Here is a 56077-nt window from a genome sequence, read left to right on the forward strand (position 1 = left end):
AGGCGCGCATCGGCCGGCCGCTCTTCACCCGTTCTGCGCGTGGGGTCGTGCTCACCGTCGACGGCGTCGAGTTCCTCGGGTACGCCCGGCAGGTGGTCGAGCAGGTGTCGTTGCTCGAGCAGCGGTACGTCGGGCGTCAGGCCTCGCGCCGGCTGCTCGGGGTGTCGGCGCAGCACTACTCGTTCGCGGTCGAAGCCTTCGTCCGGATGGTCGAGGGCGCGGACGCCGACCAGTACGAGTTCTCGCTGCGCGAGACCCGCACGTGGGACATCATCGAGGACGTCCGGACGCTGCGGAGCGAGCTCGGCATCCTCTACCGCAACGACTTCAACCGGCAGGTCCTCGGCAAGCTGATGCGGGACGCCGGGGTCGTGTTCACGCCGCTGTTCGCCGCGCAGCCGCACGTCTTCGTCGCTCGGCGGAACCCGCTGGCGACGCAGGAGCGGGCGACGCTCGACGACCTCGCCGAGCTGCCGCGCCTGACGTTCGACCAGGGCGCGAACAACTCCTTCTACCTGGCCGAGGAGATCCTGTCGACGATGTCGAGCAAGCGGGAGATCCGGGTGTCGGACCGGGCGACGATCTTCAACCTCATGATCGGGCTCGGCGGGTACACGATCTCGACCGGGCTCATCAGTGACGACCTCGACCCGGAGATCGTCGCCATCCCGCTCGACGTCGACGAGCGCATCGAGATCGGGTGGATCGCGCACTCCTCGGTGCCCCTGACGGAGCAGGCGCAGACGTACCTGGAGGAGTTGCGGGCGGTCGTCGTCAGCTACGGGGTCGAGCCTCTGGGGTGACCGGACGCGGCCGACGCGCGCAGCGCGCCGCACGGCCCGCCCTCTGGGCGGCGAGGTCCGATCGGGCCTTGACTACGTAGTCATTGCCGTGGTTGTCTTGCTCCCACGCCCGCCCGACGGGTGACCACCCGACGCAGCGAAGGAGCTGGCCCATGAGCGACACCGCACCCGTGCGCCGCCTCCGCCCAGCGTCGATGACCGACGTCGCTGCTCTCGCCGGGGTGTCGCAGAAGACCGTCTCCCGCGTGGTCAACGGCGAGCCCCACGTCACCGAGGCCGTCCGCGCCAAGGTCGAGTCCGCCATCGCCGAGCTCGGCTTCCGCCCGAACGCCGCCGCACGAACGCTCAAGTCCCAGCGTTCCCGACGCGTCGGCATCATCACGATCGGCACGGACCTGTACGGCCCGACCGCGATGCTCACCGGCGTCGAGCAGGCCTGCCGCTCGAACGGCTACGCCCTGTCGATCGTCCGCACGGTGACGGCCTCGGCCGAGGAGCTCCAGCCCGCGGTCGACTCCCTCGTCGAGCAGGGCGTCGAGGCGATCGTCCTGTCCGAGCCGGTCGAGAACCAGATGGACCAGCTGCGCATGCCGACCGGCGTCACGGTCCTGACGCTCGGTCCGCCCGACGTCGCCGACCGCGAGAACACCCTGGCGGTCGGTCTCGACGAGAGCGGTGCCGCCTTCGCCGCGACCGACCACCTGCTCGCCCTCGGTCACGAGACCGTCTGGCACATCGCCGGCCCGGCGAACTGGACGTCGAGCGTCCGCCGCGAGCAGGGCTGGCGCGCCGCCCTGCAGGACGCGGGTGTCGCCGAGCACGCACCCGTCGAGGGGGACTGGTCTCCCCGGAGCGGCCACGACGCGATGCGCTCGCTGCTCGCCCGGCCGGACGTCACCGCGGTCTTCGTCGCGAACGACCAGATGGCGATCGGCGCCATGTCCGCCATCCAGCAGGCCCGGCTCTCCGTCCCACGGGACATCAGCATCGTCGGCTTCGACGACATGCCGATCGCCGCCTACCTGCCCACGCCCCTGACCACGATCCGCCAGGACTTCGACGAGTCGACCCGTCTCGCGATGCACCGCCTCTTCCGCACCCTCGACGGCCACCCGCCCGCCGAGCGGCACCGGATGCTCCCCGGCCAGCTCATCACGCGCGCCACCAGCGCGCCGCCCTCCGCCGAGCGCCGTCACCTCCGCCCCGCCGACTGAGCCCGGCCGGGAGGCTCGACTCGCGTCGGTCCGCCGAGTGAGCGCTCACGAGCGCTCGCCACCCACCCCACCGATCACCCCGACGACGACGTCAGGAGTCAGCACGTGACCCCAGTACCAACGCGACCTCCCGGATCGACGGGAGCCGTGCCTCCCGGCCGCGACGGCCACCGAGCGCCCAGCCGGCGCGACCTGCTCCGCTGGGGCGCCGCCGCCGGCGGTGCGTTCGCACTGAGCGGGCTGCTCGCCGCCTGCTCCCCGCAGTCGACCGCGGCGGTCCGCTCGGGCAGGGCCGACCTGTCCTTCTGGACGCACGACCCCGGCTACGAGAAGTTCTTCACCGAGGCCCTCCCGGTCGCCGACCGGAAGTCGCGGTTCGACTACGCCCTCGACATCACCACCATCGCGGCGGCGGACATCCCGACCAAGCTCATCGCGCAGGCGGTCGCGGGGACGGGGACGCCGGACGTGGCCGGTCTCGAGATCGGCGCGTTCTGCCGGATGCTCCGCGGCGACATCGCGAAGGAGCTGCTGAGCGACCTGTCGTCGTCGGTCGCGTCGAAGCGGGACGACCTGATCAGCGCGCGGCTGACACCGTTCTCGAAGGACGGGCGCCTGTACGCGCTCGACTCGGACACCCCGCTCTGCGTCTACTACCACCGTGCCGACCAGTTCCGGGCGCTCGGGATCCCCGACGACCTGGCCACGTGGGAGGAGACGATGGCGGTCGGCGCGAAGCTCAACAAGAGCAAGGGCGTCTCGCTCCACGCCGTCGCGGTCACCGACCCCGGCGGCACACTGCAGAGCCACCAGATCCTGCTGCTGCAGCGCGGCGGCGACCTGTACGACGAGTCCGGCGACATCGCGATCCAGACGCCCGAGGCCGAGCGGACCCTGCAGTTCCTGGTCGACGGCGTGCAGACCGGCGCGATCGCCACCGTCGCCGACATGTACGGACCGAGCCTGCAGTCCGGACTCAAGGGCGGCACGATCCTGGCGGTCGACATGCCCTCCTGGTACGCGAGCTACGGCATCAAGCCGAACGTGCCCGAGCAGGAGGGCAAGTGGCGGGTCCGCAACCTGCCGCGGTTCGCCGGCGGCGGGAGCACGACGAGCGTCGGCGGCGGGACGGGCTTCGCGGTGCTCCGCGACAAGCCCCTCACGCAGGCCGGCATCGACCTCGTGCTCGCTGCGTACCTCGACCCCGACCAGCAGGTGAAGCGGTACGAGGACCTCGGGTACCTGCCGACGCTCCGCTCCGTGTACGACGACCCGAGGCTCGCAGCGCTGAGCGACCCGTACTTCGGCGGGCAGCAGCTGTTCGGCGTCTACAAGTCGGTCATCGACGAGGTGCCCTCGCAGCACCAGAGCGCGAACGCCGCGATCCTGCAGACCGTCCTGAGCGGCTACCTCATCAAGGCCTACAAGGGCCAGATCTCCCCGAAGCAGGCGCTCGACGCCGCTGCGGCCGACTTCCGCGGTCAGACCCGCGCCTGAGGAGGACGACGTTGTCCACATCCACCGCCACCGGCATCCCGGTGTCCGCCTCGCCCGCAGCAGCCGACCCACCGGGCAGGCGGCGCCGCCTCAACACGAACGGCGGCAGCGCTCCGTACCTGTTCATCGCGCCGTTCTACGTGCTGTACGCCCTGTTCATGATCGTGCCGGTGCTCGCCGCCGTGTACCTGTCGCTCACCGAGTGGGTGGGCCTCGGGGCGCCGAACTGGATCGGGTTGCGGAACTACGCGAACCTGTTCCGGGACACGAGCTTCGGCACGGCCCTCGTGAACTCGCTGATCTACACGCTCATCGCCGTGTTCGTCATCGTGCCCGTCTCGCTGCTCGTCGCGCAGGCGCTCAACGCCAAGGGGCTCCGAGCGCGTGACCTGTTCCGCGTCACGTTCTTCATCCCGATGGTGCTGTCGCCGATCGTCATCGCGCTCATCTACAGCCTGGTCTTCGACACGAACTACGGGCTGCTCAACGCCACGCTCAAGGCCCTGTTCGGGCTGCCGAACACCGACTGGCTCGGCGACCCGACGCTCGCGAAGGTCGCGATCGGCTTCGTGCTCCTCTGGCGCACGGTCGGGTACCTGACGATCTTCTTCCTCGCCGCGCTGCAGAACGTCTCCCCGGAGCAGTACGAGGCCGCCTCGCTCGACGGGGCCGGCACCTTCCGGAAGTTCACGAACGTCACCCTGCCGGCGATCCGCCCGGTGACCGCCTTCGTCGTGGTGACGAGCTTCATCAGCGCCGCCCAGCTGTTCGACGAGCCCTACCTGCTCACGAAGGGCGGCCCGGGCGAAGCGACGCTCTCCGTCGCCATGTTCATCTACCGCGCCGCCTTCGAACGGCAGCAGTTCGGCTACGCGGCCGCGGCCGGTGTCGTCCTGTTCGTCGTCGTCTTCGGCGTCAGCCAGATCCTCAACCGCGCACTCGCCATCGGGAGGGACGCATGACCGCCACCGTCACCGAGGCCGTGACCACCAGGGGCAGCACGCGCCGCCCACGGTCCGGCCCGCCGCGCACCCCCGGGTGGATCGCCCGTCGCGGCCTGCTCTACGCCACGCTCGTGGTGCTGCTGCTCGTGTTCGTGTTCCCGCTGCTGTGGGCGCTGTCCGGCTCGTTGAAGCGCCGCGGCGACATCTTCTCCACCCCGCCCACGCTCGTCCCGAGCCCGGCGACCGGTGAGAACTACGTGAACCTGCTCACCACGCAGCCGTTCTGGGCGTGGTTCGGCATCAGCGTCGGCACCGCCGTGATCGCCACCGTCGTGTCGGTCTTCGTCTGCGCGATGGCCGGGTACGGGTTCGCGAAGTTCCGGTTCCGGGGGAAGCGGGTCCTGTTCGCGGTGATGTTCTCGTCGCTGTCGGTCCCGTTCGCGGTGATCCTCGTGCCGCTCTTCATCCTCGTGGTGAAGTCGGGGCTCGCGAACCCGTGGTTCTCGCTCATCGTGCCGTGGGTGGCGCCGGCGTTCGGGATCTTCATGATGCAGCAGTTCATCACCCAGTCGATCCCGGACGAGATCATCGAGGCCGCCCGCATCGACGGCAACTCGGAGTTCGGCACCTTCCGCCGCGTGGTGCTCCCGCTGCTCCGGCCGTCCCTCGGGGCGCTCGCCGTGTGGAGCTTCCTGCAGAGCTACAACTCGTTCCTCTGGCCGCTCGTGCTCGTGTCGAACTCCGACCAGTACACGCTGCCGCTCGGGCTGAACGCGATCTTCGCGTCGGAGAACCGGTCCTACGACCTCGTCCTCGCCGGCGCCGTACTGGCGAGCGTGCCGACGATCCTCGTGTTCCTGCTCCTCCGGAAGCAGCTGCTCGACGGCCTGACCGCGGGGGCGGTCAAGGGATGACCGACACCTCGGACCGCGCCACGGACCACCGCACCACGGACCGCACCTCGGGCCACCGCACCACGGACCACCGCACCACGAACGGAGCACCCCGCACCATGCAGCACGACCGCGTCCTCTTCGGCGCCGCGTACTACCACGAGTACCAGCCCACCCCACGGCTCGACGAGGACATGCGCCTCATGCAGGAGGCCGGTTTCACGGTGATCCGGGTCGGCGAATCCGTCTGGAGCACCTGGGAGCCGGAGAACGGCCGGTTCGAGCTCGAGTGGCTCGCGCCCGTGCTCGACGCGGCGCACGAGCACGGCATCAGCGTGATCCTCGGCACGCCGACCTACGCGCTGCCGATGTGGCTCGCCCGCATCGTGCCCGAGGTGAACGTGCGACGCCGGACCGCGGGGGAGCCGATGGGCTGGGGCGCCCGCCAGGAGATCGACCACGCCCACCCCGCCTTCCTGTTCCACGCCGAGCGGGTCATCCGCAAGATCGTCGCCCGCTACGCCGAGCACCCGGCCGTCATCGGCTACCAGGTCGACAACGAGCCCGGGAACGAGCTCATCGCCAACCCCGAGGTGTTCCAGCGCTTCGTCGACCACCTCCGCCACACCTACGGCAGCGTCGAGCGGATCAACGAGGAGTGGGGCCTGACCTACTGGTCCCACCGGCTGTCGACCTGGGCGGACCTGTGGACACCGGACGGCAACGTGCAGCCGCAGTACGACCTGGCCTGGCGCCGGTTCCAGGCGTCCCTCACGACGGACTTCATCGCGTGGCAGGCCGAGATCGTGCGTGAGTACGCCCGCGAGGACCAGTTCGTCACCACCTGCATCTCGTACGAGCGACCGACGGTCGAGGACGACGCCCTCACCCGGGCCCTCGACGTCACCGCGGGCAACCCGTACTACCGGATGCAGGACGCCCTCGAACTCCCGAACACCGACGAGGCTCCGCAGTACTGGACGTCCTCCGGCGCGTGGTCCGTCGTCGCGACCGGTGACCGGATGTACGGGTCGAAGCAGGCCCCGTTCCTGGTGACCGAGACGAACGCGCAGGCGATCGGCTTCTCGTGGATGAACGAACCCGCCTACGAGGGTCAGTGGCGGCAGGCCGCGTGGGCGCTGGTCTCCCGCGGCGCGTCGATGATCGAGTACTGGCACTGGCACACGCTGCACTTCGGTGTCGAGACCTACTGGGGCGGTGTGCTGCCGCACTCGCAGCAGCCGGGCCGCACCTACGAGGAGATCGCCCGCATCGGCGCCGAGTTCCGGCACGCGGGGGACCGGGTCGCCGGGCTCCGACCGCACGCCGACGTCGCCCTGCTGTTCTCGAACGAGTCGAAGTGGGCGCTGAACGAGCACCCCGCACTCGGTGACGGCGCAGAGCCCGACCGCCGCTCGTGGCAGACCGTGTACGACGCGTTCGCCCGCGGGGTGTTCGAGGCCGGCCTGCAGGCGAACACGGTGCACCCCTCGCAGCTGTTCGACCGCGATCCCGCCGTGGTCGCCCGGGAGCGCCCGGTCCTCGTCGCAGCGGCGTTCACCATCGCGACGGACGACCAGCTGCGGTGGCTCGCGGACTACGCCGAGGCCGGCGGACACCTGGTCGTCGGCATCCGCACCGGGTACGAGGACCAGGAGGCCCGCGCCCGACTCGAGCGCAAGCCGGCCTTCCTCGACGTGGCCGCCGGCGTGCACTACGACGAGTTCAGCAACCTCAGCCGACGCGTACCGGTGTCCGCGGGCACCGCTGCCGTGGACCACGGCTTCACGGTGCCGACCGGCGCGACGGCGACCCGCTGGGCGGACGGGTTGCTCGTCGACGACGCCGACGTGCTCGTCGACTACGACCACCCGCACCACGGCCGGTTCGCCGCCGTGACCACCCGTGCGCACGGCTCCGGCCGGGTGACGTACGTCGGGACGGTGCCGGACCCGGCGCTCGCCGCGGCGGTCGCCGCCTGGGCGGTCGAACGGGGGAGCTGGGCGACGGCCTGGCGTCCGCAGACGGAGACCCAGTCGGTGCAGACCGCCACGAACGCCCGCGGCGAGACCGTGCACGTCGTGCACAACTGGTCCTGGACGCCGAGCACCTTCACCGTGCCGGTCGACGCGGAGGACGTCCTCGACGGCGCGGCGCTCGCCGCAGGATCCGAGCTGTCGCTCGGGGCCTGGGACGTGCGGGTGGTGGCGGTCCGGTAGACGCGACCACAGGACGGACGGGAGGCGCGGTGCCAGCTGGCACCGCGCCTCCCGGCCGTCAGCGGGTCGCGTTCAGAGCCCGACGCTGCCCTGCGAGATCCCGCCGTCGATCGTGACCGTGGTGCTCGTCATGTAGGCGGCCTTGCCCGACGCCAGGAACACGACGACCTCGGCGATCTCGTGCGGCTTCGCCGGACGCCCGAGCGGGATCGCGTCGTCGAGCCGCTCGAGCTTGTCGGGATCGGAGGTCGTCGCCGTGTTGATCGGGGTGTCGACCGCACCGGGAGCGATGTTCACGATCCGGATGCCGTGCGGCCCGAGCTCCACGCCGCCGCTCCGGGCGAGCATCCGCATGCCACCCTTCGACACGCAGTAGGCCAGGTTGCCGGGCATCGGCCAGTCCTCGTGCACGCTCGAGATGTTGAGCACGAGTCCGCCGTGCCCCTGCGCGATGAACTGCTTCGCTGCCGCCTGGGTGCCGAAGAACGCGCTCTTCATGTTCACGGCCATGACCTCGTCGTAGCCGTCCTCGGTCTCCTCGAGCAGCGACTTGCGGTCCTCGATCCCGGCGTTGTTGACGAGGACGTCGAGCGAGCCGAACGCGTCCACGGCCTTCTGCACCATCGCGTGCAGGTCGGATGCGCTCGTGATGTCGGCGTCGACGCCGACCGCGTGCCCACCGGCCTCCTCGATGCGGTGGATCAGCGAGTCGGTCGCTTCCGGGTGCGCGACGTAGTCGATGACGATGTTCGCGCCCTCGGCAGCAGCGGCGAGGCAGATCTGCTCACCGATCCCGCTGTTCCCGCCGGTGACGACGATGGTCTTGCCCTCGAGCAGCATGGTTCCTCCTGTGGGTCCGGTGCTGCCCACGGTGCTCCGATGTCGCTCCCGAGGTCCGGCGGATCGGCTGAGGTGTCGTGCAGGTGGAGGCGCCGCGACGGCAGGCGCTAGCGGACGCTGGTCTCCGGCAGCGGAGCGGGGTCCGGTGCCTGGTCCGCCTGCACGGCGAACTGGGTCCGGTGCAGCTCCTCGTACCGGCCGCCGGCGGCGAGGAGCTCCTCGTGCGTGCCGCGCTCGACGACGGAGCCGTCCTCGATCACCAGGATGAGGTCCGCACTCCGGATGGTCGAGAGCCGGTGCGCGATGACCATCGCCGTCCGGCCGTCGAGCGCCTCGCTCAGGGCGGCCTGCACGGCGGCCTCGGACGTCGAGTCGAGCGCCGCCGTCGCCTCGTCGAGGATCACGACGCGGGGCTGCGCGAGCAGGAGTCGGGCGATCGTCATGCGCTGGCGCTCGCCGCCGGACAGTCGGTAGCCGCGCTCCCCGACCATGGTGTCGAGCTGGTCGGGCAGCGACCGGATCAGCGGCTCGAGGCGCGCGCGTCGCACGGCGTCCCACACCTCGTCGTCGGTGGCCTCGGGGCGGGCCAGGCGCAGGTTGGCGCCGATGGTCTCGTGGAACAGGTGCCCGTCCTGGGTGACCATGCCCATCGTGTGCCGCAACGACTCGAAGGTGACGTCGCGGACGTCCGTGCCGGCGAGTCGGACGGCACCGCTGTCGACGTCGTACAGGCGGGAGAGCAGCTGTGCGATCGTGGACTTGCCCGCGCCGGAGGACCCGACCAGGGCGACGGTCTGCCCGGGCTCGATCCGGAACGAGACGCCGTGCAGGACCTCGTCGCCGCCGCGGGTGTCGAGCGTGGAGACCTCTTCCAACGAGGCCAGCGAGACCTTGTCGGCGGACGGGTAGGCGAAGCGGACGTCGTCGAACTCGACCGCCACGGGACCGTCGGGCAGGGTGACGGCGTCGGGCTTCTCCTGGATGAGCGGCCGCAGGTCGAGCACCTCGAAGACGCGCTCGAAGCTCACGACGGCGCTCATGATCTCGACCCGGGCGTTCGCCAGGCTGGTGAGCGGTGCGTAGAGGCGGGTGAGCAGGAGCGCGAGGGTGACGACGTCACCGGTGTTCAGCTGGCCGCCGAGGGCGAGCGTGCCGCCCAGGCCGTACACGAGTGCGAGCGCGAGCGCCGACACGAGCATGAGTGCGGTCACGAAGACGAACTGCAGCATCGCGGTGCGGACGCCGATGTCCCGCACGCGGGCGGCGCGGACGCGGAACTCCTCGGCTTCTTCGTCGGGGCGCCCGAACAGCTTGACGAGCGTCGCGCCCGGCGCGGAGAACCGTTCGGTCATCTGCGTGCTCATCGCGGAGTTGTGGTCGGCGGCCTCGCGGCGGAGTGCCGCGAGGCGGCTGCCCATCCGACGCGCGGGGACGAGGAAGACCGGGAGCATGACCACGGCGATGACCGTCACCAGCCACGAGGTGCTCAGCATGACGACGAGGGTCAGCACGAGCGCCACGGAGTTCGTCACGACGCCGGACAGCGTGCCGCTGAAGGCCTGCTGCGCGCCGATCACGTCGTTGTTCAGCCGGCTGACCAGCGCGCCGGTGCGGGTGCGGGTGAAGAACGCGATGGGCATCTTCTGCACGTGGTTGAACACCGCGGTGCGGAGGTCGAGGATGACACCCTCGCCGATCCGCGCCGAGTACCAGCGGGTCAGCAGCGACGACGCGGCGTCGGCGACGGCCACGAGCGCGATGACCAGGGCCAGCCAGACGATGGTCGACACGGCGCCGCGGGCCGCGATGACGTCGACGACCTGACCGGCGAGCACCGGCGTCGCGACGGCGAGGAACGCCCCCACGACGGACAGCGCGATGAACACCACGAGCTGCACCTTGTAGGGCACGGCGAACGTCATGATCCGCCGGAGCGACTCGCGGGAGAAGCCCCGCCCGGCGTCCTTCGCGGACGAGATCTTGTACAGCGAGCTCCAGGCAGCGCCTTCCATGCTCATGCAGTCAGGATACGTCGGGACCACCGACGCCCCGCGCCCCGGTCTGCCACGATCGGAGCATGCCCTCCGACGACCGTCCCCTCGAGCGCCTCGGCTTCCTGACCATCGGCTCGTTCGACCCCGCGCGCCCGGCCGACGGCCACGAGGAGACACTCCGCGTGATCGAACGGGCCGAAGCCCTCGGCTTCGACAGCGCCTGGCTCCGGCACCGCCACCTGCAGCACGGCATCTCGTCACCCGTGGCGATCATGGCCGCCGCCTCGCAGCGCACCTCGCGGATCGCCCTCGGCACCGCAGTCACCCCGATCGGCGCCGAGAATCCGTTCCGCCTGGCCGAGGACCTCGGCACCGTCGACGTGCTGCTCGGCGGTCGGCTGCAGCCCGGGTTCTCCGTGGGGACGCCGATGCACTACGACCTCTACCGCGACGCGATCCACCCGGACACCGCCGAGCACGAGGACCTCGGCAACGACCGGCTCCTGCGCTTCCGTGACCTCGTGCGCGGCGACGCCGTCACGCCGGTCGTCGAGCGGCGCGGGATCGAGGAGTTCGCCACCACCGTCCAACCGCAGAGCCCCGGGCTCGCCGACCGGATCTGGTACGGCACCGGCAGCACGCGGTCCGCGGTGTGGGCGGCCGAGAACGGCTTCCACCTGCTCACCTCGAGCGTGACGCGGAGCGAGGTCGGCACGGACTTCGCCACGAACCAGCGCGCCCAGGTCGAGGCGTACCTCGACGCGCATCCGGACCCCGCTGCGGCGCGGGTGTCGCAGGGCCTCGTCGTCATCCCGACCGACACGGCGACGCCGGAGCAGGTCGCACGCTACCGGGCGTACGCCGAGTCCCGGGCCGGTCGGGTCGGGGTGCCGCAGGGGCCGGGCCAGCTGCTGTTCGCCGCCGACCTGGTCGGGAGCTCGGCCGAGATCGCCGACCGACTCCGCGCGGACGCCGGGTACCAGGTGGCGACGGAGGTCGCCTTCGCGTTGCCGTTCTCGTTCGCACCGGACGACTACGCGCAGATCATCGAGGACATGGCCGGGCGCCTGGGTCCGGAGCTCGGCTGGACGCCGGCCACGAGCGCCAGGTGACCGCCAGTCCCGAGTGGCAGGTTGGACGGGTGCACACCACCATCGACTCGGCGACCGAGGTCGTCTCCGGCATCCGGTTCCCCGAGGGCAACCGCTGGCACGACGGCCGACTCTGGTACTCCGACATGCACACGGGCGAGGTCTTCTCGGTCGACCCCGGTGCGCCGGACGCGCGGCCGCGCCTCGAGACGACCATCGACGGGCAGTCGTCCGGCCTCGGGTGGCTCGCCGACGGTCGACTGATCGTCAGTGCCATGAACTCGCGGACGATCCAGGTCGTCCGCCCGGACGGCACGAACGAGCCCTTCGCCGACCTGTCGTCGACCGAGCCCTCGCTCCTCAACGACCTGGTCGTCGACGAGGCGACCGGTCGGACGTACGTCGGTGCGTTCGGCTACGACCTGTACGGCGGCGAGGAGCTGCGCCCGGGGCCGCTCTACGTCGTCGACCAGGACGGCTCCGCGCGGCTCGCGGCCGACGGTCTGGTGTTCCCGAACAGTGCCAACGTGCTCCCCGGCACACGGACCCTGGTGGTCAGCGAGACCTGGGGTGGTCGACTGACCGCGTTCGACATCGAGCCGGACGGGTCGCTCACCGGCCGCCGCGAGTGGGCGGCGCTGCCCGAGGGGGTCACACCCGACGGCAGCACGGTCGACGCCGAGGGCGCGATCTGGGTCTGCTCCGTGGACACGGGGGAGTTCCTCCGGGTCGTCGAGGGCGGCGAGGTCACCGACCGCGTCGACGCCCCCGGACTGTGCGCGATCGACTGTGCCCTCGGCGGCGAGGACGGCCGCACCCTCTACCTCGCCACCGCCGACAGCTACGACCCGGACACCACGGCGCGCACGCGCGCCGGCCGGATCAGCGCCGTCCGCGTCACCGTCCCCGGACCGTGACCACGACGGACGTGAGCGGCTGACGGACGGGAGGCGCGGTGCGGTCCGGCACCGCGCCTCCCGTCCGTCAGCACGCGCGTGGTCAGGGCGTGGTGAGCCGAGCGCACAACCGTGCGCGCAGGTCGTCGTCGGCCCCGACGGCGGCGAACGCCGCGTCGACGTCGGCGGCGACGTCCTCGACGATCGGTGTGACGGTGGCGAGCCACTCGGTCACCTGCTCGGCATCCCAGGTCGCCTGGCGGTCGCCCGGTGCGTGGGTGCCGGTGCCGGCCATCGCCCGGACGGAGGCCGCGTGGTCCTCGGCGACGACCGTCGGCGGGACGCCAGCGCCCGCGAGCAGCAGCGTGCTGATCATGCCCGTCCGGTCGCGCCCCGCACTGCAGTGCACGAGCACCCCGGACGGCGCGTCCGCGATCGCCCGCAGCGCACCGAGCACCAGGTCGGGCAGGATCCGCCAGTTGTGCCGCCAGTACTCGGGGGAGTCGAGGATCGGGAAGCAGACCTCGCGGAACTCCGGCTCGTCCTGGTCCTCCGTCGGCGCCGCGACGACGGTGATCCCGGCCAGGGCGTCCGGAGCGACGAGCGGATCGCCGTCGCGCCGCCCCACCTCGTCGGCGCACCGCAGGTCGATCACCGACCGCAGGCCCCATCGACGCGCGTCCTGCCAGCCCCGGTCCGTGAGCAGTTCGCGGCGCGGACCGCGTGCGATCCGGCCGAGCTGCGTCGCACCGGTCGGGGACAGCGGGGTCGGGAGCCCGCCGAGGTCACGCACGTTCCGGTAGCCGTCCCAGTCGAGTCCCCGCACCGTCCCACCGTACGACGGGTCCTGTCCGTTCGACGCGTCCCCCCGGACGGGGGGAAACCGAGAGAGGGCTGCATGTCTACCGTGAAACCCAACCGAGCGTGACGCCCGTCACCTCATCGACCGGAACCACGACCCGGTCCTCGCACACAAGGAGAGACCACATGTCCAGCGCAGCATCCCCCCGTACCGGTTCGACCCTCGTCCAGAAGGGCGCACTGCTCTTCGGGATCGTCTTCCTCATCGTCGGCATCGCCGGCTTCATCCCCGGCCTGACCATGGACATGGGCACGCTGTCCTTCGCCGGCAACAGCTCGATGGCCATGCTCCTCGGCCTGTTCCAGGTCTCGGTGCTCCACAACATCGTGCACCTGCTGTTCGGCATCGTCGGTCTGCTCGCCGCGCGCTCGGCCGCGGGCTCGCGCTCGTACCTGCTCGTCGGCGGCATCATCTACGCCGTGCTGTTCGTGTTCGGTCTCTTCGTCGCGAACATGGCCGGCGCGGCGAACTTCGTCCCGCTGAACAGCGCCGACAACGTGCTGCACGCGTTCCTCGCGGTCGCGATGATCGTCCTCGGTGTGCTCCTGCCCCGCGCCGGAGCCCGCACCACCCGCTGACACGCAGCCCAGCGCAGACAGGAGCGCGTCGGTCCTCGGACCGGCGCGCTCCTGTCGTCTGCGCGACCCGGACGTGTGCCGGACGGGAGGCTCGTGGCGGTCCGGCACCGTGCCTCCCGTCCGCCGGGTGGTGCGGTGCGCACCCGCGGTGCCAGGATGCCGTCAGCACCGGTCGCGGACCGGGCAGACCGACCGGGAACGGCGAGGGAGACGGACATGGCTGGAGTGTTCAGCGACGCGGAGCGTGCCGCGATGCAGCAGGCGGCGGAGGAGCGGAAGGCGACACGTGGGCTGAAGGGCGCAGCGAAGCGCGAGGCCGAACGCGAGGCCTGCACGGCCGCGATCGAGGCGCTCGAGGGCTTCGACCAGACGCTGGCGTCGCGGTACCACGTGCTCGTGACCGAGGTCGCTCCGGAGCTCGATCCGAAGACGTGGTACGGGTTCCCGTCCTACGCGCGGGACGGCAAGGTCGTCACCTTCGTGCAGCCGGCGTCGAAGTTCGGTGCGCGGTACGCGACCGTCGGGTTCCAGGAGGACGCTGCGCTCGACGACGGGCCGATGTGGGCGACCTCGTTCGCCGTCGTCGAGTGGACCGACGAGGTCGAGCAGCGGCTGCGCGAGCTGGTGCGCCGGGCCGCCGGCTGAGCCCGCGGGGCCGACCGGTCCCGCGCCGGCACCCGGGCGTCGGTCGACCCGCGCGTCGGTCCACCCGGGCGGCGGTCTACTCGTAGCGGAGCGCGGCGACCGGCGCGGCCCGCACGGCCCGTGCCGCCGGCCCGAGTGCCGCGGCGAGCCCGGTGCCGGCCGCACCGACCACGACGACGACCACGAGCCAGACCGGCACGACGGGGGCGGTGAGCTCGGCACCCTTCGTCGTGCCGAGCAGCGTCCAGGCGCCGGCCCAGCCGTACGCGGTGCCCAGCAGCCCGCCGAGGACGACCGCGACCGTGACGGTGATGGCGGTCTCCGCGAGCACGAGCGCTCGGACCTGCTGCCGCGTCGCACCGACCACCCGGAGCAGTCCGAGCTCGCGTCCGCGCTGCGCGATCGTCAGGGCCGTGACGGCGACGACCCCGGCGGCGGCGATGAGCCCGGCGGCGCCGACGAGGCCGGTGAACATGACCGCGAGCTGGTCGAACTGCTCCTGGATGCCGCGGTAGTACTCGGGGTCGTCCGCCGCCTGGCCCTGCAGCATGTCCGCGTAGGTGGAGAACCCGACCGAGAACGTCGCCATGAGCGTCACCGCGATGAGCAGTCCGACGGTGGCGCGGGCCGTCCGCTTCGGCGCCCGGAGCGCGTTCCGCGCGGCCATCGCCGGCACGACGGAGCGGGACGATGCCGCCGCCGCGAGACGGAGCACGGCCGGGAGCAGCAGGGGCGCAGCGACGAGGACGCCCGTGAACGACAGCGCACCGCAGGCCACCGCGAGCAGCAGGGAGTCGACGCTCGTCGCGCCGAGGACCAGCGCGACGCCGAGCCCCGCCGAGCCGAGCAGGAAGAGTGTGCCGGCGGTCACCGTGCGTCCGACGGAGCGGGTCGTGCCGGGAGGGGCCTCGACGCCGGCCTCGAGCGCGCGGAGCGGGGAGATCGTGAGCACGGCGCGGGAGCCGATGCGGAACGCGACCGTCGTGATGCCGGCGACCAGGAGCCCGATCGGGACGAGCGACGGCGGGGCGAGGACACCGAGCGGCGGGAGCACGTCCGCGGCCGCGGCGACGGCGAGCGCGGCGTCCGCGACGACCGCACCGAGGACGGTGCCGACGGCGGCGCCGACGATCCCGCAGGTCGCCCCGGTCCGGGTGACCTGCCAGCGGAGCTGCTGACCGGTGGCGCCGAGCACACGTTGCAGTCCGAGCGAGCGGGTACGCCCGGCGATGACCGTCGCGCAGGTGTTCGACGCGACGACGGCGCTGACGTAGAGGGCGATGCCGATGAACACCCACGCCACGACCGGGAGGATCACGGCCACCGTGGCGCTCGACCCGGTGCGCTCGCCGAGCGCGACGATCCGGTGTGCGGCGTCGGCGCCGGTGACGACGAGGGCGCCGAGACCCGCGGAGAGGGCTGCGACGCCGACGGTCGCCCGGTGCTCCCCGAGCTGGGGCGCGCGACGGTGTGGGCGGACGGGCTGCGCGGCGTTCGCCGACCTGCCGTCGCGCCCGGCCGCTCGGTGGCGGCCGCGCGGGCGGGACACGTCAGGACCCGCCGTCGCCCGGGTTCGGGGTCCAGGCGATCCACCGGTCGCCCTTCGAGGTCATCGACCACGGGCCGCACCGGAGCACGGATTCCGCCCCGTAGACGTCCGGGGCGTCCTCGACGTCCATCGTCGGCGCGGACTGCCGCGGGGCCGTGCGGCAGGTGTCGTCGGTGACGCCGTCGGTGCTCGTGAAGACCAGCGTCGTCGGGGTCGTTTCGGAGGCCTTGCCGCCGGTGCCGGCGACGGAGGTGATGTCGCGGGCGTCCGACGGCAGCCAGTCGGGTGCGGCGTCGAGGTCGGCGCGGGTCGCGGCCTCGGAGGTCACCTGGTCGTGGGCGACGTCACCGAGGGCGGAGCAGCCGGAGAGCGTCAGGGCGCCGAGGGCGAGCACGCCGAGGGTCAGGGGCGTGGTGATCGTGGAGCGGGGCATGTCGAGCCTTTCGTGTCTGACCCGATCACAGCGCATCCGCGCCCACTCGGGGATCGGCACAGCGGAGGACCGACGTGCTCCTCCGGGATGACATCCGGCGCAGCGCCTACTCGAACATCGCCCGCAGGTCGGCGTGCGGATCGCCGTCGTGCACGTGCACCGACGGCGGTTCCGGCCAGTGCGTCGTGCCGTCGTCCGGCCAGCAGGGCACCACGTGGAAGTGCAGGTGCGGCACACTCTGCCCGGCGTCGGCGCCGGAGGCCTGCAGCAGCACGGTCCCGGTCGCGCCGAGGGCACCCCGCATGGCGAGGCCGACCCGCCGCGCCAGAGCCGTGCAGGCCGCGAGCGAGGTGGGATCGGCGCTGAGCAGGTCCGCGGTGTGCGCGACCGGCACGACGAGCGTGTGCCCGGGGGCGAGCGCCGACTCCGGGAGCGGTGCGAAGGCGACGGCGTGCTCCTCGCGCTCGACCCAGGTCGCCGGCTCCCGGTCGGCGATGATGCTGCAGAACGCGCACGACTCCATCGCCCCAGTCTGGTGGACGGGTCGAGGTCGTCCGCGCGGTGGACGCGGGAGGGACGGGGTGCGTCCTAGCGTGGGGCGTCCGACGACGTGGAGGAGGACGACGTGTTCGAGAACCTCGCTGGCGCCCATGTGCTGGTGCTCGTGCTGCTGCTGGCCCTGGACGTGCTGGCGCTGGTGCAGGTCTGGCGCGACCGACGGCGGAGCGACGCGGTCAAGGTCGTCTGGACGCTCGTCATCGTCCTGGTGCCGGTCGTCGGTGTGCTCGGCTGGGCGGCGAACTGGCTGCTGGGGAAAGCTGCGGACGGCCTGCAGCGCGCGGACCGCTGACGACCAGGCCGGTCCGCGCCGCGCCGGTGCGTCCGCCGGCCTGACCCGTGCGCCCCTCGGCCCGGGCCGGGGGACAAGAACCGCACAGCCTGCGGATGGCCCTGACGGCCCGGCCTAGCGTGGGATCGTCATGGCAGCCGAACACCGCAAACCCGTCGAGCCCGATGCGGCTCCCACCGTCGCGCACCACACCGCGAACCACGCCGCGACCGCCGAGCCCCCGTCGGCGCCGCAGGCCGAGCCGCACCCCGACCAGCCGGAGCACCACGGCCAGCAGGAGCACCACGGCCAGCAGCAGGACGACGCGCCGGACCCCAACCGCTGGAAGGCACTCGTCATCTGCCTGCTGGGCGGCGGCATCGTGCTGCTGGACGTGTCGATCGTCAACGTCGCACTGCAGTCCATCTCGAGCGGCCTGAGCGGCGCGACACCCGAGGCCGTCCAGTGGATCCTGTCCGGCTACGCCCTGGCCTTCGGACTGCTGCTCGTGCCCGGCGGTCGCCTCGGCGACGCGGTCGGGCGCCGGCGCATGTTCGTCGTCGGCGTCGCACTGTTCACCGTCGCGAGCGCGCTCTGCGGCTTCGCCCCGAACGGCTTCGTGCTGGTGGTCGCCCGGCTGGTGCAGGGCCTGGCCGGCGGCCTGCTCACCCCGCAGGTCACCGCGCTCATCCAGCAGCTGTTCCGCGGCAAGGAGCGCGGGACCGCCTTCGGCCTGTTCGGCGCGACCGTCGGCATCGCCACCGCGATCGGCCCGCTCGTGGGCGGCCTGCTCATCACGGCGTTCGGCACCGAGAACGGCTGGCGGTTCGTCTTCTTCGTGAACCTGCCCGTCGGGCTCGTCACGATCCTGCTCGCCTTCCGCTACCTGCCCACCACCCCGAAGGCGGAGCGTGGCCAGAAGCACGACTTCGACCCGGTCGGCATCGTGCTGCTCGGTGCCGCGGTCGTCGCGCTGCTGCTGCCGTTCGTGCAGTCCGAGCAGTGGAAGAGCCCCGCCAAGTGGTGGCTCGTCGTCGCCGCGGTGGTGTTCGCCGTGCTGTTCGTGCTGTGGGAACGCCGCTACGGCCGGAGCCACGAGCCCGTGATCGACCTCGGCCTGTTCCGTCGTCGGTCGTTCTCGCTCGGCGTCGGCCTCGCGACGGTGTACTTCGCCGGCTTCACCCCGCTGTTCTTCGTGCTGACGCTCGCGCTGCAGTCCGGCCTGCAGTACTCCGCGCTGCTCGCCGGTGTCGCGTCGGTGCCGTTCGCGATCGGCTCCGGCATCGCGTCGACCATCGGCGGCCGGATCGTCCACCGCTTCGGCCGGCAGCTCATCGTGGTCGGCACCGTGCTCGTGCTCATCGGCCTCGGCGCGGTCATCTGGGTCGTGGCGGACCACTACGGGCCGGACCTCGGCTGGTGGCTCGTGCTGCCGCTGCTGGTCGCCGGCATCGGGTCGGGTCTGACCATCTCGCCGAACCAGACGCTCACGCTCTCCGAGGTGCCGGTCCAGCAGGGCGGTTCCGCCGGCGGCCTGATCCAGGTCGGTGCCCGCGTCGGCTCGGCGATCGGGATCGCCGCTGTGGGCAGCGTGTTCTACTCGTCGCTCGCGAGCACGAAGGGCGACTACTCGCAGGGGCTGCCGCTCGGCCTCGGGGTCTCCCTGGTGTTCGTCGCGGCGGCGCTCGTCGCCGGGATCGTCGACGTCGTGGTGGGGAAGGTCCGCGGGACGGAAGCGTCCGTCTGAACGGGCGCGTCCGGCGGACGGTGACCAGCTGACGGACGGGAGGCACGGTGCCAGCGGGCACCGTGCCTCCCGTCCGTGCGCTGCACCGCCGTCGGGGGCTGGCCGACGACGCCCCGGCTCCGCTACCGTCGCGGTGTGCGGGCGCCGAGCTCGCGAGCGACGAGAGGGGGCACAGTGACGACGGACGAACGCGTGCAGGAGACCGGCCGACCGGGGCGGCGACCGACGGTGGTCACCGCAGCCGTGGTGATCTGGGCGGTCGTGCTCGTCGTACGGGTCGTCACGCTCTCGGTGGCGTCGGTGCAACTGGCGCAGGACGAGTTCGGTGGGTGGTCCATAGCAGTGATCGGTTGGGTGCTCGGCGTCGGGATCTGCGCGCTGCTCGCCTGGGCGACCCTGCTCGTCTGGCGTGGTTCCGGTACCGCCCGGGTCTGGCTCGGGGTCATGGGGGCCCTCGCCGTCGTGAACGCGGTGGTCGCGGTCGTCGTCGGGAGCGCGACCTGGCTGACGCTCGAGTCCGTCGCAGTCGTCGCCGCGGCGGTGCTGCTCTTCCTGCCGTCGGCGCGACCCTGGTTCCCCCGCGTCGAGCGGCGTCCGCGGGTGCAGGAGCCGCGGACCATCGGTTGGGACCCGCAGACCGGGGAGCGGATCACGGAGCCCCGCGGGGCCGTCGACCCGCGCTGAGGCCGTCGCGCGTTGCCCGGCAGCGGCACCCGTCGAACGGCTACGGCGCACGTCGACGGCGCACGGCGACGGCGCGAGTTCTGCGACATCGCCGCTGTCGTACGACGACCGCTTCGTCGCATCAGCCGCGCGTGCGGCTCCGGCGACGAGAGATGCGACACGACCGCTGTCGAACGACAGCGGTCTTGTCGCACAACGCATGCCGATCGGGTCCCGACCGACACGCGTGCGTCCCGGCCGGAGCGCGTCACACGCCCGCGGGCACCGCCACCCTCGTCAGCCGCACCGGGACGGCCTTCGACACCGGGGTGTTGCTGCCGATCGCCGCGCTGTCGAGCGGCACGAGCACGTTCGCCTCGGGGAAGTACGCCGCCGCACACCCGCGGGCGCTCGGGTACGCGACGACCCGGTAGTCCCGGAGCACCCGCTCGACGTCGTCGTCCCACACGGTCTCGATGTCGACCGTGTCCCCGTCCGTCAGCCCGAGCTCGACCAGGTCGTCCGGGTTCACGAAGACGACGTGGCGGCCCTTCTTGATGCCGCGGTACCGGTCGTTCAGGCTGTAGATCGTCGTGTTGTACTGGTCGTGCGAACGCAGGGTCTGCAGCAGCAGGGTGCCCTCGGGGCGCTCGACGTGCTCGAGCTCGTTCACGGTGAGCATCGCCTTGCCGGTCTTGGTCGCGAAGGTCCGCGAGTCGCGGGGGCCGTTCGGCAGGACGAAGCCCTCCTTGCTGCCGGCGCGGCGGGAGTAGTCGTCGAAGCCCGGTACGACGTGGCTGATGTGGTCGCGGATCACGTCGTAGTCGTCGCGCATGCCCTGCCAGTCGACCGGCACCCGGTCGCCGAGGGTGGCCTTCGCCAGCTCGCACACGATCGCGACCTCGGACAGCAGGCCGGGGGCGACCGGCGGGACCTGGCCGTGGCTGCCGTGCACGGAGCACACGGTGTCCTCGACGGAGACGAACTGCGGGCCGGCGGCCTGCACGTCGATCTCGGTGCGGCCCATCGTCGGCAGGATCAGGGCCTCCTCGCCCACGACGGCGTGCGACCGGTTCAGCTTCGTCGACACCTGGACGGTCATCTCGGTGCCACGGAAGGCGGCCTCGGCGAGCTGGCTGTCGGAGATCGCGGCGACGAGGTTGCCGCCCATGCCCATCCAGAACTTGATGTCCCCGCGCTGCATGGCCGTGATGCCCTTGAGCGCGTCGACCCCGTGCGCACGCGGCGGCTCGAAGTGGAACTGCTTCGCCAGGGCGTCGAGGAACGAGTCCGGCATCTGCTCCCAGATGCCCATCGTCCGGTCGCCCTGCACGTTGCTGTGCCCGCGGATCGGCGAGGCGCCGGCGCCCGGACGCCCGATGTTCCCGCGGAGCAGCAGGAGGTTGATGATCTCCTTGATCGTGTCGACGGACTTGGTGTGCTGGGTTATGCCCATCGCCCACGTGATGATGGTCCGCTCGGAGTGCAGGTAGCGCTCGGCGAGCTCGTCGATCTCCTCGACGGTCAGCCCGGTGGCGCGGACGACCTCGTCGTCGTCGACCTGCAGGATGTGCTCGACGAACGCGTCGTACCCGCTCGTGTGCGCGTCGATGAACGCGCGGTCCACCACCCCGGGGGTCTTCTGCTCGGCGAGCACGACGCGCTTCGCGAGCGCCTGCAGGAGCGCCATGTCCCCGCCGAGCCGGATCTGCAGGAACTGGTCGGCGATCTGCGTGCCGTGGCCGACGACGCCGCGGACGCGCTGCGGGTTCTTGTAGCGGCGGAGCCCCGCCTCGGGCAGCGGGTTCACCGCGACGATCTCGGCACCGTTCTTCTTGGCGTCCTCGAGCGCGGTGAGCATGCGCGGGTGGTTCGTGCCGGGGTTCTGCCCCATCACGATGATGAGCTCGGTGTGCTCGAAGTCGTCGTACGCGATGGTCGACTTGCCGATGCCGACGACCTCGGCCATCGCCAGGCTCGTCGACTCGTGGCACATGTTCGAGCAGTCGGGCAGGTTGTTGGTGCCGAACGCGCGGACGAACAGCTGGTAGACGAAGGCGGCCTCGTTCGAGGTGCGCCCGGACGTGTAGAACGACGCCTGGTCGGGGGAGTCGAGTCCGTTGAGCTTGTCGGCGATGATCCGGAAGGCCCGCTCCCAGCTGACCGGTTCGTAGTGGTCCCCGCCGGCGGGCTTCCACACCGGTTCGGTCAGGCGCCCCTGCTGCCCGAGCCAGTACTCGGTCTTGTCGGCCAGGTCGTGGACCGAGTGCTCCGCCCAGAACGTGCGCGGCACGAGCACCGGCGTCGCCTCCCACACGACCGCCTTGGCGCCGTTCTCGCAGAACTCGGCGGTCTTGCGCTTGTCCGGGTCCGGCCAGGCGCAGCTCATGCAGTCGAACCCGCCCTTCTGGTTGAGCGACAGCATGAGCTTGGCGGTGCGGGCCGCCCCGAGCTGCTCGAGCGCGGGGCCCATCGAGTGCAGGACACCGGGCACGCCCGCCGCCCAGTCCTTCGGCTCGCCGACGGTCATCTCGGCGTCGGTCACGTCGTCCTTCGGGGGCTGTTCGGTCACGGTGCGCTCACGGTCTCTCGAGGGGCTGGTGCTGGTTCGGTGATGCGTTCGGGGCGGCTGTAGACGACCATGCTCTGGCCGCGCAGGAAGCCGACGATCGTGATGCCGACCTCCTTCGCCAGGTCGACCGCGAGCGACGACGGGGCGGAGACGGCGGCGAGCACGGGGATGCCCGCCATCGAGGCCTTCTGGGTCAGCTCGAAGCTCGCACGCCCGGAGACCATGAGGACGGTCCCACTCAGCGGCAGACGTCCTTCCTTCACGGCCCACCCGACCACCTTGTCGACGGCGTTGTGCCGGCCGACGTCCTCACGGAGCACGAGCATGCGGCCCGTCGCGCCGTCGAAGAGCGCTGCCGCGTGCAGCCCGCCGGTCTTCTCGAACACGTCCTGGGCCTCACGCAGCCGGTCGGGGAACGTCGCCAGCAGCGCCGGGTCGAGCACGAGGTCGTCGTGGTGCACCGCGTGCTGCGAGGTCGTCCGCACCGCGTCGATGCTCGCCTTGCCACACAGGCCGCAGGAGCTCGTCGTGTAGAACGCGCGCTCCAGGCTCGGGTCCGGTGCCGGGACGCCGAGCGCGAGCGTCACGTCGAGCACGTTGTAGGTGTTGAGCCCCTCGTCCGTCGCCCCGGCGCAGTAGCGGGCGGCGGCGAAGTCGTCGCCACGGGCGATCACTCCCTCGGACACCAGGAACCCGGCGGCGAGGTCGACGTCGTTGCCCGGGGTTCGCATCGTGATCGCGAGCGAGTTCCCGCCGACGCGGATCTCCAGCGGCTCCTCGACGGCGAGCAGGTCGTCGCGCACCGACCGGGACGTCGCGACGGTGATGCGGGTGACGCGCTTCCGCGCCGTGATCCGGCTCATGCTCCGGGTCTACCACCCATGCCCGGCACCCGCCAGGGCGGTGCGCTCCCGGTCGGCGGGGCTGAGCCGGTCCTCAGGCCGGCAGGCGGAGCGGCAGGCCCGCGTCGGTCAGACCCACGGCAGTCGGACGGGAGGCACGTCCTCGCCCGCCACGCCGCCCCCGGCCGGCACGACCATCAGTCCGTCCGCATCGGCCAGGCCGCGCAGCATCGCCGACGTCTGGTGGGACGCCGGCACGACGCCGTCCGGCGTGGTCCGGTAGGCGAGCACCAGCCCGCCGGGGCGGTCGTTCGGTACGGCGACCGCGAGCCGCACCGACCCCGTCGGCTCGAGCGGGCGACCGAGCAGCCCGGCGACGAGCGGCCCGCCGAGCAGCACGAGCCCGACCATCGCCGCCATCGGGTTGCCGGGCAGGCACAGGTACACCGTCGTCCCGCGTCGCGCCAGCAGCATCGGGCGCCCGGGCCGCACGTCGACACGGTCGACGAGCAGCTCGGCCCCGATCCGGTCGAGCGCTCCGCGGACGTGGTCCGTCGACGACCCCGCGGTGCCGCCGGTCGTGACGACGAGGCGCTCGCGGGCCGCGTCGAACACCCGGGCGGTGGTGTCGGCGTCGTCCGCCACTCGCTCCGCGGCGACCGGCTCGGCGCCGTACGTGCGGAGCACCGTCGGCAGCGTCTGCGTGAACACGTCGCGCACCTGCCCGGGGCGTGGGACGCCCGAACCGACGATCTCGTCCCCGAGCACCGCCACCCGCACGGTCGGGGCGGGGGCGACGAGCACGTCGTCGACGCCGGACGCGGCGGCGAGGGCGACCCGGGGTGGGGTGAGCACGGTCCCGCGGGTGACGAGCACCTGACCGACGGCGACCTCCTCGCCGGCGGGCCGGACGTGACGACGCGTGGACGACGTGTGGCGGACCAGGCGGCCGTGGACGTCGACGGCGGCGTCCTCCGAGCGCACCACGGCCTCCGTTCCGGGCGGGACCGGCGCCCCCGTGGTGATGGGCCGGGCCTGCCCGGCGGCCAGTCGCTCGGTGGCGGGGAGGGCTCCGGCGACGATCCCGGCACCGATGGTCCACGGTCCGGGGCCTGCGACGGCCCAGCCGTCCATGGCGGCGTTGTCGTGCCCGGGGACCGCGCCGGGCGCGAGCAGGTCACCCGCGAGCGTCCTGCCGAGCGCCGCAGCCAGGTCGAACCGCAGCGGTCCGGCGCCGAGGTCGTGCGCGGCTGCGTCCGACGCCAGGCGGACGCCCTGCCGGTGGGCCTCGGTGCGCGCGGCGGACCAGGGGAGGAGGGTCGCCGTCACCGGGCGTCGTGACCGGTGGCGCCGGTGTCCGTCTCCGGGGTCGCCTGGCCCTCGCCGCGCGCCAGGGCGAGGCGGGTCGCGGTGTCGGCGGCGTCGGCGAGGTCGGCGGGAGAACCGCCCCGGAGCCCGGCGGCGTACCCGACCAGGAACGTCGTCAGCGGGGCAGCCGGTCGGGCCACACCGTGTGCGGCGTCGCGGGCCAGGTCGAGCACGACGTCGCGGTCGAGCGTGAAGTCCTCCGGGAACCCGAGCGCCTCCGCGAGCTCGGCGGTCCATGCGGCGAGGACGTCGTCAGTGGTCATGCGGTCAGTCAAGCAGTCCGGCGCTGCCGGTGGCCCGCGCGGCGTCCTCCGGTTCGTCCACGTCCGCACAGAGTGCTGCGGGCAGCGGGACCTCGACGAGCCGCAGGGCGGCCGTGAGTCGTCGGACCGCCGCGCCGGTGGGGTCGCCGAGCGCCCGGGCGGCGGCACGCAGGGCGTCCGAGCGGTAGAGCGCGAGCAGGGGTTGACGACGTCCGTCCTCGTCCACCGCGACGAAGCCGTCCGCGTCGTCGGCGGTCGCTCCGACCGTGTCGAGCAGCATCGCGGCCGCCGGCTCCGGTCGGACGAGGTCGCACGCCAGCACGAGGGTCCACGGTGCCGGGTCGGGCACGGCGGCGAGCCCGGCGGCGATCGCGGCGACCGGGCCGCCGCGGGGCGGCTCTTCACGGACCTTCACGACACCGGACGGCGCGGTGCGACCGGCGCGGAGTCCGACGAGCACGGTCGTCCGGGCACCCGCCGCCGCCGCGACCGCGTGGTCGGAGAGCGGCTGTCCGTCCACGACGAGGGCGGTCTTGTCCGTCCCGCCCATCCGCGACGCCCGACCCCCGGCGAGGAGGACGGCATCGTGCTGCACGACTCCCGGGGCGGTCATGCGTGAACGCTACCCGCCGCACAGCCGTCACCGTGAGCCCGTGCAGTCGCACGGACCTGCGCGGCGATCGGACGTCGTGACGCCTCAGGAGCAGCGCTCGAGCGCGAAGGACGTACTGCCGCCGCCGGGGGATCGGCCGGGTGCGGCGTCGGCGAACGTCGAGCCCCAGCGCTGCACCACCCGACAGCCGAGGTCGGCACCAGCACGGCGGACGGGGTCGGTCGCGGCGGTGCCCGACGCGACGACGAGCAGGTGCGTCCGACCGGAACGGACGATCGACTCGACCTGCGCGGCGGTGAAGACCGGGACCCGGCCGGAGAACCCGCCGTCGGTCAGGACCTCGTCGCCGGTGGCCCCGATGACGTCGGCGGCGATCCGCCACGAGTCGGTGAGGAACAGCGGTGCCCCGTCCCGACCACCGCCGGCGCGCCGGGCGGCGGCGACGAGGTCGGCCTCGTCGGCGGGCAGGCCGGTGTGGCCACCGATCACGTCCGGTGCGGAGATCGTGAACGTCGCGGCGCCGGTCGGCCGACCGCCGGTGCGCGTCCCAACGGTGCCGCCGCGGCCGAGCGCGAACGCCCGCTCCGGGGTACCAACGGCACGGGCGAAGGCACCCTGCGCGACACCGACCGACGCGTCGCCGCCGCTGCCGTCCCGTGCCGCGTCGAGGACCTGCAGCGAGAAGCACGCCGGCCCGAGCACCACCGCGGCGACGAGCAGGCCTGCCGCCGTCCGACGCCCGCGGGTCCGCAGCACCGTCGGGTCGCTCCGACGCCACCGGACGACGAGCACCACGAGTGCCACGACGGTCACCCCGACGGCGACCGTGCCGAGGAGTGCCGGCTCGGACGAGGCCCGCGCGAGCCACGCCCACCACGCGCCCTGGACCACGAGCAGGCCGACCGGCACGAGCCGCAGCCGGCGGTCGTCCGCGTCGACGAGGCCCGCGGCACCCCACCAGCCGAGTGCGCCGAGCGCCGCGAGCTGCACGCCGATCCCGGCGACGTACGCGGTGTGCGGGAGCCGCAGGACGGACAGCACCGCCACCGCGGTGACCAGCCAGACGACCAGGGCGACGAGCGTGGCGGCGGGGAGCAGGGCCTCCCGGTCGAACCGACGACGCCACCACCGGGCAGCACCGATCCCGGTGCCGGTGAGCGCTGCGGGCCACGACCAGCCGACCTGGGACGCGTACCGCGGCGAGAAGAGCTGCAGCAGTGAGTGACCGCTGCCCGCGCGACCGGCGGTCGCCGTGCGCCACGCGTCCGCCACGTGCGTGCCGGCGTGGCCGACGGCGGCACCCAACGCGCCCACCGCTCCCGGCCACAGCCCGGGGAGGAAACGGTCGACGCCGTTGTAGCCGAAGACCATCGCGAACACGCTGTCGTCGGTCGACCCGTCGAAGTAGGGGTGGTCGCCCGTCGGCAGCAGCCCGAGCACCACCGACCAGGAGAGGCTCGCGACGACCGCGGCACCGACCAGCGCGGCCACGTGCCCGGCGGCGCGGCGCCACCGTCGTCCCGGGCCGGCGGTGGCGACCACCGTGGCGACCACCAGGGCGGGCAGCACCATCCATGCCTGCAGCATCTTGGCCTGGAAGCCGACCCCGACGAACAGCCCGGCGAGCAGCAGCGGCGACCAGGTCCGGGTGAGCGCGGCCCGCTGCCACCAGACCAGCGCGACCGCGAGCGACATCGTGAGGAGGCCGTCCTCCATGGGGTGGCCGAACATCGACACGAAGATCGGGGTGCTCGCGGCGAGGGCTGCGGCGACCAGACCGGCCCGGGCGCCGAGCCAGCGGAGGGCGACCACGGAGACGGCGAGCGTCGTGACCGCCCCCTCGACGACCTGGGGCAGGGCGAGCGAGGCGGTGGACATCCCGAACAGGTGGATGCTGACAGCCTGGGGGACCGCGAAGCCCGCGAGCTTGTCGAGCGTGACGGTCGCGCCGGGGTCGAAGGAGCCGGACAGGAACGCTGGGAGGGACTCCGACATCGAGCGCGCTGCTGCCGCGTAGAACGACGAGTCGCCGCCGCGCGCCAGGTTCCAGCTGGTCAGGACGGCGCCGAGCGCGACGATCACGACGAGGGTCGCGCGCTGCGCCCGGGTCTGGTGCCACCAGCGGGAGGGGCGGGGTCCGGCGGGGGCGCCTGCGGTGGTGCTGCTGTCGTGCATCTCGTGAGCGTCCCGCCGCAGTCGATGGAGCAGCCGTGCACGAGGGCTCCCGGGACCGCGGGTTCGTTCAGGCGCGGGAGCAGGAGCGCTCGACCACGGGCGGTGCTATGTTCGGCCCCACAACAAATCCGCACGACGGTGGCGACGGTGCCACCAGGGGAGCAGACGTGGACACCCAGCAGCCGAGCACCCAGCAGCCGGGCAGCCAGCAACCGGACGCGCAGCAACCGGACGCGCAGCAATCGGTCGCGCAGCAGCCGGTCGCCCACCGCACCGGAGCGGCCGTCCTGACGGTCGTCGACCACCACGGCACACCGCTGCCGGGCGTCGAGGTCACCGTCGAGCAGACCCGGCACGCCTTCGGCTTCGGGAACATCGGCTTCGACTTCGTCGAGCTCGCGAACGACGAGGTCGACGGCGCCGAGCGGGAGCGGCTCGAACGGCTCGCCGACCTGTACACCGACGTGTTCACCACCGCGACGCTCCCGTTCTACTGGGGGCGCTTCGAACCCGAGCGCGGCCGACCCGACACCGTCCGCCTCCGCCGCACCGCCGAGTGGTTCCGCGACCGGGGGATCGCGCTCAAGGGGCACCCGCTCGTCTGGCACACGGTGCAGCCCGACTGGCTCCTCGGGCTGCCCCTCGACGAGGTCGAACGGCTGCAGCGGGAGCGCATCCGCCGCGAGGTCGGCGCGTTCGCGGGGCTGGTCGACACGTGGGACGCGATCAACGAGGTCGTCATCATGCCGGTGTTCGACAACGGCGACAACGCGATCACCCCGCTCGCCAGGGCGAAGGGCCGCATCCCGACGATCCGGATGGCGTTCGACGAGGCCCGCGCCACGAACCCGCACGCGACCCTGCTGCTCAACGACTTCGACCTGTCGAGCGCGTACGAGTGCCTGATCGAGGGCGTGCTCGAGGCCGGGGTGCAGATCGACGCCATCGGGCTGCAGACCCACATGCACCAGGGGTACTGGGGCGAGGAGACGATGCTCGCGATGGTCGACCGCTTCGCCCGGTACGGCCTGCCGCTGCACCTGACCGAGACCTCGCTCGTGTCGGGTGACCTCATGCCCGCGCACATCGTGGACCTGAACGACCACGTGGTGGACTCGTGGCCCTCGACCCCCGAGGGTGAGGCCCGTCAGGCCGACGACGTCGAGCGGCACTACCGGAGCCTGGTCGGACACCCTGCCGTCGAGGCGGTCTCGTACTGGGGCATCACCGACGCGGGCGCGTGGCTCGGGGCGCCGATCGGGCTGGTCCGCGAGGACGGGACACCGAAGCCGTCGTACGAGGCGCTCCGTCGCCTGGTGAAGGACGAGTGGTGGACCGGGCCGACCGTGCTCCGCACGGACGAGCGCGGGCAGGTGCGGGTGCGGGGGTTCCGGGGGGAGTACCGGGCGGACGTGCGGGGTGCGTCGACGGCGTTCGCCGTCGGACGCGACGCGGCGGAACACGAGCTGGTCGCGCCCGTGGCGTGACGGCGCGGCGAACGGGAGGCGCGGGGCGGGCCGGTCCCGCCCCTCCAGTCCGGCCCGGCGTGGGTCAGCGTTGCTTCCGTGCCTGGTGTCGCGCGACCCGGTTTCGGTTGCCGCAGCCCGCGGCGGTGCACCAGATGCGGTTCTGCCGTGGCGAGGTGTCCAGGTACACCCAGCCGCAGGCATCGTCGCTGCACTGGCGTGCACGGCTGAGGTCGGAGGTGAGCAGGTCGTGCGCTTCCCGGGCGACCAGGGTGCGGGGTCCGGTGAGGTCGGTCGGTTCCGACCACGACCACGTGCTCCGCTCCGGGACGCGCACCAGGGACGAGCGCCGCACGGCGTCGGCGTACTCGACGGCGACCAGGTCGACCGCCGTGTCCGAGCCGTGGAACACGGCCTCGTAGATCGCTTCGCGCAACGCGATCACCGCCGCGAGTTCCCGGGCAGCATCGTCCGGTGCCTCGACTGCGGTGGTTCGCAAGCTGCCGAGGTCGGGGCGTCCGGCGATCTCCTCGGACCAGCGGACGAGTTCGTCGAACGTCGGGAGCGTGTCGATCGAACGCGTGTCGTCGAGGCGCCAGTGGACCGTGTCGACGAGGTCCAGGGCAAGGTGGCCGGCGACCTTCGGGAAGGCGGGCGTCGAGGGTACGTCCATGCGTCGAGCCTAATGGGTGCTGCGGCCGGACACCATTAGTGCGAACTGGCATGGTCTAACGCATGACTGCATCGCAACGCATTAGCCCCCACCGCTTGGGTCCCGACTTCTCGCGCCTGTGGACGGCGCTCGGCGCGTCCGCTGTCGGCGGGCAGATCAGCGAGCTGGCCGTGCCGCTCCTCGCCGTCGTCGTCCTCCACGCCACCGCTGGCGAGGCGGGGATGCTCGGCGCCGCCCGGTGGCTGCCCTTCCTGCTCCTCGCCCTCCCGCTCGGCGTGGTGATCGATCGATGCCGCCGACGGCCGGTCCTGGTGGCAGCCGACGTGGTGCGGGCGCTGCTGACGGTCGGTGTCGTCGTGCTCGCGGTGACCGGAGCGCTGACGCTGCCGCTGCTGATCGTGGCGGTCGGCGCGCTCGGCGCCTGCACGGTGGCGTTCGAGGTCGCGTACCAGTCCTTCCTCCCCACTGTCGCCGGGCGCGACCAGCTGGAGCGGGCGAACGGACGACTCCAGGCCACGTCGTCCGTCGCCGAGGTGGGCGGCCCCGGGATCGCAGGTCTGCTCGTGCAGGTCCTGACCGCACCGTGGGCACTCCTGGCACATGCGGGGACGTACGTCGTCTCGGCCGTCGCGCTCGCACGGATCCGTCAGCCGGAGGCCCGACCGGTGCCGAGCGGGCACGGCGTGCTCCGGGACCTCCGCGACGGCCTCGACCACGTGCGGAAGGACCGGTACCTGGTCTCCCTGGTCGGCTTCGCCGCGATCTACAACCTCTTCGCGCAGTGGATCCTCGTCCTCTTCACCGTGCACGCGGTCCGTCAGCTGGGCATGACCGCCGGACTGCTCGGTGCGGTCTTCAGCCTCGGCGCGATCGGTGCCGTCGTCGGGGCTGCTGCTGCGCCGAAGGCGGTCCGCCGGTGGGGTGCCGGGCCGGTCCTCGTGGCGTGCGCTGCGGTCGAGTGCGCCGCGCTGCTCGCGCTCCCCGCCGTGGGGACCGACTGGCCGCGTCCCGCCGTGACGGCGGTGCTCGTGCTCGCGTTCGCCTGCAACGGTGCCGGGACCGCGCTCTCGAGCGTCGTCGCACTCACCATCCGGCAGCTCCGGACGCCGGACCGCCTGCTGGGCCGCGTCAACGCGACCATGCGGTGGATCAGCTACGGGGTCATCGCCGTCGGGGCTGCGCTCGGGGGACTCGTCGGTGACGCCCTCGGCACCAGGACCGCGATCGCGATCGGCTGTGCCGGGAGCTTGTCGACCCTGGTCTGGGTCGCCTGCTCGCCCCTCAGGAGCATCCGCGAGCCCCAGGACCTCCGCGTCGCCGATCCGGTCCCCGGACACACGGGTGACCGGGGCCCGGACGAGTGAGCGCGGTCACGTGGCCACGGTCCGGTGGGAGTCGGGGTGTGTTCGACGGCCCGCACTCACCGTGGTCCGGCACCTGCCGAACGGTCAGCCGAGGTCGAGCGTCCGGCTGAAGGTCCGGGTCACGGGCGGCGCGGCGACGATCGCGGCGAGGGCCCGCGGAGCGCCCTCGTCGGTGGCGCGCCAGGCGACGTACGCGTCGTGGTCGGCCGGGGTCGTCCACCGCTCGAGCACGACGAGGTGCAGCGGGTCGGAGTCGTCGACCAGGACCTCGAGGGACTCGTTGCCGGCGAAGGTCGCCGTCTGGGCGAGAGTCTCCCGGATCGCGGAGTCGATCGTGTCCTGCGCGACGTCGTCTCGCAGCTGGACCTCGAGGAGGACCGTCTGGGTCATGGGTGAACCTTCCGTCAGCGGCGCCCGTCGGTCGGGCGTCGCGTGCGTCAACGCTGCGACGACACGCGGTGTTCCGTGACCTGCCGGGGAAGTGCAGAACGCAACGTCGGCGACGGGGCGCTGCGGTGCGGCGTTGCGGTGGACCGCCGAGGTTGCGTGTAAGCGGGAGGGCGGGCCGACACATGTCGAGAAAAAGCTTCCGGAGGAAGGTTTTCGGTGTTACTGTCCTGCTCACCTACCAGCACTAGGTATTCAAGAGGGCGCCCCGCCCCCGATGGCTCGAGGAGGAGTCATGTCGACACCGACGTCGAAGGAAGAACCGCAGTCCGGTCTCGCCGGTACCGCGAACCCGCCGGTCACCGCGGCCGCCGGAGCCACGAGCAGTGACCCCGCAGCGGCATCGCGTGCGTTCTCGGTCGAGGGCCTCACGCAGAGCGTCAGCACCGTCCGGGTCGGCCCGAAGTACCTCTGGGCACTCAGCCTCGCCCAGTTCGGTCTCTTCGCCGCCCTGCTCACCCCGGTGTTCGTGAGCATGTCGATCAAGGCGACGGTGCTCAACCCGGACAGCCCCGAGACGATCGTCGGGTCGGTCCTGCCGTTCGGCGCCCTCGGCGCCCTGCTCGCCAACCCGCTGGCGGGGGCACTGTCCGACCGCACCCGCACGCGCTGGGGTCGCCGTCGGCCCTGGATGGTCATCGGCGTCGTCGTCTTCGTCGTCGCGCTGGCCTGGCTCGCGTTCGCGCCGGACGTGCTGCAGCTCACCATCGCGTGGGTGCTCGCCCAGGTCGCCGCGAACGCCGTCCTCGCCACGCTGACCGCGAGCTTCGCCGACAACGTGCCCGAGTTCCAGCGCGGCAAGGCGTCGAGCGTCATCGCCCTCGCGCAGAACATCGCGATCCTCGCCGGCCTCTACCTCGCCGTGTACCTGGTCGGGAACCTGCCGGTGCTCTTCATCGCGCCGGGCATCCTGGCGATCGTCGTGATCCTCGTCTACGCCGTCGTGGCCCGCGACGAGCTCCCGGCCACGACGAAGCCCTTCAGCTGGCTCACCCTGATCGCGTCGTTCTGGACGAACCCGATCAAGCACCCCGACTTCGGACTCGCCTGGTGGGGCCGCTTCCTCATCACCTTCGGTACGTTCATGTTCACGACGTACCGCCTGCTCTACATGCGGGAGCACATCGGCATCCAGGACCTGGCCGAGGCCACCGCCACCGTCGCGTTCGGCGTGCTGCTCTACACGGTCGCCCTGCTCGTCAGCGCCGCGGTCTCGGGCTGGGTGTCGGACCGCATCCGCCGTCGCAAGGTCTTCGTCTGGGGCTCCACCGCCCTGACCGCCGTCGGCCTCGTGATCCTGGCGCACGTCGACACCGTCGGTGGGTTCTACTTCGCCGAGATCGTGCTCGGCTTCGCCTACGGCATCTACGCCGCGATCGACACCGCGCTCGTCGTCGACGTGCTGCCCGACCCGGAGCGCCCGGGCAAGGACCTCGGCGTCATCAACATCGCCAACGCCCTGCCGCAGTCGCTCGCCCCGGCGGTCGGCCTGTTCCTGCTCGGCATCGGTGGCGGTCAGAACTACACGCTCATGCTCTGGGGCGCCGGCGTCGCCGTGCTCCTCGGTGCGCTCGTCATCCTCCCGATCAAGAAGGTCCGGTGACCACCGTGGCACCCCGCATCTCGCTCCAGCTCTACACGGTCGACAAGGCACTGGCGCCCGACCTCGACGGTGGCGTCGCCCGCCTCGCCGCCATCGGGTTCGACACCGTCGAGGCGTTCGCCTTCGTCGGTCGCGCAGCCCAGCTCCGGACGGCCTTCGACGCGCACGGCATCAGCGCGCGCACCGGTCACGCCTTCCTGGTCGAAGAGTCGATCCCGCTGCCGGACGGCACCGTGATGACCGCTCCGTCGCACGCCGAGACGTTCGCCGAGGCGTCGGCCCTCGGGCTCGAGATCGTCATCGACCCGTTCGTCGGCCCCGACCACTGGACGACCCGCGAGGGCATCGAGCGGGTCGCCGCGCGACTGAACGCCGCCGCCGAGGAAGCCGCCGGCCACGGCCTGCGCGTCGGCTACCACAACCACGACCACGAGCTCCGGCCGCGCATCGACGGGAAGCCCGCGCTGCAGGTGCTCGCTGAGATGCTCGACCCCCGCGTCGTGCTCGAGCTCGACCTGTACTGGGCCTCCGCCGCGGGCATCGACCTCGTGCCGTTCATCGAGGAGCTCGGCGACCGCATCGTCGCCGTGCACGTCAAGGACGGTCCGATGCGCGAGGGGATCTCCACCGCCCAGGTGCCGACCGACCAGACCCCCGCCGGCCAGGGCGACGTGCAGCTCGCCGACGCGCTCGCCGCAGCGTCGGCGCTCGAGTACGCCGTCATCGAGTTCGACGGCTTCGACGGGGAGATCTTCGACGGGGTCGAGCAGTCGTACCGCTGGCTGCGCGCCACGCTCGCCGGATCGGACGCGACCGCCACCACGGGGGTGTCCGCATGACCCGCACGGGCCGCGTCGGCATCGGCTTCATCGGCGCCGGGATGATCAGCGAGCAGTACCTGACGAACCTCACGACGTTCCCGGACGTCGAGGTGGTCCGCATCGGCGACATCGACACCGAGCGCGCGGCGGCGTCGGCGGCGAAGTGGGGCATCCCCGCGTCGGGTACCGGCGACGAGGTCCTCACCGACCCCGACGTCGAGATCGTCGTGAACCTCACCCTGCCCGCCACGCACGTCGAGGTCTCCACCGCGGCACTCCGCGCCGGCAAGCACGTCTGGAGCGAGAAGCCGATCGGCGTCGACCGCGAGAGCGCCGCCGGACTCGTGGCGCTCGCCGACGAGCTCGGCCTGCGCCTCGGCATCGCACCGGACACCGTCCTCGGGACCGGGTGGCAGACCGCCAAGCGCGCGATCGAGGCCGGTGCGATCGGCACCCCGCTCACCGCCGTCACGAGCTTCCAGTGGCAGGGACCGGACGTGTTCCACCCGAACGCGTCCTTCCTCTACGCGAAGGGTGCCGGCCCGCTGTTCGACATGGGCCCGTACTACTTCACGGCGCTCGTGCACCTGCTCGGCCCGGTGGCGTCCGTCGTGGCGACGGGGTCCCGGTCGCGCGACACCCGGCAGCTGGTGGTCGGCCCGAACGCCGGGCAGGACTTCCCGGTCGAGGTCCCGACGCACCTGTCGGTGCTGACGTCGTTCGAGCAGGGCGGGAATGCGCAGTCCCTGCTGTCGTTCGACACCCCGCTGTTCCGGCACGGCGTCTTCGAGGTGAACGGCACCGAGGGCACGATCGTGCTCCCGGACCCGAACACCTTCGGCGGCGGCCACCCGATCCGGATCGCCCGACCGCTCGGCACCGACGTGTCGTTCCCGATCGAGCAGGAGTGGGAGACCCTGTCCGACGAGGAGCCGACGGTCGGCCGCGGCCTCGGCGTGCTCGACATGGCGCGGGCGATCCGCGGCGGCGGTGCGCACATCGCCACCGGCGAGGTCGGCTACCACGTGCTCGACACCATGGTGGCGGTCGAGGAGTCGGTCGCGCGCCGCGCGTTCGTCGACGTCGCGTCGACGGTGGCACCGATCGCGTCGCTGCCCGAGGACTTCGATCCGCTCGCCGCGACCCTGGAGGGCGCGTCCGCCACGGTCTGACCGATCACACGACGGTCGGGAGGCTCGGTGCCAGCCGGCACCGAGCCTCCCGACCGTCGTGTGGTTCAGGACCGCCGCAGGACGCGCTCGTAGACCGCCACCAGCTCGTCGACGCGCTGCTCGACGCGGCCGCGGGCCGCGACCAGGGCTGTGCTCGCCCGCTCGAGCCGCTCCGGCTCGTCGTGCAGCCGCCGGACGACCGCCGCGATCCCTGCGGCGTCCGGTGTCGGCGTCGTGAAGCCTCCGCCCTCGGGGACGACCTCGGCGAGGTCCGGGTCGCAGTGCACGACCGGTAGACCGGTGGCGACGGCCTCGAGCATCACCATCGGCTGGTTGTCGAAGTCGGAGGAGCTCGACACCAGCACGTGTGCACGGTGCATGGCGGCGAGGACCGCCTCGTGCGGGGTCGAGCCGTGCAGCCGGACCGGGGTGCCGACCGCGGCGCGGGCGACCGCTGCACGCGCGACGCCGTCGCCGAGCACGTCGACCACGGTGCCGGGCGGGAACGACCGGGCGGCCTCGACCAGGACCTCCGGGCGCTTCTCGGGCGACAGCCGCCCGACCCACAGCACCCGCAGCGGCTCGTCGGCCGCCCGGGTCCGGACCACCGCGGGACCGATCGCGTCGAGGACCGCGGGCTCGATGCCGTTCGAGACGACCGACACCGGGGTCCGCACGCCCCGGTCGACGAGCTTGTCGGCGAAGTGCCGCGACGGGACCACCACGTGGTCGCTCGCCCGTGACTGTGCGAGCATGACCCGCCACATCCGCCGCGCCGTCCGGGTGCGGGTGTACGGGGCGTCGGCCGCGACCCGGATGCCTCGGCGGGGGACCTGCGTCGCGTGCAGGACGGCGAGCAGCACCGTCGTGACGGCGGGGACGGGGAGCACGTTCCGCGTGTAGACGTCGATGCGGCCGTGCATCGTGTGCACCACCGGGACGTCGAGGTCCTGCGCGGCACGGAGCCCGCCGAGCGCGGCGAACATCTCGGAGTGGGTGTGCACGACGTCGATCCGGCGCGCGGCGAACTCGCGACGGAGCAGGGCGCGGAGGCGACGCGGGGACCACGCGAACGGGTAGCCGTCGGGGCGGAACACGGGGGAGACGGGCAGACCGACGACGGCCGGCACGGCGGCGCTGCCCGCCGTGTGCGCGGGGCCCGCCGGGTCGTCCGGACAGAACACCGTGACGTCGTGTCCGGCCGCGGTGAGCGCCTCGGCCAGGGAGCGCACCGCCGTCTGGACGCCCCCGAGCGTCGGCAAGTAGTAGTCGGTGACCAGCGCGATCCGCACGCCCCGAGCCTAGGGGGCCTCCCGTTCCTGCCGGCTCCGGACGTGCTCGTAGGATCTGAGGCATGGGGGGAACAGGCACCGGGGAGCGAGCACTGGTCACCGGGGCGAGCGGGTTCGTCGGCGGCCACGTCGTGCGGACCCTGCGCGACCACGGCTACCGCGTCACGGCGTCCGGCCGTCGAGCCTCGGCCCTGCCCGCCGGCGACGTGCACGTCGGGGACCTCGACGACCTCGCCCGCGCCGACGTCCCCGCGGACGTCGTCGTGCACTGCGCGGCGCTCAGTTCGCCGTGGGGTCCGTGGTCGGCCTTCGAGCACGCCAACGTCACCGGGACCGATCGGGTGCTCGAGTACGCGCGTCGCGTCGGGGCGCGGCGGCTCGTGCACGTGTCGTCACCCGGCATCTACGCCGCACCGCGCGACCGGCTCGACATCCGCGAGGACCAGGTCGACCCGAGCCGCCCGATGAACCACTACATCCGCTCGAAGCTGCACGCCGAGGCCCTCCTCCGTGCCGCGACGGGCGACCCCGACGGACCCGAGATCGTCGTCCTGCGGCCGCGCGGCATCATCGGCGCGGGGGACACCGGGCTCGTCCCGAGGCTGCTCCGCGTCCACGAACGGGTCGGAGTGCCCCTCCTGCGCGGCGGCCGCGGGCTCGTCGACCTCACCGCGGTCGAGAACGTCGCGCACGCCGTCCGGCTCGCGGCCGAGGTGCCCGAGGCCGCCGGGCTGGCGTTCAACATCACGAACGGCGACCCGCGCCCGTTCGTCGAGCTGCTCGACCAGCTGCTCACCGGACTCGGGACGCGCCCGCGGCACCTGCACCTGCCCGCCGGACCGGTGTCCGCACTGGCCACCGTGCTCGAGGCCGTGTGCGCGCTGCTGCCGGGGCAGCCCGAACCGCCGATCACCCGCTACACCGTGTCGACGATCACGCACTCGCAGACGCTCGACCTGTCCCGTGCCCGACGGGTGCTCGGGTACGAGCCGATCGTCGGGCTCGACGAGGCACTGGCGAGCTACGCGACCGCCGGGCACCCACATGACCGAGCGGCCGGCGGACCGCCGCGTGGCTGAGCGTCCGACGGACGGCCGCGTCGCGGAGCCCCCGCTCGGTGTCCTGCGTGCCGCCGCGTGCGGGTGGACGACCCACGACGTGCGCGGTCTCCTCCGGGGTGCTCCGCGCGACCGCCGGATGTTCCCCGCGAACGTGTTCACCTGGACCGGCCCGGACCGTACGGTGCTGTTCGACACCGGGTACGCGCCCCTGCCGTGGCGGACCGGTGCCGCCGGGTGGGCGTACCGACGCCTGCTCCCGCCCGTGGTCCCGGTGGGCAGCACGCTCGCCGACGCCGTCGACACGGACGCCGTCACGCACGTCGTCCTGTCGCACCTGCACCCCGACCACGTCGGTGGGCTGGCCGCGGTCCCACGCGCCCGGGTGCTGGTCACCGAGGCCGTCGCCCGCAGCGTCGCCCGACCGCGGGTGCTCGCCGGTCAGCTGCACGGACTGCTGCCCGAGGGCCTCGTCGACCGGCTCCAGGTGATCCCGGACAGCGCGTTCGGCCCCGCAGGCGCCGGGCCGCTCGCCGCCGTCGGGCTGGCCACCGCCGACCCGTTCGGCGACGGTCACACCCGGCTCGTGCGCCTGCCCGGACATGCGGACGGGCACCTCGGCCTGCTGGTCGAGGACCGCGCGCTGCTCGCCGGGGACGCCGCGTGGAGCCGCGACCTGCTCGGGCGGGAACGCGACCTGCGCCTCCTGCCGCGCGCGGTCGCCCACGACGCCGGAGCGCAGCGCGACACCGCCGATCGCCTGCTCGCGCTCGAGCGCGCAGGTGTCAGACTGCTCTTCAGCCACGACGAGCACAGGACCGGGGTGGACCTGCTCGACGACGAGGACGACGAGGACCGAGGGGGACCATGAAGCACTGCGCCATCGCCGGTTGGGGGACAGCACTGCCGGACCGGACGGTCACCTACGGCAGCGGAGCACGGACCGTCACCCGGTACCGCATCGCCGACGACGTGTCGCACCTCGACATGCTCACTGCGGCCGCGTCCCGGGCGATCGAGCATGCCGGCATCGACGCCGCCGACCTCGACCTGGTGATCGCGGCCTGCGCTGCGGGCGTCCAACCGATCCCGTGCACGGCGGCCCTCGTGATGGAGCGGGTCGCTCCCGACGCCCGGGCTGCCGCACTCGACGTCAACTCGACGTGCACGAGCTTCATCACCGCGCTCGACATCGCCTCCCGGTACCTGGAGGACGGCGACCACGAGCGCGTGCTCGTCGTGTCCGGTGACGTCGGATCGCGCTTCCTCGACCCGGCCCAGCGCGAGTCCGCCGAGCTGTTCTCGGACGCCGCGGCCGCGGTCGTGCTCACCCGGGGCGACGGGACGCAGGGGGTGCTGTCGGCGCTGCAGCAGACGTGGCCGGAGCACGCCCACGACACCGAGCTCCGGGGCGGCCTGTCCCGGTACCCGGCGCAGCAGTACGCCGACGGCGACCCGGCGGACTACCTGTTCGACATGCACGGCCGGCGCGCCCTGACCGGGATGCTCCGCGTCCTGCCCGGGTTCTTCGCGCGGTTCTGGGAGCGCAGCGGACTCGGGCTCGACGACGTCGACCTGGTCGTGCCGCACCAGGCCAGCGGGGCGATCGGACTCGCGATGCGCCGGCTCGGGATCCCGACCGACAAGTACGTCGACGAGGTCGCCGCGTTCGGGAACTCGGTGTCCTCGTCGGTGCCGTTCATGCTCGCGCGGTGCCTCGACGACGGACGACTCCGACGGGGCGACACCGTGCTGCTCTGCGGGACGGCGGCGGGCCTGACCGCGAACGCCCTCGCGTTGCGCCTCTGACCGAGTCGCCGTCGCGCGTGCGCTCAACGACCTGGGTCTGGCAGTTCAGGTTCCGGTCGTCGGGGACACCGTTGCACCGGGTACGTCAGGCGGCGTGTCGGTGTGGCGTTCGGCGTACTGCTCGGCGTTCAGCGCTGCCGAGTCGCCCGGCGTGCACGGCGTCCGGAGTTGCAGCGTCGACCCGCGCTCGGTGGTCCCGAACTCAACGAAGAACCCGTCGTCGAGCGACCGGGTAGCCGGGTAGCGCAGGCGTTGGCCGGGCGCGTCACCTGTGATGGCGGATCGCACCGGCTTCCACCCGAGCGCTGTCCAGCGCCGCTCGAGGCCGTCGAGAACCTCGGCCCGCTCCGCCGCACTCGTTCCCGGTCCGTACCGGTTGATCACCCACTGCACGCCACGTGTTCCGCACGCACGCGCTGCGGTGTCGGAGGCGAGCCACCCCGGCCCGACCACGTCTTGCGACGATTCGATCTCGGTGTTCATCGCCTGCCAGACCTGCTTCGCGGCGTTCTGGTCAGTTGCGGACACGGCGGCCTCCTTCGGTTCGGAGGCGGATGAACAGGCTGCCAGTGCGACGATCCCGGCGCTCACGGCGACCGCGCACAGGATCCTCGCTCGTTCAGTCATCGGTTCCCCTCGATCGTGCAGCAGAGTAGCGGGACATCGGCAGCGGCAGACCCAACGAGCGCTCGGAACGGGTCGAGGCTCGTCCGAGGTACGAACCGGGCACGACGACGCCCCCGCCGAAGCTGCGACGGGGGCGTCCGATGGCCCCTGATCCCCGGGGAGGCCACCGCTGGTCCGGTGGACCGCCCAGCACCGGGCGGCCCACCGAGGTCGATCAGCGCGCGGTGCGTCCCGCACGGGGGAGCAGCACACCGAGGACGATCATCGCGACCGCGAGGAACGCGTGCAGGACGTTGTCGGCGCTGTTCAGCGGGACGAAGTTCGCCGCACCGGCCATGTTCGCGACGAAGAGGCCGAAGACGAACAGCACGGCGTAGACGATGCCGCCGATGAGCAGGTAGGAGCGCGAGCCGGCGGCGGAGCGGGCGGCGAGGATGCCGACGATGCCGAACAGCAGGTGCACGATGTTGTGCAGCGCCGACACCTGGAAGAGCCCGAGGAGCATGGCCATCGAGCTGTTGCCGGCGAACGACATGGTGCCCATGTCCATGGTCAGGCCGGGGATGAAGCCGGCGACGCCGACGATGAGGAAGACGACGCCGAAGAGCAGTGCGCCCTTCTGGACGAGGGTCGAAGCGAAACCGGTACGGGGTGATGCCGCGTTGCTGGTCATGGTGCAGTCCTTCCGAGTGCGTTCCACGACGGCGTCTCGGGATCACCGCACTGGGGCAGCGTCGTCGTCGTACAGGGGTTTCGGAGCAGGCGCGCAGCCGGATTGGTGCGTCGTCGGGGTGTCCTTCCAGCGCGGTCGACGACGTTGCTCGGCGCCCTCCCGCGATCTGCCGTGTCCTCCTGGGGGATGACCTCGGGTCTCCACCCGTGGGGGGACGCGCCGGGCAGGGCTCCGGAAATAGCGTGGACCTCGTGATCGAGATCGAGCATCTGTCCAAGCGCTACGGCGCCAAGACCGCCGTGGACGACATCTCCTTCGTCGTCCGCCCGGGCAGCGTCACCGGCTTCCTCGGCCCGAACGGCGCCGGGAAGTCCACGACCATGCGGATGATCATGGGCCTCGACACGCCCACGTCCGGGCGGGTCCGGGTGAACGGCCAGGAGTACCGATCCTTCCGCGACCCGCTCCGCCAGGTCGGTGCGCTGCTCGAGGCGAAGGCCGTCCACTCCGGGCGCAGCGCGTACAACCACCTGCTCTCGCTCGCGGCGACGCACGGCATCCCGAAGTCCCGCGTGCACCACGTGATCGAGCTCACCGGGCTCGAGTCGGTCGCGAAGAAGCGCGTCGGCGGGTTCTCCCTCGGCATGGGGCAGCGGCTCGGCATTGCGGCGGCGCTGCTCGGCGACCCGAAGACCCTGATCCTGGACGAGCCGGTGAACGGTCTCGACCCGGACGGCGTCGTGTGGGTGCGCCAGCTCGCCCGGCACCTGGCGTCCGAGGGCCGCACCGTGTTCCTCTCCAGCCACCTGATGAGCGAGATGGCGCAGACCGCCGACCGTGTGGTCGTGCTCGGTCGCGGCAAGGTGCTCGCGGACGCCCCGATCGCCGAGTTCGTCGCCGGCAGCGGGCAGGGCGGCGCGGCGCGCACCCTCGTCCGGACGCCGCACCCCGACCAGCTCTTCGGTGCGGTCGGGTCGGCCGCGTCGTCGATCACCCCGCGCGAGGACGGCGCCTTCGTGGTCGTCGGCCCCGACGCGCAGCAGATCGGCACCATCGCCGCGCAGAGCGGTGCGGTGCTCCACGAACTCACCCCGATGGGTGCGAGCCTCGAGGAGGCGTACATGGCCCTGACCAAGGACGAGGTCGAGTACCAGGCGGAGGTCGCCCGATGAGCGCCGCGACCGCCACCGCGATGCCGAGCAGCGTCGGCCTGGGCTTCGGACGACTGGTCCGCAGCGAGTGGATCAAGTTCCGCAGCATCCGCTCCACCTGGTGGTGCTACGCGATCATCGTCGCCCTGACGATCGGGCTCGGTGCACTGCTCGGGCTCTACGCGCCGATCGTCGGCCTGCCCGAGGGCGCCGAGGTGACCCAGGCGGTCGCGAACGCGCAGATCGTGAACCTCAGCATCTCGTCGGTCGGCTTCACCGTGCTGGTCGCTGCGGTGCTGGGCGTCCTCATCATCACGGGTGAGTACGGCACGGGACAGGTCCGGTCGACCTTCACCGCCGATCCCGGCCGCACCGGTGCCGTCCTGGCCAAGGCCGTCGTCCTCGCCGTCGCCACCTTCGTGGTCAGCGTGGTCGCCACGTGGATCGGCGTCGCGCTCGTCACGCTCTTCCAGGCCGACAAGGGCGTCGAGGCCGACCTGGCCGACCCCGCGGTGTTCATGCCGATCCTCGGCTCGTCCGTCTACGTGACGGGGATCGCGCTGCTCGCCTTCGGCATCGGGCTCCTCGTTCGCTCGAGCGCCGGCGGCATCGCCATCGCGCTCGGTGTGCTGCTCGTGCTGCCGATCGTGCTGCAGCTCGTCGCCGGACTGGTGGACCAGCAGTGGCTCCTCGACGGGTCGCGCTTCCTGCCCGACCAGGCCGGCAGCCAGCTCTACACGTACGAGCGGTCCGCGGACCAGCCCGCGCCCGAGGGCGTCGTGCTGAACGGCTGGTCCGGCGGCGGGATCCTCGCGGCGTGGGTCGTCGCGATCGGCGTCATCGCGGTGGCCGCGGTCAAGAAGCGCGACGTCTGACGACGAGGGCCGCTGACGGTCACGACGTGACCACGAGACGCAACGGGAGGCTCGGTGCCAGCTGGCACCGAGCCTCCCGTCCGTCCGCAGCCGGGTACCGGCGGGTCAGGCCGCCCGCGAGAACAGCCCGCGCAGGGCGCGCGTCAGCCGCCCCGTGCGTCGTGGCTGCTGGACGACCTCGATCGCACGCGTGGGCATGCGGAACGCGAGGTCGTGGAGCATGTTCCGCTTCGTGCCGTCCCAGTTCGCGAACAGGTAGGAGCCGCCGATGAACGACATGCTCCGGACCGGCGTGCGCTTCCACGAGTCGGCGGCGACGTAGTAGCCGGCGTGGCCGGCGCGGATGTGGTCGATGACGGTGTCCACGTCGAAGACACCCGTCGTGGTGACGACGGTGGTGATGCCCGTTCGGTCGCGGGCGACGTACTCGATGAGGTGTTCGGTCACGGCGTGCTCTGATCTGTGTCTGACTCGACCGGCCCGTGAGGTCGGCGCTCGGGAGGTGTTCGGAACCGCCCTTGCTTCCGCCTGGATGGTACGCCGGAGCGGTCGTCCGGTTCCAGGTGCCGATGCGGCTGGGGGACGAACGTCCACGCAGCGCGGAGAGCAGGGTGGTCCCATGCGCGCCACTCGTCACTCCCGTCCCGCAGGCCTGCTCCTGGTCACCGCGATCGCTTCGGTCGCGCTCGCCGGGTGCACGGGAGGATCGGGCGGTGATGCCACCGCGACCGTGACCGCGACCCGGACGGTCACCCCGTCGGCGTCGTCGTCCGCCTCGTCGTCCGGCGGGGCGGCTCCCACCGCCACGCCCTCGTGCGGGCCGTCCGACGGGGCCGCTGCCGCCGCTGGTCCGATCGCGGACCTCCCGCTGCCCGCCGGCCTCGAGTCGGCGCGGTGGGACGCGTCGGCCGCGGACACCTCGGTGTACGACGGGTGCGCGGCCCTGTCCGCCGTCACCGTCAGCGTCGCCGACGGCACCGCGAGCTCACCGGTCGCGATCCTGCTCTTCCACGACGGCACGTACCTCGGGACGGCGACGAAGGAGCAGTACCCGTTCGTGCCGGAGGTGACGCGGAAGTCGGCGGGGTCGATCCGCGTCGAGTACCGCTACCCGCAGGGTGCCGACAGCAACGCCGACCCGTCCGGCCGCGCGACCGCGACCTACACGTGGGACGACGGCGCGGGTCGGGTCGAGATGTCCGGGGACGTCCCGCCGGCTGCCTGACCGCCCGCGCCGGTGGGATGCTGGTCCGCATGCCCCTGACCCGCCCGGCGCTCGTCGCCGCCCTGCCCGGTCTCGCGCTCGCGGTCGTGATCGGCATCGCCGCCACCCTGGTGGGCCGTGCGGTCCCGGTCGTCGGCGGTCCGGTGCCGGCCGTGCTGCTCGGTGCGCTGGTCGGCTGGCTCGTCCGGCGCCGACGGCAGCAGGACCACGGGACGGCAGACCTCGGCGGGCTGCAGCCCGGCGTGAAGTTCGCGTCGAGCCGGGTCCTGCAGGCCGCGGTCGTGCTCCTCGGCGCACAGCTGTCGATCGGCGAGGTCGTGCGCATCGGCGGCGAGACCCTCCCGGTGATGCTCACGACGCTCGTGGTCTGCCTCGTCGCCGCGTGGGGGATCGGTCGGTTGCTCCGGGTGTCGAGCACGCTCCGCACGCTGATCGGGGTCGGCACGGGCATCTGCGGCGCCTCCGCCATCGCGGCCGTCACCCCCGTCGTCGGTGCCGCCAGCGCCGAGGTCGCGTACGCCCTGTCGACGATCTTCCTCTGCAACATCGCCGCGGTCTTCGTCTTCCCCCTGGTCGGCCACGCGCTCGGCCTGTCCCAGCACGCGTTCGGCGTCTTCGCCGGCACCGCCGTGAACGACACGTCGTCCGTCGTCGCGACCGCCACGATCTACGGTCCCCAGGCGACCGACACGGCCGTCGTCGTGAAGCTGGTCCGGACCCTGATGATCATCCCGATCGTCATCGGGCTCGCCGGCCTGGAGGCACGCCGCACCGCCCGCGCGCAGCCGGACTCCGTCGACGGGCCGCGTCGCGCCGGGGGCGTCCGTGTGCTGCGGTTGGTCCCGTGGTTCCTCGTCGGGTTCCTCGTCGTGGTGCTGCTGCGGACCACCGGGGTCCTGCCGGCGGCGGCGGCCCCGGGGTTCTCGGCGGCGGCGACGTTCCTCATCACGGTGGCGCTGGCGGCCGTGGGGGTCTCGACGGACTTCGCGGCGCTGCGTCGTGCCGGGTTCCGCCCGATGCTGCTCGGCATCGCGCTGTGGGTGCTCGTCGCGGCGACGAGCCTGGGGGTGCAGGCGGCCTTCGGTCAGCGCTGACGCGGCGCCCGCGTGGCCGCTCGGTCCGCGCGTTCGGTCCGCGCCGCCGTCGGTGGAGCAGGAAACGTCGAGTGGCGCGAGGCAACCCGACGTCGTCTGCTCCATGGACGCGCCCCGCGCGCGCAACCGCACGACGGACGGGAGGCACGGTGCCAGCTGGCACCGTGCCTCCCGTCCGTCGCCCGCTCGTCAGCCGCGCAGCGCCTCCGCGAGCTTCACGCGACCGCCGGTCCGGAGCAGCGCGTTCTCGTAGATGCGCGCGCCCACGGCGACGACCACGACGACCGACGCGGCGACGACCAGCAGTGACACGATCGGCTCCCACCACTCGGCCGTCCCCAGGAAGATGCGCATCGGCATGCCGATCGGCGCACTGAACGGGACGTACGACATGATCCCCACGATCGTCGGGTCGTCCGCCGCCACCACGATGAGGATGTAAGGGATCATCACGAGCATCATCACCGGCATGGTCACGCTGCCGACGTCCTCCTGACGGGAGACGAGCACGGCGGACGCGGCGAACAGCGACGCGATGAGCACGAAACCGACCGCGAAGAAGCCGACGAACCACAGGACGCTCGGCCCGAGCAGGGTGAACAGGTTGTCCTGCCCGGTGACCGCGAGGGCCACCACCCCGGCGATCGCGATCGCGACGATCTGCGCGAAGGCCATGATGCTGTTGCCGAGCACCTTGCCGGCGAGCAGTGCCCGCGCCGGGATCGCCGCCATCAGGATCTCGACGACCCGGGTGGACTTCTCCTCGACGACGCTCTGCGCGATCGACGAACCGAAGGTCACCGCGGAGGCGAAGAACACGACGCCGAACATGATGCCGATGGCGGACACGAGCCCCGCGGACAGCGTCCCGGGCTCGAGGAGCTCGACGGACGGCGTGACACTGAGCGCGCTGACGACGTCGGTCGGGGCGTCCTCGAGCCCCACGACCGAGTAGCCGAGGGCGTCGTCGGACGGCACGATGGCGGCGTCCACCTCGCCGTCGCGCACCAGGCGTTCGGCCTGCGCGGTGGTCCGCGTCGGGGTGACGTCGAAGCCGGCCGTGGACTCGAGCGAGACCCCGTCGACGACTGCGACGGGGGTCGTGTCGTCCGCCGTGGCCTTGCCGACGATGCCGCCGATCACGATCGAGGCGACGACCACCACCAGCAGGATCGCCGCCGAGACCACGAAGGCCTTGCTGCGCACACGGGCCTGGATCTCGCGGGCGGTCACGAGCCTGACCGCGTTCACGAAGGAGCTGTTCATCGGACGACCTCCCGGAAGACCTCGCTGAGTCGGGGCACCCGCGGGGCGAACGACCCCACCGTGCCGTGCTGGACGGCGCGCTGCAGGACACGCTGCGCGGTCGGCTCGTCGGCCTCGAACACGGCGTAGCCGCCGTCGAACTCGCGGACGGTCACGCCGGGCTCGTCACGGAGCCAGGCGACGTCACCGTCGACGAGCAGCTCCCACGCGGCAGGTCCGGCGCTGCGGCGCAGGTCCTCCTGGGAGCCGGCGGCGCGGATCGTGCCGTCGGCGATCACGACGACGTCGTCGCAGAGCCGTTCGACCACGTCGAGCTGGTGGCTCGAGAACAGCACCGGCACACCCTTGGCGGCCTGCTCACGGAGCACGCCGAGCACGGTGTCGACCGCCATCGGGTCCAGGCCCGAGAACGGTTCGTCGAGCACCAGGACCTCCGGGTCGTGCACGAGTGCCGCGGCGACCTGCACCCGCTGCTGGTTGCCCAGCGAGAGCTTCTCGACGGCGTCGCCCGCGTGCTGCGCGAGGTCGAGGCGTTCGAGCAGTGCGCTCGTGCGCTGCCCGGCGGTCCGCTTGTCGACGCCGTGCAGACGCGCCAGGTAGGTGATCTGCTCGGCGACCGGCATCTTCGGGTAGAGCCCGCGCTCCTCGGGCATGTAGCCGAAGCGGCGGCGGTCGGTCGGCCCGACCTCGCTGCCGTCGATCGTGACCCGCCCGGTTTCGGCCTGCAGCACGCCGAGCAGGATCCGCATGGTGGTCGTCTTGCCGGCGCCGTTGCCGCCGACGAAGCCGGTCAGTCGGCCGCTGCCGACCGAGAACCCCACGTCGTCGAGCACCCGGCGGTCGCCGAAGTGCTTCGTGACCCCTTCGATGGTGAGCATCGCCCGTTCCCCTTCCGTCGGCGGTCCTCGCCGACGTCTCGACTTCCGTCGGCGGTGCTCGCCGACGTCTCGACGCTATTGGCCGGGAGGCACGGCGCACCTCCGACGGGAGGCGGGACTTCCCGACACCGCGGCTCCACCGCGCGGGGGAGCGGGCTCCGTCAGCTCGCGGAGGCGACCCCGCGCTCGAAGGCCCAGACGACGGCCTGGATCCGGTCGCGGACACCGGTCTTCTGCAGGACGTTCGACACGTGCGTCTTGACGGTGGCCTCGCCGACGAAGAGCTCGCGGGCGATCTCGGCGTTGCTGAACCCGCGGGCGAGCAGGCGCAGGACCTCGGCCTCGCGCTCGGTGAGGCCCGCGGCGGCGATGGCGGCCGCGCCGGTGTCCGGTGCGGACGTCCCCCCGTCACCGCCGGCGGCTCCGGGGCAGTCCGGACCGTGTCCGGCGGTCGCCCGGCTGATCACCCGGCGGGTGACGTCGGGGGCGAGCAGTGCGTCGCCGGCGGCGACCGTGCGGACGGCGTCGATCAGTCGTTCGGGGGAGGCGTTCTTCAGCAGGAACCCGCTCGCGCCGGCCTCGAGCGCCTGGAACAGGGCGTCGTCGTCGTCGAAGGTGGTGAGGACGAGGACCGCCGGCGGGTCCGCGAGTGCACCGATCCGCCGCGCCGCCTCGAGCCCGTCGACACCGGGCATCTGGACGTCGAGGCACACGACGTCGGGACGGAGGGCCATGACGGCCTCCACCGCAGCGGCACCGTCCGGGGCCTCGCCGATCACCCGGAAGCCCGGCTCGGACTCCAGGATCACGCGGAAGCCGGCGCGCACCAGGTCCTGGTCGTCCGCGAGCACGATCGTCAGGTCGTCGGCAGCCATGCCCGTACCAGGTACCCTCCCCGGGCCCGCGGCCCGATCTCGATGCGTCCGCCCACCGCGGCGACGCGCTCCCGCATGCCGACGTGTCCCAGCCCACTGCTGCTCGGGTCGCGGACGGCGCCGGCGCCGTGTCCGTCGTCGGCGACCTCTACCTCGATGGCGTCGTCGAGGTAGCGCAGCCGCACGTCGGCCCGGGCGCTCGGTCCGGCGTGCTTCACGACGTTCGTCACGGCCTCCTGCGCGATCCGGAACGCCACCGCGCCGACGGTCGGCGGGACGGTGCGTTCGTCCCCGACGACCACGTACTCGCCGTCGTGGCCGGCGGTGCGCACGGCCTCGACGAGTTCGGGCATCCGCCCGAGCCCGGCCGTGCTCGGTGCTGTGTCGATCGCGCTCGGTGCCGTGTCGGTCGCGTCCCCGCCACGGTCGTCCTCACGCAGGGTCCCGAGCATGCGACGGAGTTCCTCGACCGCGGTGCGCGCGCTGTCCTCGACCACCGTGAGCGACGCGGTGGCCTGTGCCGGATCGCGGACGACCACGCGTCGCGCGGCCCCGGCCTGGACGCCCATCAGCGACACGTGGTGCGCGACCACGTCGTGCAGTTCCCGGGCGATCCGCACCCGCTCGAGGGTGAGCGTCTGGGCAGCGGTGCGCTCCCGCTCGGACGCGAGCTCGGCGGTGCGTTCGGTGAGGTCCTGCTTCGCGACCGCGGCTGCCCACGCCCGGTTGCCGGCGTACCAGGCGCCGCCGAAGTACAGCACGTTGATCAGGATGTTGACCAGCGAGTACGCGACGTACGGCGGGATGAGCGCGTCGTCGCCGCCCGGGAGGGCGCTCGGCACCGCCCACCCGAACGAGAGCGAGACGAACACCCACGCGAACATCCCGCCGATGATCACCCAGCGGACCACCTCAGCACGGACGCGGTCCGAGCACCAGGCGCCCACCGTGTAGAGCGCGATGAAGAGCGTGAAGTTGATGAGGACGATCTCGGGCACGTGGAGCAGCTGCGTCGCCGCGTACGCCAGCGCGGACACGACCGCGACGGTCATGGGCCACCGGCGACGGAACGCGATCGGTGCGGCGTTCGCGACGATCATCAGCGCCGAGGTCCACCACGGAGCCTGGTCGTCGCCGTACACGCCCACTGCGCCGTACAACGTGGTCGTGACGGCCAGCCCGACGCCGAGCACCAGCGCGAGCACTGCGTCCTGGCGGTGCTCCCGCGGCCCGACGGGCAGCCGGCCCCACCCCTCCGTCGTCCTCCCCATGCGGTCAACGCTACCGGGTGGGCACCGCCGACCGCAGACTCCGACGGGCGACCAGCAGCGGGGCACCGGCAGCGACCGCCACGACGCCGGCGGCAGCGATGAAGGTCGTCGCCGTGCCCGCCGGTCCGACCAGTGCGCCGGCGGCCGCTGCCCCGAGCGCCTGTCCGGCGACGAGCACCACGAAGAGCACCGCGGTGCCTGCAGCGGCGTACTCCTCGTCGATCTCGGTCGTCCACGCGATGAGGGCACCGGTCGCTGCGGTGTAGCCCCACCCGAACAGTGCGCACGCCACCAGTGCGGCCGCGACGACGTCGGGCAGCAGCCCGAGTGCGAGGACCGCGACGGCGGCGGCCGTCGTGGTCAGCAGCCACAGGCGAGCGGCCGGCATCCCGCTCGTCCACCGTGCCGTCAGCGCAGCCGAGGCGCCGCCGGCGCCGAGCACGATCCAGGCCACGACCGTCAGCCCGCTCGGCACACCCGCACCGACGAGGGCCGAGCGGCCGTAGGTCCAGACCGCGGCCGAGCCCGCGCCGAACAGCAGGGCGACCACGACCGGCACGACCTGTGCACCGAACCACGACCGGCCGGGCAGCACGGGGCGCGCCGGAGGTCCGACGTCGACGGTCCGCCCGGGCCCTGCGGTGTGCCCGGTGCTGGCCTGACGTCCGGGGTCGGCCGCGCGCCCGGGGTCGGCAGGGCGCTCGGGGTCGGCAGGGCGCTCGGGCCGCCCCGCCGCGAGGAACACCGCGGCGCCGACCAGCAGCGTCACGACACCGGCGACGGCCCACGCGGCTCGCCAGTCCGGCAGGAGCACGAGCGCGAGCAGCCCGGCGGCGACGAGCCCCGGACCCGTGCCGGAGTTCACCACCGCCTGCGCGCGGTCGCGTGCCGCCCCGTCGACCCGACCGGCGACCAGCTGCACCATGGCCGGCGACGCGAGTCCGGCACCGATCGACGCCACGACCGCGGACGCCCCGAACACGATGGCTGACGGGCTCGCCGCCATCGCGATCGCGCCGATGCCCGCGGTGAGTGCCGCGCCGACGACGAGCCACCGGGCAGCGCGGCCCGCGAGGAGGAACCCTGCGACGGCGCCGACGCAGTACGTGACCGAGGCGCCCGAGGACACCGCCCCGCCGACGTCCGCCCCGAAGCCGAGGTCGCGCTGCACGTCCGGCAGGAAGAGCCCGAACGCCAGGCGCACCAGGCCGTACGTCGCAGCGACGAGTCCGAGCCCGCCGACCACCAGGAGGTGATTCCGTAACGAAAACGAACGTTTCACATCAGTGACCCTAGGCTGACGGCATGTCGATGCGTCCAGGGACCGAGCAACGGGTGCTCGACGCTGCCGAGGAGCTGTTCTTCACGCGGGGCATCGCGGCGACCCCGATCGACGCCGTGCTCGAGCGCGCGGGGGTGTCGTCGGCGACGCTCTACCGCGGGTACCCGAGCAAGGAGGCTCTCGTCGCCGCCGCGCTCGACCGACGCCACGAGGACTGGGTCGCGACCTGGGACCGGGCGCTCGAGCGGGCGACGGACGACCGCGGCAGGCTCCTCGCCGTGTTCGACGCGCTCGACGACTACCGGTCCACCCCGACGGGCTCCCGCTGGTGCGCGTTCCTCGGTACCGCTGCCGAGTACGTCGACGCCCCTGAAGACCTGCGCGCCGTCCTCGACCGCGAGACCGGCACCCTGCGCCGACGGCTCACCGAGACGGCGCGGCCGGTCGTGGGTGACCGTGCCCCGGCGCTCGCCGAACAACTGCTGCTCGTCGTCTCCGGGTCGCTCGCGATGCGCCTGCGCGACCCGGTGGCGGACGCCGCCACCGCTCGTGCGGTCGCGTCCGCACTCCTGCCCTGAGCGGCCCGCCACCGCACGGACGGGAGGCGCGGTGCCGGTGACGGACGCCCGTCGCCTGCACCGCGCCTCCCGTCCGGACCCCGTCGGCTGCGCGTCGCCCGGTCAGTGCGCGGGGACCACCAGGTCGTCGACCGCGGTCAGCACGTCCGCGACCTCGGTACGGGTCGTGTAGTCGACGTGGACGTCCGCGAAGCGGACCACGCCGTCGGCGTCGATCACGAAGACCGACGGGAACGGGATCGCCGCGGAGTCGTCGGCGTTGCTGTCGGCGACGTCGAAGCCGAGTTCCGTGTGCGCAGCTCGCGCGGCGGCACTCGGCTCCGTGACGATGCCGAAGCGCCCGGCGAGCACGTTCTCCGGGTCGGTGAGCACGGGGAAGGCGAGCCCGCCGTTCGCGATCGACTGCTCGGCCGCCTCCGGCGTCTGCGGTGACACGGCGACGAGCTGCACGCCGCGCTCCCGCAGTGCCGGCAGGAGCTCCTGCTGGTACGTGCGCAGGGTGATGTTGCAGTAGGGGCACCAGGCGCCGCGGTAGAAGACGACGACGGTCGGGACGGAGCCGCGGACCGCCGCGAGCGAGGTCTCCTCGCCCGTCGGGGTGACGAGCCGCGCGTCCGGAGCGGTCGCACCAGCGCCGACGACCCCACCGGGTACGCCCGAAGCGCGCAGGTCGGCCTGCTCGCCGTCGAAGACCGCGGACAGCTCCGGGCCGATCTGGGCGGTGAAGCCCTGGTTGAAGTCGTCCACCTGGCGGGCGATGGTCTGGTCGGTCACGTCGGTCTCCTCGGGTCCGGGACGCCGGCGAGCGGGCCGGTGTGTGGAGCGTAGGCACGTCTCCTCGGCGGGGGAACGGCCGTCGTCACGGAGCGTCATCCGGGCAACTGAGCGTGATGTGCACTCAGGTCTTCGGTGGTCGGATGATCGGGTCGCTCCACTTCGGGAACGGCGGGTACTCGCCGGGGAGGGACTCCTCGGGGTACTCCCCGTCGTTGCGGCCACCGACGGCTTCGGTCAGCTCGAGTCCGTCGTTGGTCCAGAAGAGTCCGCTGTAGATCGTGAGGGCGTGGTTGCCGTTGCTGACGATGAGGTACTGGATGTGCCAGCCGTCGTCGGTGACCGCCCACACGTCGTGGTTCTTCCCGAGCGTTCGTTCTCGCCAGGGCCAGCCCTGGTCCTCGAAGTAGTCGATCATCGGTCGCAGTTCACGACGGTCGCTGCCAGCGTCGAGGGAGGACCAGACGCGTGATGTGCGCAGGTCGTAGCTGTTCTCGGTGGTCGAACCGATCAACGGGACGACGCCGTCACCACCGATCCCGGGGACACGGTCGCCGCCGACCCACCGCCACTCACCGTCGTGCACCCGACGTTGCGCGGCCGCGAGCACCTGCTGCATTCGCTCGTAGTGCTCGTGGTACCGATCGAACTCCTCGTGGAGCGACATCCGCGCCACGTCCTCCTGCGTCAGGCCTGCGGCGTCGACGGCGGAGGTGTCGTTCGCCGGGGCGCAGCCGGTCAGTGCGAGTGAAGCGAAGGCGACGAAGGCCGTGAGGAGGCGTCGCATCAGATCTTCGGCGGTCGGATGATCGGGTCGCTCCACTTCGGGAACGGGGGGTACTCGCCGGGGAGGGACTCCTCGGGGTACTCCCCGTCGTTGCGGCCGCCGACGGCCTCGGTGAGCGCCAGACTGTCGTTCGTCCAGTACTGCCCGCTGTAGATCGTGAGCGCGTGGTTGCCGTTGCTGACGACGAGGTACTGGATGTGCCAGCCGTCGTCGGTGACCGCCCACACGTCGTGGTCCTTGCCGAGAGTTCGTTCTCGCCAGGGCCAGCCCTGGTCCTCGAAGTAGTCGATCATCGGCCGCAGTTCACGACGGTCGCTGCCGGCGTCGGGAGAGGACCAGACGCGCGTCGTGTCCATCGCGTAGCTGTTGTCGATGGTGGAACCCGCCAACGGCACCACGCTGTTCTCGTTTCCTCCACCCGACGGCACGCGGTCGCCACCGTTCCACCGCCACTCGCGGTCGCGCACCTGACGCTGCGCGGCCGCGAGTACCTGCTGCATCCGCTCGTAGCGCTCGTGGTACCGATCGAACTCCTCGTGGAGCGACATCCGTCCGACGTCCTCCTGCGTCAGACCTGCGGCGTCGACGGGCATGCGGTCTCCTCCCGCCGTGCACCCGGACAGGAGCCAGGCGCAGGCGATGATTGCGGCGAGGGCGCGGATCGATCGCATCGTCTTCATCCTCGCCCTCCCGTTGCGATGATCTGCGAGATGGTGTGCCGGGCGGTGGAACCCGGGCTGAGGTAGCCGACCTGGCCGGCGGTCTCGGGGTACATGTCGTGGCCCGTCACGGCCTCGAGACCGTCCGCCGCTTCGGAGCTGAAGACCTCGACGTCCGGCAGGTCGCGTGGGTCGGTCCGGCCGATCCTGCCCTTGATGGCGGTGTGGTCCGCCTGTCCTTCCGTCGCGTACACGCGGTCGACGTTGAGGTGTTCTGGCTTGGTCGCGTCGGTGAAGCCCACCGACCCGTAGGTGACGAAGGTGTCGACGCGGTGTCGGGTCTGAGCCAGTGCTTCGGCTGCGGTCGTCGAGCCGTACGAGTGGCCGAGCACCGTGAGTCGACGCGGTGCCCCGCCTCGACTGTCGTGGATGCCGTCGAGGAAGGACGCCAGCTCGGCCCCACCCGCGGCGGCTCGTCCCTGTGCCGGGACTTCGGGCAAGGCGGGTGCGCGATAGCCGAACCAGGACACGACCGCGTAGGACGCCGAACTCTCCACCTTCGCAGCGGAGTCGAGGAGGCCTGCAGCGGCGATTGCTTTCTGTCTGGTGCTGTCGAGGGTCGTCGTCGCCCCGGGAACGTTCACCGTGACGTTCTCGGCGGTGTCCAGATCGCCCAGCACGACCGCGGCGACGGGAGCGCCGTTCGCGACGCCGAAGCCGACGAGCTGCGCCACCGTCACGGTCGGCGCGGGTAGATCGGCTGCGATCTTGTCGGCCCGCTGGAGGCCCTGAGCGAGCGCGCGGACCTGTGCGGTGAACTCCTCGAGGCTCACCGCGCCGTACGTGGAGGCCAGGCCGAAGAGTCGGTACATCCGTTCCGGGTCTCGAATCGCCACGGCGAGCACCCGCCGCGAGGCCGCGTCACGAGCGACGGCGGGCACCCCGTCGAGGTTCGCCACCTGCACCTGTGTGCGCAGCGGGAGCACCGCGATGTCCTCCGCGGTGAGCCCGAGCTCCTTCCACGCCGCCGCGACCTGCGCCGGGGTCAGGGACGGGTCCAGCAGTCGCTGTGCCGCCGGGGACAGGGTCGACGCTCCGGCGACGTCGAGCGCGACTTCGGCGATCGACCCTCCGCCGGCGGCCTCGAACGCGTCGGCGACCCGCGCTGCCCACCGGGCGTCCTCGGCGTTCTCGTCGAGGTACGCACCGAAACCGCCCGGAAGCGGGGGCGCATCGACCGGGACCCACCCGCACCGGTCACGGAACCCCGCCCACGCGTTCCGGACGCGGACGAGGTCCTGCTCCGTCACTCCGTCCTGCGCCTGGGCCGCGGCTGCGAACTGTCGCAACCGGTCTGGATCAGCACTGCTGCGCCCGGTCGACTGCCCACCGGTCCGTCGTCGGTGTCGAGCGCGGAAGGTCGCGGTGACGGGCGTCGGTCTGATCGGGGGATCGGTGGGCTCCGGATCGAAGACCGCTGCGCTCGCGTCGAGTACCGGCTCCCACACGGCGCCCACGCCGACCAGCGCGTGCTGGCGGTCGGCCACTCGTCTCCGCCAGGCCGCGAGCTCCGACCGGCGCCGCCGCTCCCGCGAGGCCTGGTGCTGGGCGATCCGCACCTGGTCGGCGAGGTCGTCGAGGGCGCGCGCGAGTCGCACCCGGTCCTCGGACTCGACGGTCCTGGCGGTCTCGAACAGGCGCGCGTACCCGCCGTCGAAGTCCCGCAGCGCTGCTTCGGCAGCGCTCCGTCGCGGCCATGCACTCCCGCGCAGCGCCAGCGCGGCCTGCGCAGCGCACGCGGCGAGCCGCGCAGCTGCGGCGTCGTCGAACTCGAACCCCACGTTCCACCCCCATCACCGGATCGGCAAGGTGTAGAACGTAGCATTTCAGTACGAGCGGGACGAAGGCTGTGGAATACGGTCCTTCCGGAACGGGAGTCGTGGATCGAGCCCGCCCCGCGCCTCCCGTCCGCCTTCGTGCGGGACGCATGGTGGGAGGCGCGCACAACGGGACGCGCGCCGCACCACGGAACGACGTGGCGCGGCGTGCCTTCCGTTGTGCGGGGGCACAGCGCGCCGCCCCTCAGCGCAAGCGCCGCCCCTCAGCGCAAGCGCCGCGCGCCCCCGCGCCTCAGGCGCGACCGCGGTTGCGCCGCCGGATCTCCTTCGGTGCCCGCCCCGCCATGAACGACCGGGCGGGGTCGACCAGGAACCCCTGGCGCAGCGCCTCGCGGCCGACGAGCATCCGGAAGCCCATCTGGTCGCGGTTGCTCAGCGTGACCTCGGCGTTGATCGTGCGGCCCGCGAGCGTGATCGGCGTCAGCACGACGATGCGCTCCTGCGTGTGCCCCGTCGAGCTCCGGACGATCCGCCGGTCGTGCACGTCGCACTCGTGCGTGACGGCGTCGGCGTCGGTGTCCTGCCACGGGTGCACCGAGAAGCGCACCCGGTCGCCGGGGAGCTCCTCGAGGTCGAACGCGTGCAGTGCCGAGCTCCGCGCCCCGGTGTCGAGCTTCACCTTGATCCAGGGCAGGTCCAGCCCGGGCAGGGCAGCCCACTCACGCCATCCTGCGATCGTCGGGTTCCGGGCCATGTGCCCATCCTGTCGCATGCTTTGATTGAGCGTCGCCGTCGACGTCTCGACCCCGTGGAGCAACCCCGATGAAACTCGCCATCCTGTCGCGCGCCCCGCACGCGTACTCGACGCAGCGTCTGCGTGCCGCCGCGGTCGACCGTGGGCACGAGGTCAAGGTGCTGAACACCCTGCGGTTCGCCATCGACCTCTCCGGCGACGAGCCCGACCTGCTGTACCGCGGCAAGCTGCTCAG

At 72.4% G+C, this 56077-nt stretch carries 55 protein-coding genes (2 of these 55 only partly in view); 27 read left to right on the plus strand and 28 right to left on the minus strand.

All coding sequences use genetic code 11. The annotated features are described in order from the left end of the window. The 6 genes from ABIC52_RS11880 to ABIC52_RS11905 form a co-directional block, all read left to right on the plus strand. Positions 1–803: the 3' portion of a LysR family transcriptional regulator gene (locus tag ABIC52_RS11880; RefSeq protein ID WP_354027423.1), read on the plus strand. Its footprint begins 139 nt before the window's first position; 803 of the gene's 942 nt are visible here — the last part of the coding sequence; the start codon falls outside the window, past its left edge; its stop codon occupies positions 801–803. Between the two features lie 152 nt (positions 804–955). Beyond that, the gene (locus ABIC52_RS11885; RefSeq protein ID WP_209679494.1) at positions 956–2017 is read left to right on the plus strand and encodes a LacI family DNA-binding transcriptional regulator; all 1062 of its coding nucleotides are present in this window, start codon (positions 956–958) and stop codon (positions 2015–2017) included. Between the two features lie 147 nt (positions 2018–2164). Beyond that, positions 2165–3514 (plus strand): ABC transporter substrate-binding protein, encoded by a 1350-nt coding sequence (locus ABIC52_RS11890; RefSeq protein ID WP_354027424.1) that lies wholly within the window; start codon positions 2165–2167, stop codon positions 3512–3514. Positions 3515–3525: 11 nt separating this feature from the next. Then, positions 3526–4476, plus strand: a complete 951-nt coding sequence (locus ABIC52_RS11895; RefSeq protein ID WP_354027425.1) for a carbohydrate ABC transporter permease — start codon at positions 3526–3528, stop codon at positions 4474–4476. Next, positions 4473–5372 (plus strand): carbohydrate ABC transporter permease, encoded by a 900-nt coding sequence (locus ABIC52_RS11900; RefSeq protein ID WP_354027426.1) that lies wholly within the window; start codon positions 4473–4475, stop codon positions 5370–5372. Before ABIC52_RS11895 ends, ABIC52_RS11900 begins: the two co-directional genes overlap by 4 nt. Next, the gene (locus ABIC52_RS11905; RefSeq protein ID WP_354027427.1) at positions 5369–7570 is read left to right on the plus strand and encodes a beta-galactosidase; all 2202 of its coding nucleotides are present in this window, start codon (positions 5369–5371) and stop codon (positions 7568–7570) included. The genes ABIC52_RS11900 and ABIC52_RS11905 overlap by 4 nt, the downstream gene beginning before the upstream one ends. Positions 7571–7642: 72 nt before the next feature. Here the strand turns inward: ABIC52_RS11905 and ABIC52_RS11910 are convergent, their stop codons facing one another. Together ABIC52_RS11910 and ABIC52_RS11915 are read right to left on the minus strand one after the other, a co-directional pair. Next, entirely contained in the window at positions 7643–8410 is a 768-nt protein-coding gene (locus ABIC52_RS11910) for an SDR family NAD(P)-dependent oxidoreductase (protein WP_126890627.1), read from the minus strand. A gap of 107 nt (positions 8411–8517) precedes the next feature. Next, entirely contained in the window at positions 8518–10428 is a 1911-nt protein-coding gene (locus tag ABIC52_RS11915; RefSeq protein ID WP_126890626.1) for an ABC transporter ATP-binding protein, read from the minus strand. Between the two features lie 59 nt (positions 10429–10487). Here ABIC52_RS11915 and ABIC52_RS11920 point away from each other — a divergent pair, with 59 nt between their 5' ends. Beyond that, positions 10488–11516 (plus strand): LLM class flavin-dependent oxidoreductase, encoded by a 1029-nt coding sequence (locus ABIC52_RS11920; RefSeq protein WP_209824029.1) that lies wholly within the window; start codon positions 10488–10490, stop codon positions 11514–11516. Positions 11517–11545: 29 nt separating this feature from the next. Continuing rightward, the gene (locus ABIC52_RS11925) at positions 11546–12412 is read left to right on the plus strand and encodes an SMP-30/gluconolactonase/LRE family protein (RefSeq protein WP_209679476.1); all 867 of its coding nucleotides are present in this window, start codon (positions 11546–11548) and stop codon (positions 12410–12412) included. An 82-nt stretch (positions 12413–12494) separates the two neighbouring features. Here ABIC52_RS11925 and ABIC52_RS11930 read toward each other — a convergent pair whose 3' ends face one another. Further along, the gene (locus ABIC52_RS11930; protein WP_126890624.1) at positions 12495–13217 is read right to left on the minus strand and encodes a tyrosine-protein phosphatase; all 723 of its coding nucleotides are present in this window, start codon (positions 13215–13217) and stop codon (positions 12495–12497) included. Between the two features lie 161 nt (positions 13218–13378). On the opposite strand from ABIC52_RS11930, the gene ABIC52_RS11935 reads away from it, so the two are divergent. Then, a complete protein-coding gene (locus ABIC52_RS11935) occupies positions 13379–13831 on the plus strand; it encodes a DUF4383 domain-containing protein (RefSeq protein WP_126890623.1) in 453 nt (150 codons plus the stop codon). Between the two features lie 216 nt (positions 13832–14047). After that, positions 14048–14476 (plus strand): hypothetical protein, encoded by a 429-nt coding sequence (locus tag ABIC52_RS11940; protein ID WP_126890622.1) that lies wholly within the window; start codon positions 14048–14050, stop codon positions 14474–14476. Positions 14477–14552: 76 nt separating this feature from the next. Here ABIC52_RS11940 and ABIC52_RS11945 read toward each other — a convergent pair whose 3' ends face one another. The 3 genes from ABIC52_RS11945 to ABIC52_RS11955 form a co-directional block, all read right to left on the minus strand. Continuing rightward, the gene (locus ABIC52_RS11945) at positions 14553–16025 is read right to left on the minus strand and encodes an FtsX-like permease family protein (RefSeq protein ID WP_209824028.1); all 1473 of its coding nucleotides are present in this window, start codon (positions 16023–16025) and stop codon (positions 14553–14555) included. 1 nt (position 16026) lies between these two features. Continuing rightward, on the minus strand, positions 16027–16458 hold the full coding sequence (locus ABIC52_RS11950) for a hypothetical protein (protein ID WP_209824027.1): 432 nt from the start codon (positions 16456–16458) through the stop codon (positions 16027–16029). Positions 16459–16564: 106 nt separating this feature from the next. Next, the gene (locus ABIC52_RS11955) at positions 16565–16981 is read right to left on the minus strand and encodes an HIT family protein (protein ID WP_161972673.1); all 417 of its coding nucleotides are present in this window, start codon (positions 16979–16981) and stop codon (positions 16565–16567) included. A 102-nt stretch (positions 16982–17083) separates the two neighbouring features. On the opposite strand from ABIC52_RS11955, the gene ABIC52_RS11960 reads away from it, so the two are divergent. The 3 genes from ABIC52_RS11960 to ABIC52_RS11970 all read left to right on the plus strand — a co-directional run bounded on the left by ABIC52_RS11960 (position 17084) and on the right by ABIC52_RS11970 (position 19718). Further along, positions 17084–17308 carry a PLDc N-terminal domain-containing protein gene (locus ABIC52_RS11960; RefSeq protein ID WP_202976566.1) on the plus strand — a complete coding sequence of 75 codons (225 nt, stop codon included), beginning with the start codon at positions 17084–17086 and terminating at the stop codon, positions 17306–17308. A gap of 130 nt (positions 17309–17438) precedes the next feature. Continuing rightward, a complete protein-coding gene (locus ABIC52_RS11965; RefSeq protein WP_126892381.1) occupies positions 17439–19034 on the plus strand; it encodes an MFS transporter in 1596 nt (531 codons plus the stop codon). A gap of 174 nt (positions 19035–19208) precedes the next feature. Next, positions 19209–19718 carry a hypothetical protein gene (locus ABIC52_RS11970; protein ID WP_209679461.1) on the plus strand — a complete coding sequence of 170 codons (510 nt, stop codon included), beginning with the start codon at positions 19209–19211 and terminating at the stop codon, positions 19716–19718. A 247-nt stretch (positions 19719–19965) separates the two neighbouring features. Here the strand turns inward: ABIC52_RS11970 and ABIC52_RS11975 are convergent, their stop codons facing one another. The 6 genes from ABIC52_RS11975 to ABIC52_RS12000 form a co-directional block, all read right to left on the minus strand. Beyond that, positions 19966–22227, minus strand: coding sequence for an FdhF/YdeP family oxidoreductase (locus ABIC52_RS11975; RefSeq protein WP_354027445.1), 2262 nt, complete (start codon positions 22225–22227; stop codon positions 19966–19968). A gap of 38 nt (positions 22228–22265) precedes the next feature. After that, a complete protein-coding gene (gene fdhD / locus ABIC52_RS11980) occupies positions 22266–23132 on the minus strand; it encodes a formate dehydrogenase accessory sulfurtransferase FdhD (protein WP_126892379.1) in 867 nt (288 codons plus the stop codon). Positions 23133–23240: 108 nt separating this feature from the next. Beyond that, entirely contained in the window at positions 23241–24440 is a 1200-nt protein-coding gene (locus tag ABIC52_RS11985) for a molybdopterin molybdotransferase MoeA (RefSeq protein WP_354027428.1), read from the minus strand. Beyond that, complete coding sequence (locus ABIC52_RS11990) at positions 24437–24742, minus strand: DUF6457 domain-containing protein (protein WP_209679456.1); 306 nt, start codon at positions 24740–24742, stop codon at positions 24437–24439. The genes ABIC52_RS11985 and ABIC52_RS11990 overlap by 4 nt, the downstream gene beginning before the upstream one ends. Before the next feature lie 4 nt (positions 24743–24746). Beyond that, the gene (gene mobA / locus ABIC52_RS11995) at positions 24747–25355 is read right to left on the minus strand and encodes a molybdenum cofactor guanylyltransferase (RefSeq protein WP_354027429.1); all 609 of its coding nucleotides are present in this window, start codon (positions 25353–25355) and stop codon (positions 24747–24749) included. Between the two features lie 84 nt (positions 25356–25439). Further along, positions 25440–27530, minus strand: a complete 2091-nt coding sequence (locus ABIC52_RS12000) for an ArnT family glycosyltransferase (RefSeq protein WP_354027430.1) — start codon at positions 27528–27530, stop codon at positions 25440–25442. 167 nt (positions 27531–27697) lie between these two features. Here ABIC52_RS12000 and ABIC52_RS12005 point away from each other — a divergent pair, with 167 nt between their 5' ends. After that, complete coding sequence (locus tag ABIC52_RS12005) at positions 27698–29017, plus strand: endo-1,4-beta-xylanase (protein ID WP_354027431.1); 1320 nt, start codon at positions 27698–27700, stop codon at positions 29015–29017. Between the two features lie 64 nt (positions 29018–29081). Here ABIC52_RS12005 and ABIC52_RS12010 read toward each other — a convergent pair whose 3' ends face one another. Beyond that, entirely contained in the window at positions 29082–29669 is a 588-nt protein-coding gene (locus ABIC52_RS12010; RefSeq protein ID WP_209679447.1) for a CGNR zinc finger domain-containing protein, read from the minus strand. A gap of 95 nt (positions 29670–29764) precedes the next feature. Here ABIC52_RS12010 and ABIC52_RS12015 point away from each other — a divergent pair, with 95 nt between their 5' ends. Beyond that, positions 29765–31033, plus strand: a complete 1269-nt coding sequence (locus tag ABIC52_RS12015; RefSeq protein ID WP_209824021.1) for an MFS transporter — start codon at positions 29765–29767, stop codon at positions 31031–31033. 84 nt (positions 31034–31117) lie between these two features. On the opposite strand, the gene ABIC52_RS12020 is transcribed toward ABIC52_RS12015, so the two are convergent. After that, a complete protein-coding gene (locus tag ABIC52_RS12020) occupies positions 31118–31423 on the minus strand; it encodes a putative quinol monooxygenase (RefSeq protein ID WP_126891239.1) in 306 nt (101 codons plus the stop codon). Positions 31424–31715: 292 nt separating this feature from the next. Here ABIC52_RS12020 and ABIC52_RS12025 point away from each other — a divergent pair, with 292 nt between their 5' ends. Genes ABIC52_RS12025 through ABIC52_RS12035 form a run of 3 tightly spaced genes read left to right on the plus strand, consistent with a single transcriptional unit; the run spans position 31716 to position 35076 of the window. Further along, positions 31716–33083 (plus strand): MFS transporter, encoded by a 1368-nt coding sequence (locus tag ABIC52_RS12025; RefSeq protein WP_126891240.1) that lies wholly within the window; start codon positions 31716–31718, stop codon positions 33081–33083. Beyond that, positions 33080–33922, plus strand: a complete 843-nt coding sequence (locus tag ABIC52_RS12030; protein WP_354027432.1) for a sugar phosphate isomerase/epimerase family protein — start codon at positions 33080–33082, stop codon at positions 33920–33922. Before ABIC52_RS12025 ends, ABIC52_RS12030 begins: the two co-directional genes overlap by 4 nt. Then, a complete protein-coding gene (locus ABIC52_RS12035; protein WP_126891241.1) occupies positions 33919–35076 on the plus strand; it encodes a Gfo/Idh/MocA family protein in 1158 nt (385 codons plus the stop codon). The genes ABIC52_RS12030 and ABIC52_RS12035 overlap by 4 nt, the downstream gene beginning before the upstream one ends. A gap of 65 nt (positions 35077–35141) precedes the next feature. Here the strand turns inward: ABIC52_RS12035 and ABIC52_RS12040 are convergent, their stop codons facing one another. Then, the gene (locus ABIC52_RS12040; protein WP_126891242.1) at positions 35142–36368 is read right to left on the minus strand and encodes a glycosyltransferase; all 1227 of its coding nucleotides are present in this window, start codon (positions 36366–36368) and stop codon (positions 35142–35144) included. A gap of 62 nt (positions 36369–36430) precedes the next feature. Between ABIC52_RS12040 and ABIC52_RS12045 the strand changes: the two genes are divergently transcribed. Genes ABIC52_RS12045 through ABIC52_RS12055 form a run of 3 tightly spaced genes read left to right on the plus strand, consistent with a single transcriptional unit; the run spans position 36431 to position 39235 of the window. Then, on the plus strand, positions 36431–37447 hold the full coding sequence (locus ABIC52_RS12045) for an NAD-dependent epimerase/dehydratase family protein (protein WP_126891243.1): 1017 nt from the start codon (positions 36431–36433) through the stop codon (positions 37445–37447). Beyond that, a complete protein-coding gene (locus tag ABIC52_RS12050) occupies positions 37440–38297 on the plus strand; it encodes an MBL fold metallo-hydrolase (protein WP_161972617.1) in 858 nt (285 codons plus the stop codon). The genes ABIC52_RS12045 and ABIC52_RS12050 overlap by 8 nt, the downstream gene beginning before the upstream one ends. Continuing rightward, a complete protein-coding gene (locus ABIC52_RS12055; protein ID WP_209679435.1) occupies positions 38294–39235 on the plus strand; it encodes a 3-oxoacyl-ACP synthase III family protein in 942 nt (313 codons plus the stop codon). Before ABIC52_RS12050 ends, ABIC52_RS12055 begins: the two co-directional genes overlap by 4 nt. Before the next feature lie 45 nt (positions 39236–39280). Here ABIC52_RS12055 and ABIC52_RS12060 read toward each other — a convergent pair whose 3' ends face one another. Together ABIC52_RS12060 and ABIC52_RS12065 are read right to left on the minus strand one after the other, a co-directional pair. Beyond that, positions 39281–39763: a hypothetical protein gene (locus ABIC52_RS12060; RefSeq protein ID WP_209824018.1), complete on the minus strand. Its 483-nt coding sequence runs from the start codon at positions 39761–39763 to the stop codon at positions 39281–39283. A 313-nt stretch (positions 39764–40076) separates the two neighbouring features. Next, positions 40077–40535 (minus strand): DUF4383 domain-containing protein, encoded by a 459-nt coding sequence (locus ABIC52_RS12065; RefSeq protein ID WP_126891246.1) that lies wholly within the window; start codon positions 40533–40535, stop codon positions 40077–40079. 251 nt (positions 40536–40786) lie between these two features. Between ABIC52_RS12065 and ABIC52_RS12070 the strand changes: the two genes are divergently transcribed. Both ABIC52_RS12070 and ABIC52_RS12075 read left to right on the plus strand, forming a co-directional pair. Beyond that, on the plus strand, positions 40787–41707 hold the full coding sequence (locus tag ABIC52_RS12070; RefSeq protein WP_126891247.1) for an ABC transporter ATP-binding protein: 921 nt from the start codon (positions 40787–40789) through the stop codon (positions 41705–41707). Beyond that, positions 41704–42561, plus strand: a complete 858-nt coding sequence (locus ABIC52_RS12075) for an ABC transporter permease (RefSeq protein WP_126891248.1) — start codon at positions 41704–41706, stop codon at positions 42559–42561. The genes ABIC52_RS12070 and ABIC52_RS12075 overlap by 4 nt, the downstream gene beginning before the upstream one ends. A 105-nt stretch (positions 42562–42666) precedes the next feature. Here ABIC52_RS12075 and ABIC52_RS12080 read toward each other — a convergent pair whose 3' ends face one another. Beyond that, on the minus strand, positions 42667–43008 hold the full coding sequence (locus tag ABIC52_RS12080; RefSeq protein ID WP_161972618.1) for a hypothetical protein: 342 nt from the start codon (positions 43006–43008) through the stop codon (positions 42667–42669). Between the two features lie 172 nt (positions 43009–43180). Between ABIC52_RS12080 and ABIC52_RS12085 the strand changes: the two genes are divergently transcribed. Both ABIC52_RS12085 and ABIC52_RS12090 read left to right on the plus strand, forming a co-directional pair. Next, positions 43181–43786 carry an LppP/LprE family lipoprotein gene (locus ABIC52_RS12085; protein ID WP_161972619.1) on the plus strand — a complete coding sequence of 202 codons (606 nt, stop codon included), beginning with the start codon at positions 43181–43183 and terminating at the stop codon, positions 43784–43786. 29 nt (positions 43787–43815) lie between these two features. Beyond that, complete coding sequence (locus ABIC52_RS12090) at positions 43816–44880, plus strand: YeiH family protein (protein ID WP_354027433.1); 1065 nt, start codon at positions 43816–43818, stop codon at positions 44878–44880. 189 nt (positions 44881–45069) lie between these two features. Here ABIC52_RS12090 and ABIC52_RS12095 read toward each other — a convergent pair whose 3' ends face one another. The 5 genes from ABIC52_RS12095 to ABIC52_RS12115 form a co-directional block, all read right to left on the minus strand. Continuing rightward, a complete protein-coding gene (locus tag ABIC52_RS12095; RefSeq protein WP_126891252.1) occupies positions 45070–46146 on the minus strand; it encodes an ABC transporter permease in 1077 nt (358 codons plus the stop codon). Then, positions 46143–47024, minus strand: a complete 882-nt coding sequence (locus tag ABIC52_RS12100; RefSeq protein ID WP_354027434.1) for an ABC transporter ATP-binding protein — start codon at positions 47022–47024, stop codon at positions 46143–46145. Before ABIC52_RS12100 ends, ABIC52_RS12095 begins: the two co-directional genes overlap by 4 nt. 161 nt (positions 47025–47185) lie before the next feature. Next, the gene (locus ABIC52_RS12105; RefSeq protein WP_209679398.1) at positions 47186–47899 is read right to left on the minus strand and encodes a response regulator; all 714 of its coding nucleotides are present in this window, start codon (positions 47897–47899) and stop codon (positions 47186–47188) included. Beyond that, positions 47881–49170: a sensor histidine kinase gene (locus ABIC52_RS12110; RefSeq protein ID WP_354027435.1), complete on the minus strand. Its 1290-nt coding sequence runs from the start codon at positions 49168–49170 to the stop codon at positions 47881–47883. Before ABIC52_RS12110 ends, ABIC52_RS12105 begins: the two co-directional genes overlap by 19 nt. Positions 49171–49180: 10 nt before the next feature. Beyond that, a complete protein-coding gene (locus ABIC52_RS12115) occupies positions 49181–50416 on the minus strand; it encodes an MFS transporter (RefSeq protein ID WP_354027436.1) in 1236 nt (411 codons plus the stop codon). A 59-nt stretch (positions 50417–50475) separates the two neighbouring features. Between ABIC52_RS12115 and ABIC52_RS12120 the strand changes: the two genes are divergently transcribed. Continuing rightward, on the plus strand, positions 50476–51030 hold the full coding sequence (locus tag ABIC52_RS12120; RefSeq protein WP_209824012.1) for a TetR/AcrR family transcriptional regulator: 555 nt from the start codon (positions 50476–50478) through the stop codon (positions 51028–51030). A gap of 102 nt (positions 51031–51132) precedes the next feature. Here the strand turns inward: ABIC52_RS12120 and ABIC52_RS12125 are convergent, their stop codons facing one another. The 5 genes from ABIC52_RS12125 to ABIC52_RS12145 all read right to left on the minus strand — a co-directional run bounded on the left by ABIC52_RS12125 (position 51133) and on the right by ABIC52_RS12145 (position 55842). Beyond that, complete coding sequence (locus ABIC52_RS12125) at positions 51133–51804, minus strand: peroxiredoxin-like family protein (protein WP_209824011.1); 672 nt, start codon at positions 51802–51804, stop codon at positions 51133–51135. Between the two features lie 124 nt (positions 51805–51928). Further along, the gene (locus tag ABIC52_RS12130) at positions 51929–52591 is read right to left on the minus strand and encodes a hypothetical protein (RefSeq protein ID WP_209824010.1); all 663 of its coding nucleotides are present in this window, start codon (positions 52589–52591) and stop codon (positions 51929–51931) included. Beyond that, entirely contained in the window at positions 52591–53262 is a 672-nt protein-coding gene (locus ABIC52_RS12135; protein WP_209824009.1) for a hypothetical protein, read from the minus strand. Before ABIC52_RS12135 ends, ABIC52_RS12130 begins: the two co-directional genes overlap by 1 nt. A gap of 5 nt (positions 53263–53267) precedes the next feature. Further along, complete coding sequence (locus ABIC52_RS12140) at positions 53268–55091, minus strand: alpha/beta hydrolase (RefSeq protein WP_354027437.1); 1824 nt, start codon at positions 55089–55091, stop codon at positions 53268–53270. A 289-nt stretch (positions 55092–55380) separates the two neighbouring features. Next, positions 55381–55842, minus strand: a complete 462-nt coding sequence (locus tag ABIC52_RS12145; protein ID WP_209824007.1) for an ATP-dependent zinc protease family protein — start codon at positions 55840–55842, stop codon at positions 55381–55383. Positions 55843–55910: 68 nt separating this feature from the next. On the opposite strand from ABIC52_RS12145, the gene rimK reads away from it, so the two are divergent. Beyond that, a protein-coding gene (gene rimK, locus ABIC52_RS12150; RefSeq protein ID WP_058727301.1) for a 30S ribosomal protein S6--L-glutamate ligase crosses the window boundary here: on the plus strand, positions 55911–56077 show its beginning. The gene runs 1012 nt beyond the window's last position; 167 of the gene's 1179 nt are visible here — the first part of the coding sequence; the start codon lies at positions 55911–55913; the stop codon falls past the right edge of the window.

The sequence above is a fragment of the Curtobacterium oceanosedimentum genome (assembly GCF_040545555.1).
Classification (GTDB): domain Bacteria; phylum Actinomycetota; class Actinomycetes; order Actinomycetales; family Microbacteriaceae; genus Curtobacterium.

Excerpts from the sequence above, each read along its gene's own strand:
- ABIC52_RS11910 (WP_126890627.1), bottom strand. The coding sequence starts at position 8,410 with ATGCTGCTCGAGGGCAAGACCATCGTCGTCACCGGCGGGAACAGCGGG.
- ABIC52_RS12090 (WP_354027433.1), top strand. The coding sequence starts at position 43,816 with ATGCCCCTGACCCGCCCGGCGCTCGTCGCCGCCCTGCCCGGTCTCGCG.
- fdhD (WP_126892379.1), bottom strand. The coding sequence starts at position 23,132 with ATGAGCCGGATCACGGCGCGGAAGCGCGTCACCCGCATCACCGTCGCG.
- ABIC52_RS11905 (WP_354027427.1), top strand. The coding sequence starts at position 5,369 with ATGACCGACACCTCGGACCGCGCCACGGACCACCGCACCACGGACCGC.
- ABIC52_RS11920 (WP_209824029.1), top strand. The coding sequence starts at position 10,488 with ATGCCCTCCGACGACCGTCCCCTCGAGCGCCTCGGCTTCCTGACCATC.
- ABIC52_RS12000 (WP_354027430.1), bottom strand. The coding sequence starts at position 27,530 with ATGCACGACAGCAGCACCACCGCAGGCGCCCCCGCCGGACCCCGCCCC.
- ABIC52_RS12045 (WP_126891243.1), top strand. The coding sequence starts at position 36,431 with ATGGGGGGAACAGGCACCGGGGAGCGAGCACTGGTCACCGGGGCGAGC.
- ABIC52_RS12055 (WP_209679435.1), top strand. The coding sequence starts at position 38,294 with ATGAAGCACTGCGCCATCGCCGGTTGGGGGACAGCACTGCCGGACCGG.
- ABIC52_RS11900 (WP_354027426.1), top strand. The coding sequence starts at position 4,473 with ATGACCGCCACCGTCACCGAGGCCGTGACCACCAGGGGCAGCACGCGC.
- ABIC52_RS11990 (WP_209679456.1), bottom strand. The coding sequence starts at position 24,742 with ATGACCACTGACGACGTCCTCGCCGCATGGACCGCCGAGCTCGCGGAG.
- ABIC52_RS12035 (WP_126891241.1), top strand. The coding sequence starts at position 33,919 with ATGACCCGCACGGGCCGCGTCGGCATCGGCTTCATCGGCGCCGGGATG.
- ABIC52_RS12145 (WP_209824007.1), bottom strand. The coding sequence starts at position 55,842 with ATGGCCCGGAACCCGACGATCGCAGGATGGCGTGAGTGGGCTGCCCTG.
- ABIC52_RS11940 (WP_126890622.1), top strand. The coding sequence starts at position 14,048 with ATGGCTGGAGTGTTCAGCGACGCGGAGCGTGCCGCGATGCAGCAGGCG.
- ABIC52_RS12075 (WP_126891248.1), top strand. The coding sequence starts at position 41,704 with ATGAGCGCCGCGACCGCCACCGCGATGCCGAGCAGCGTCGGCCTGGGC.
- ABIC52_RS12020 (WP_126891239.1), bottom strand. The coding sequence starts at position 31,423 with ATGACCCAGACGGTCCTCCTCGAGGTCCAGCTGCGAGACGACGTCGCG.
- ABIC52_RS12110 (WP_354027435.1), bottom strand. The coding sequence starts at position 49,170 with ATGGGGAGGACGACGGAGGGGTGGGGCCGGCTGCCCGTCGGGCCGCGG.
- ABIC52_RS12025 (WP_126891240.1), top strand. The coding sequence starts at position 31,716 with ATGTCGACACCGACGTCGAAGGAAGAACCGCAGTCCGGTCTCGCCGGT.
- ABIC52_RS12065 (WP_126891246.1), bottom strand. The coding sequence starts at position 40,535 with ATGACCAGCAACGCGGCATCACCCCGTACCGGTTTCGCTTCGACCCTC.
- ABIC52_RS12120 (WP_209824012.1), top strand. The coding sequence starts at position 50,476 with ATGTCGATGCGTCCAGGGACCGAGCAACGGGTGCTCGACGCTGCCGAG.
- ABIC52_RS12100 (WP_354027434.1), bottom strand. The coding sequence starts at position 47,024 with ATGCTCACCATCGAAGGGGTCACGAAGCACTTCGGCGACCGCCGGGTG.
- ABIC52_RS12135 (WP_209824009.1), bottom strand. The coding sequence starts at position 53,262 with ATGCGATCGATCCGCGCCCTCGCCGCAATCATCGCCTGCGCCTGGCTC.
- ABIC52_RS11975 (WP_354027445.1), bottom strand. The coding sequence starts at position 22,227 with ATGACCGTCGGCGAGCCGAAGGACTGGGCGGCGGGCGTGCCCGGTGTC.
- ABIC52_RS11935 (WP_126890623.1), top strand. The coding sequence starts at position 13,379 with ATGTCCAGCGCAGCATCCCCCCGTACCGGTTCGACCCTCGTCCAGAAG.
- ABIC52_RS12095 (WP_126891252.1), bottom strand. The coding sequence starts at position 46,146 with ATGAACAGCTCCTTCGTGAACGCGGTCAGGCTCGTGACCGCCCGCGAG.
- ABIC52_RS11955 (WP_161972673.1), bottom strand. The coding sequence starts at position 16,981 with ATGGAGTCGTGCGCGTTCTGCAGCATCATCGCCGACCGGGAGCCGGCG.
- ABIC52_RS12085 (WP_161972619.1), top strand. The coding sequence starts at position 43,181 with ATGCGCGCCACTCGTCACTCCCGTCCCGCAGGCCTGCTCCTGGTCACC.
- ABIC52_RS11950 (WP_209824027.1), bottom strand. The coding sequence starts at position 16,458 with ATGCCCCGCTCCACGATCACCACGCCCCTGACCCTCGGCGTGCTCGCC.
- ABIC52_RS12130 (WP_209824010.1), bottom strand. The coding sequence starts at position 52,591 with ATGCGACGCCTCCTCACGGCCTTCGTCGCCTTCGCTTCACTCGCACTG.
- ABIC52_RS11965 (WP_126892381.1), top strand. The coding sequence starts at position 17,439 with ATGGCAGCCGAACACCGCAAACCCGTCGAGCCCGATGCGGCTCCCACC.
- ABIC52_RS11885 (WP_209679494.1), top strand. The coding sequence starts at position 956 with ATGAGCGACACCGCACCCGTGCGCCGCCTCCGCCCAGCGTCGATGACC.
- ABIC52_RS12105 (WP_209679398.1), bottom strand. The coding sequence starts at position 47,899 with ATGGCTGCCGACGACCTGACGATCGTGCTCGCGGACGACCAGGACCTG.
- ABIC52_RS11915 (WP_126890626.1), bottom strand. The coding sequence starts at position 10,428 with ATGAGCATGGAAGGCGCTGCCTGGAGCTCGCTGTACAAGATCTCGTCC.
- ABIC52_RS12010 (WP_209679447.1), bottom strand. The coding sequence starts at position 29,669 with ATGGACGTACCCTCGACGCCCGCCTTCCCGAAGGTCGCCGGCCACCTT.
- mobA (WP_354027429.1), bottom strand. The coding sequence starts at position 25,355 with ATGACCGCCCCGGGAGTCGTGCAGCACGATGCCGTCCTCCTCGCCGGG.